The sequence below is a fragment of the Bacillus cereus group sp. MG4 genome, assembly GCF_040460055.1.
Lineage (GTDB): Bacteria > Bacillota > Bacilli > Bacillales > Bacillaceae_G > Bacillus_A > Bacillus_A wiedmannii.
The window spans coordinates 3,445,001-3,495,000 of the sequence record NZ_JARVGZ010000001.1 but is presented as its reverse complement, the minus strand read 5'-3'; the positions used below and the strand labels follow the sequence as shown (position 1 = coordinate 3,495,000).

Here is a 50,000-nt window from a genome sequence, read left to right as displayed (position 1 = left end):
ACGCGCTTCTTCTACACTCATTGGATTCCAGAAATCTGCTCCTGAATGTTCCTTGATTGCATCTACCATATGAAGACGTGTCCATTCTGGTTCTAGATTAATTTCATAATCACCATATTGGATTGTTGTTGTACCTAGTACTTGCTTCGCAATATGAGCAACCATATTTTCTGTTAGTTTCATAATATCTTTATAATCAGCATACGCTTCATATAATTCAATCATTGTAAACTCTGGATTATGACGAGTTGATACACCCTCATTACGGAATACACGACCGATTTCATAAACTTTTTCTAATCCACCCACAATAAGGCGTTTTAAATGAAGTTCAATTGCGATACGCATGTATAATTCCATATCTAACGCATTATGGTGCGTAATGAAAGGGCGCGCAGAAGCTCCACCTGCAATTGCATGCATCATAGGTGTTTCCACTTCAAGATAACCATTGTCATCTAAGTATCTTCTCATTTCACGAATGATTTTACTGCGAGTAACGAATGTTTCACGGCTTTCCATACTTGTGATTAAGTCTAAGTAACGTTGACGGTAGCGTTGTTCAACATCTTTTAATCCATGATATTTATCCGGTAATGGACGAAGAGATTTCGTTAATAGTGTAAAGCCCGTTGCTTTCACCGAAAGTTCTCCAACGTTTGTTTTGAACACTTTACCTTCAATACCTACTAAATCACCTAAATCTGCTGTTTTAAACAATTCGTACTCTTCATCTCCAACAGCATCTTTACGAACATAAATTTGAACTTGTCCATGTAAATCTTGAATATGTGCAAATCCAGCTTTTCCTTTACCGCGTTTTGTCATAATACGACCAGCGATAGAAACAGAGATTTCTTTCTCTTCTAATTCTTCTTTAGAGAACTCTCCATATAAGCTTAATAAGTCATTTGTTGCATTTGTACGTTCAAATCGTTTACCGAACGGATCGATTCCTTGCTCACGTAAGTTATGTAACTTTTCACGACGAACAAGCAATTGGTCGTTTAATTCTTCGTGGTTCATGTTATCCATGGTATTGATATCACTCCAGCTCTATTAATTTTTACAATATATACAGTATAGCATTTTCTACTCAACTAGAAAAACTGCCAGCAACTAGCTGGCAGTTCTTCTTTCTTTCACGTAATTATAGGAAGTGTATAGAAGAATGTCAATCTTCCCTCTCTATTATTAACCAACGTGAATTGTTTGTTGTTTCGCTTCTACTTCTTCTACAAATGCACCTAATACATTCGCAAGGTCCTCCCGCGTATTACAAGCATTGATACCATTACGTACAGTTGCATTACCACGAACACCCTTTAAATACCAAGCTGCATGCTTTCTCATCTCTCTTACAGCGACATTTTCGTTCTTTAAATCGATAAGACGATCTAGATGCAACATACATACGTCAATTTTCTCACGCACTGTCGGTTCCGGCATTAATTCACCTGTTTCCAAATACTTTACCGTACGATAAATCATCCACGGGTCCCCAAGGGCAGCGCGACCAATCATAACACCGTCTACACCAATTTCATCAAGCATACGCTTTGCATCTTGTGGCGTTTCGACATCACCATTTCCGATAACCGGGATATTTACAGCTTGCTTTACTTGTTTAATAATATCCCAATCCGCTTTCCCTTCATACATTTGTACTCGTGTACGTCCATGAACTGCTACTGCTTGTCCGCCAGCACGCTCAACAGCTTTTGCATTCTCAATTGCAAAAATATGATCTGCATCCCAACCAATACGCATCTTAACTGTAACCGGTTTTTCAACAGCATCTACAACTGCCGCTACCATTTCATATATTTTATTTGGGTCTAAAAGCCACTTTGCTCCCGCGTCACACTTAATGATTTTCGGTACTGGGCAACCCATATTAATATCAATAATGTCTGCTGTCGTATATTTATCTACGTATTTCGCAGCATCTACAAGAGTTTCTTTCTCTCCACCAAAAATTTGTAAACTTAATGGCTTTTCTCTTTCGTCAATATATAACATATCTAATGTTCTTTTGTTATTAAGTAATATCGCTTTATCACTTACCATTTCAGCACAAACTAAACCTGCACCAAATTCTTTTACTGTCAAACGGAATGCAGAGTTACACACTCCCGCCATCGGTGCTAATACAACCGGGTTTTTCATCTCAATATTTGCAATCTTTAACACTCGACTTACTCCTTCCTTCATAGTCACTTCGGCATTAATTCCTCCACTGAAACCTTTAATGCCTTAGCAACTTCCACTACAAAATCTTGGGAAGGCGATCGATTCCCTCTCTCAACTTCACCTAAAACAGATACAGATACCCCTAACTCTTTCGCAAAACCTTCTTGTGTATAACCTTTTAGCTTTCGAAAAGCACGAATGCGTCTTCCCCATTTTTCTGCTTCCATACCGTTACTCCCTCTCGCCTTTTCATTTCTTCTACTTGTGAACGTGAAATGTTTTGTTTTATATCTTGATTAATCTCTAACAACGGAACGATAACAAAAGCTCTTTCGAACATCCGCGGATGCGGAACAATAAGATTCTCTGCTTCAATATTTTCTTGATTATATAGTAAAATGTCAAGGTCGATGGTCCTCGGACCCCATCTGATTTCCCTTTTTCTTCCTAAATCATTCTCTACTCTTTGCGTAATTTTCAATAACTCTTGCGGTGATAAATTGGTAGAAATTTTTATAACTAAATTTAAAAAGCAACTTTGGTCAGTATAGCCAACTGGTTCTGTTTCATATACAGATGAAATATCGTTAACTTGGATATACGGGTTTTTGTTTAAAAACTGAATCGCTTCAGTTAAATACGTATAACGTTCTCCGATATTTGAACCTAATGCAATGTAAGCTATATTATTCATGGTCGTTCTCTCATAATTTCTACTGCTACAGCACGATAATGCCCAGGTATCGGCGGATCTGGTTTAATTACTTTAATTGTACAACGGAAAATACTCTCATATTGTTTTAATATATCTGCAGCAATATTTTCAGCGATACTCTCTACAAGCTTATACGTTCTATCTTCAACAACTTTTCTACATAACTCGAAAAGCTCTCCATAATTGACAGAATGCTCTAAGTCATCACTTTCTCCTGCCTGTTTCAAATCCAACTCCACCGTTAAGTCCACTTTAAATCTCTGACCCAATTTATTTTCCTCTGGGAATACACCATGATAACCGTAAAACTCCATATCATGAACATAAATTTTATCCAATTACTTTACCCCCTTACCAATCATCGCATCCATCATCTTAGCCATACGTGCCATTTCCTTCACATCATGAACACGAACAAACTCACAACCCTTTTCAATGCCGAGACAAACGGTAGCTCCTGTTCCCTCAAGACGTTCCTCTACCGGTAAATCTAACACATGTCCAATAAAGGACTTTCTTGAAGTACCTAAGAGAACTGGATAACCCAGTACGTTTAACTGTTCTAAATTACGCATCGCTTCTAAATTTTGTTCAGGTGTTTTAGCAAAACCGATGCCTGGGTCTAAAATGATATTCTCATCTCGCACGCCAGCATCTTTAGCAATTTTGATGCTTTCATATAAATCAGCAATCATATCAGCCATTAAATTGCGGTAATTCATGTTATCGCGATTATGCATCAAGATAATAGGTACATCGTAATGAGCTGCAACTTCAGCGATTTTCGGTTCCGCCTTCGCTCCCCAAACGTCATTAATAATATGAGCGCCCGCTTCGATTGCTTGTTTTGCAACTTCAGCTTTATACGTGTCGATAGAAATCGGCAATTCCACTTCTTTTGCAACCGCCTGAATCATCGGAACAACTCGCTTTATTTCTTCTTCCACCGATACTTTAGCAAAACCCGGGCGAGTAGATTCACCGCCGATATCAATAATATGAGCACCTTCATCTCGCATTTCTTTCGCATGGCGCACCGCAGCCTCTAACTCGTTGTAACTCCCACCATCAGAAAACGAATCTGGTGTTACATTTAAAATCCCCATAATTAAAGTTTTTTCATTTAAGTTCAATGTATATTCGCCGCAGCGCAAATCATAATCCCACTTCAAACTACACATCTCCTCTTCGCAATTCATTTCTGCTCCACAATTTCTCTCTCTGCATTTCATAAAGACTCATAAACCTTTTTGTAACCATACCTACTTTACCCGGGAAATCTCGTCCCTCTATATGATAAAGCGGGACAATTTCTTGAATCGAGTTTGTTACGAAGACTTCATCAGCTGAAAGTAATTCATCTTTTGGAAAGAAACCTTCCTTCACTTCGATGCCCAGCTCTTCAGCAACCTTTATAATAAACGCACGAGTGATACCATTTAAAATCCCTGTTTTTAGCGAAGGTGTATACAAAATATCACCTTTCACGAAAAAGAGATTCGAAACAATACCCTCTGCAACATAACCTGTTTCAGTAAGGAAAATACCTTCCTTATTCACAACATTTCCAATTTCACGTTTTCCTAAAATGTTATTTAAATAATGATGAGACTTTAAGCGAGACGCACCCTCTGGTGTATTTCGCACTTGCTTTAAAACAACCCCTTCTTTTTCCACTACATCTTCAGGGGCTGCTAAAGGTTTTATAAAAACAATAACAGATGGCTCTTCATACCTTTCCGTTTGCAATCCAATTTCATCTATACCCGCTGATACATTAAAACGTACATATGCATGCTCTAATTCATTCTTAACGAGTAAATTCTTCAAAATAAGCAGTACTTCATCTTTCGTCATTGTCCATTTAATTTGCAATGTATCCAGCGCATCTATTAAACGATTATAATGATCATCCAATAAGAAAGGATGACCATTATAAATACGAAATGTCTCAAAAACTCCAAGACCATATAAATAACCATGATCATAAGGAGAAATTCTCGCTTCACTCGCTTCTACATACTCACCATTTACGTAAATTAACACGATGTCACACTTGGGCTGTATTTACGAATGAAATTCTGCAACAACTCTTTCCCGTGGGAAGTCATAATTGATTCTGGATGAAACTGTACACCTTCAATCGGTAATGTTGTATGACGGAGCGCCATAATTTCCCCTTCTTCTGTCCAAGATGTTACCTCTAAGCAATCAGGTAACGTCTCTTTCTTAACGATAAGGGAATGGTAACGTGTCGCAGTAAACGGATTAGGGACATCCGAAAAAATCGTCTTTCCGTCATGATGCATAAGCGACGTTTTCCCATGCATTAAGCGCTCCCCACGTATAACCTCTCCGCCAAACACTTGTGCAATGGATTGATGTCCAAGACAAACCCCAAAAATCGGAATCTTTCCAGCAAAGTATTGAATAACCTCCATACTAATACCTGCTTCATTAGGACTACACGGACCTGGCGAAATCATTAAAAAGTCTGGTTTCATATTCTCAATATCTGAAATAGTCACTTCATCGTTACGTTTAACAACAAGCTCTTGTCCAAGTTCTCCAAGAAACTGCACTAAATTAAATGTAAAAGAATCATAATTATCAATCATTAATATCATTTCTCTCACCTAACCGTTTCTTCGCTACGTTCTTTTGCACGCCATAAAGCAATCGCCTTTTTTAACGACTCTTTATATTCATTTTCCGGATTCGAATCAATTACAATTCCCGCTCCTGCTTGTACATGTGCTTTTCCATCTTTAGCAAGCAGTGTTCTAATTACAATATTCAATTCTGTATCTCCAGAATAACCGATCCACCCGATTGAACCTGTATAAATCCCTCGGCGAACAGGTTCTAACTCTTCAATAATTTCCATCGTACGTATTTTCGGGGCACCAGTAATTGTTCCCCCAGGAAATACAGCCTTCACTAAATCAAAAGCATCTTTATCTTCTTCCACCTCACCACGCACATTAGAAACAATATGCATAACATGTGAGTATTTCTCAATTACCATAAATTCATCTACTTCTACAGTGCCATATTTACAAACACGCCCTAAATCATTTCGTTCTAAATCCACAAGCATGACGTGCTCTGCTCTTTCTTTTTCGTTCTCAATTAATTCTTTTGCTAATTCTTCATCCTCTTGCTCATTCGCCCCTCTAGATCTCGTTCCAGCAATCGGTCTTGTACTTACTTCGGTTCCCTCTTTCTTAATTAGCAACTCTGGCGATCCACTAACAATTTGAAAATCCCCGAGCTCCAAGTAACCCATATATGGAGATGGATTAATCTCACGAAGACTTGTATAGATTTCTAGTGGGTGTGTTTGTAACGTTCTTTCTTGCCTTGTCGACAAGTTTACTTGGAACACATCACCAGCTCCAATATATTCTTGAATACATTCAACCGCCTTCATAAAGCTTTCTTCTGTAAAAGCAACTGTTTCACTTTTCTCTTCAGGGCATGCAAAAGGTATATTCACTTCTGGCGCTTCTGTCGCCCAAAGAATCTTCCATTCATTTAATCGCTCTTTTGCCTCTTCATGATTATCTACATAATGTGTAATAATCCATAATACTTTTTCTTTTTGATCATAAACAAACACATCATCAAATAATAAAAAGAATATATCAGGTATATTAATGTCATCCTCCGCATGGGAAGGGAGTTTTTCAATATAACGGATGCAATCATAACTAAAGTAACCAATTGCACCACCTTGAAATGGAGGGTATTCCGGATTATAGTCCGTTTTCCATCGCTCCATATATTCCTGCATTAAATCTAATGGGTTTCCTTGTTTTATTGTTTCCTTACCACTTTCGCTTATATGTAACGTTTCACCCTTCCCTCGGATTACCGCTACTGGGTTCAACCCCACAATGTTATAACGACCGCCACGTCCACTCTCTAACAAAATATGTTGCGGTTTATCCTTAGAAAGAAATTTATACTGCTTAAAGAAATCTAACTGATATGGAATAGAAAGCGCTAAAGATTTTCTTCGTTGCATATCAACACCCCGTCTTCTTTTATCCCACCCTCTTAGATTAACCACCTCAAACTACATTCGTTATGTATATAAAGTGGTTATACTCGAAGGCTAGTGAAAATAAATTAATTATACTACCTCTTATTTTACATGAAGTTTTCTAGTCATTCACTCTTTTCCTATTTCCAATCCAAAAAGAAAAAGCATCCTTTTCAAGGATGCTTTTTCAATCACATATAATTAAGACTCAAATTGATAAAGCGGTGTACTTAAATAACGTTCACCGTTACTTGGGATAATAACAAGTACCTTTTTCCTTTTACCTAACTTTTTCGCAATTTCTGTTGCTGCATAAATAACTGCTCCAGAAGAGATACCTACTAAAATACCTTCCTCTTTAGCCACTCTTCTTGCATATTCAAATGCTTGCTCTGCTTTTACTTGAACAATTTCATCATATACCTCTACATCCAATGTCTCTGGGATAAATCCCGCCCCAATTCCTTGGATTTTATGTGGACCCGGTTTCCCACCAGATAGCACTGGTGAATCCGCAGGTTCTACTGCATAAATTTTAATATCTTTATACGCTTCCTTCAGCACTTCACCAGCACCAGTAATCGTTCCACCTGTACCAATACCTGCAATAAACGCATCTAATTGGTCACCCATTTGTTCAACAATTTCTGGCCCTGTTGTTAAACGATGAATTTCTGGATTCGATTGGTTTTTGAACTGTTGTGGTATAAAGTAGCCATGCTCTTTTGCTAATTCAGTCGCTTGACGAATTGCTCCACCCATTCCTTCAGGCCCTGGAGTCAATACTAATTCCGCACCGTAAGCACGTAATAAATTACGACGCTCAATACTCATTGTTTCTGGCATTACTAAAATTGCCTTATATCCTTTAGCGGCCGCTACCATCGCTAAACCAATTCCCGTGTTACCACTTGTTGGCTCAATGATTGTATCGCCTTCTTTTAATAATCCTTTTTTTTCAGCATCTTCAATCATAGCTAATGCAATACGATCTTTAACACTGCTCCCTGGATTCATAAATTCTAATTTTAAGTATATATCTGCGCTGTTTGATTCTACGATGCGGTTCAACTTAACGATCGGCGTTTTCCCGATTAATTCTGAAACTGATTGTGCCACTCGCATTCCTGTCACTCCTAACACCGAGTATTTTTATTGGTTTTATCTATATTTAGATTTTGTCAGAAAATTCCCTGTTTGTCAATCTATTTAGAGGAGGGATTCCCTCACTTCCCTTATTACAAACTCTCAATTAAATTTGTAATATCTTCTTTAGAAAACTTGTATCGCTCATTACAGAAATGACAATGAACTTCTGTCTCTTCTTCTTCTTCGCGAATTTGCTCTAACTCTGTTTTACCTAAACTAATTAACACACTCTCAATACGTTCGCGTGAGCATGTGCAATTAAATTGAACATCCATCACTTCTAATACTTTTACTTTATCTTCTCCAAGAACTGCATACAGTAACTCTTCTGGAGAAAGCCCTTGTTCAATTAACGTTGATACAGGAGGAATCTTCTGCAAACGATCTTCAATGAATGAAATTGTTTCTTCCTGTGCACCTGGCATAATTTGAAGGATAAATCCACCTGCCGCTAATACGCTGTCATCTCCATTTACAAGAACGCCAACTCCTACAGAAGAAGGTGTTTGCTCAGAAACTGCAAAATAATACGTGAAGTCTTCCCCTAATTCTCCTGAAACAATTGGAGATTGACCAATAAACGGCTCACGCATACCAATATCTTTAATTACTGTTACAAATCCCTCAGTACCTACCGCTTGATATACACGTAATTTCCCTTGTTCCGTTCCTTCAAAATCAACATGTGGATTCGTTACATAACCACGTACATCCCCATTTGCATGAGCATCTACTAAGATAGGACCAATCGGACCATTACCTTCTACCTTAATCGTTAACTTTTGGTCACCTTTTAACATCGCGCCCATCATTGTACCTGCAGTTAAAGAACGACCAAGTGCCGCCGAAGCTGTTCTCCATGTATCATGACGTCTTTGCGCCTCACTTACTGTGTTTGTAGTACGTACACTATATGCACGCACTTCTCCATCAAATGCTAACGCTTTTACTAAATAATCTTTCATACTCATTTATTCACCTTTCTCATGCTGTAAATTTGCATTACGCTCGTATAACATATACAAACCTTTTAATGTTAAAAATGGATCTACAACATCAATTACATTCGATTCTTCTGAAATTAATTTCGCCAATCCACCTGTTGCAATAACTTTCGGTTCTTGTTTAGCTTCCTCTTTCATACGCTTAACAATACCTTCCACTTGTCCAACATAACCATAAAGAATACCAGATTGCATTGCACTTACCGTATTCTTTCCAACAACACTGCTTGGTTTTGTAATTTCAATACGAGGAAGTTTTGCCGCTCTACTATATAAAGCCTCTGCTGAAATCATAATTCCCGGCGTAATAACCCCACCCATATAATGCTTTTCTTCGTTAATATAACAATATGTAGTAGCCGTACCGAAATCGACAATAATAAGCGGACTTCCATACAAGTGGATTCCTGCTACCGCATTTACAATTCGGTCCGCGCCTACTTCACGTGGATTTTCATATTTAATATTTAGCCCCGTTTTTATTCCAGGACCTACTACAAGCGGTTTAATTTTAAAATACTTTTCACACATGCGCTCTAATGCAAACATAATTGGTGGTACGACTGAAGACACGATAATACCTTTCACATCTTCAAACGAAAGACCTTCATGCTCAAGCAACTGCTTTACAAGCATTCCATATTCATCTTCTGTCTTATGACGATCTGTTTCCATGCGCCAATGTTGACGAAGTTCCCCCTCTTCAAACACGCCTAGCACAGCATTTGTGTTCCCTACATCCAATACAAAAATCATATTCTCACCACTTATCTTATTTAATCTATATTTGTGCAGTATGTATAAAACTTATACAAACATCATATCACACATACTTATATAATCAGCTTTTCTATCCTCATCATTTTACAAAAAGATTACGCTCTATTTCAATTTTTAATACCAGATTTACTTAAATTTTTTTCTACTTCATTTCGTTCCACAAATAAAAAAAGGAGTGACCATCGTCACTCCTTCATCTCTTACTTATCTTCTGATTCTTCATCGTCCTTCTTCATATTGATGTTTACTTTCACATCATCTGAAGATGTTGGACGCTCTGGCAATCTGCCGTAATCATATAAATGATTGATTTGCTCTGCATCTAACGTTTCTACTTCAAGTAACGTTTTCGCAATAATATCTAGCTTATCACGTTTTTCAGTAAGAATTTGTTTCGCGCGAGCATAACATTCTTTTATAATAGTTTGCATTTCCACATCGATTTCATGTGCAATTGCATCACTGTAGTTTTGTTCTGAATGGAAGTCTCTTCCTAAGAACACTTGACCACCTTGTGAGCTACCGAATTGCATCGGTCCAAGCTTATCACTCATACCGAATTCCGTAACCATACGTCTTGCAATACCAGTCGCACGTTGGAAGTCGTTGTGAGCACCTGTACTTGCTTCACCAAACACAATCTCTTCAGCTACTCGACCACCAAGTAAACCAGTGATTTTATCAAGTAACTCTGGTTTTGTCATGAAGTAACGATCTTCTTTCGGAAGCATTACTGCATATCCACCAGCTTGACCACGAGGGACAATTGTTACTTTATGAACGATATCTGCTTCATCAAGGACAACACCAATTACAGTATGGCCAGCTTCATGGAATGCAACGATATTACGTTCTTTTTCAGAGATAACACGACTTTTCTTAGCTGGACCTGCAATAACACGATCCGTTGCTTCATCAATGTCACTCATATCAATTTTCTTCTTATCTTGACGCGCAGCCACTAAAGCAGCTTCGTTTAATAAGTTTTCAAGATCCGCACCAGAGAACCCTGGTGTACGAGTTGCAATTGCTCTTAAGTTGATATGATCATCAAGCGGTTTATTACGAGCATGTACTTTCAGCACAGCTTCACGGCCATTTACATCTGGACGATCTACTGTAATTTGACGGTCAAAACGACCTGGACGTAATAACGCTGGATCAAGAATATCAGGACGGTTTGTTGCAGCGATGATAATAATACCTTCGTTTGCACCGAATCCATCCATTTCAACAAGTAATTGGTTCAACGTTTGCTCACGCTCATCATGGCCACCACCAAGACCTGCGCCACGTTGACGTCCTACTGCATCAATTTCATCAATGAAAATGATACAAGGAGCATTTTTCTTTGCATTTTCGAATAAATCACGTACACGTGATGCACCGACACCGACGAACATCTCTACGAAATCAGAACCACTGATAGAGAAGAATGGAACGCCTGCCTCACCTGCAACGGCACGTGCTAGTAAAGTTTTACCTGTACCTGGAGGTCCTACTAATAGAACACCCTTCGGAATACGGGCACCAACTTCAGCGAACTTACGAGGATCTTTCAAGAATTCAACTACCTCAACAAGCTCTTGTTTCTCTTCATCCGCTCCAGCAACATCTCTGAAACGAACTTTTTTCTTTTCGTCATTATATAACTTCGCCTTACTTTTCCCGAAGTTCATAACACGGCTACCGCCGCCCTGAGCCTGGTTTAATAAGAAGAAGAATAAAATGAAGATAATGACAAACGGAATGATTGAAGTAAAGAACGTTACCCAAGCACTTGTTTCTTCTGCTGGTTGATACTTAACTTCAGCACCTTGCGCTTTGTCATTAATTTTCTTTTGTAATTCCTCTGTATTTGGTGCATAAGTAACAAATTGTTCTCCTTGGCTAGAGTTGTTAAATTGTCCTTTTACCTCAAATACACCATTTTTCGGTTGAAGTTGCACATTACGCACTTCACCTTTTTCTAGTTTAGTAATGAATTTATCGTAGCTAACTGATGTCGTTTTTTGTGTCGAACCATTAAAATAGCTCACGATTCCAATTACTACTAGGAATATCAGTAAATAAAAGATGGTATTACGGAAGATACGATTCATTCCTAACCTCCTCTCACGGCATAAACACTATAGTAAATCGTAACATAGAAAAAATTTCCTATACAATTGTGACGCCTGTATTTAATTAATTTGAGTAAACACTTGGTTTTAATACTCCTACATAAGGAAGATTACGGTACTGCTCTTTATAATCTAATCCATACCCTACAACAAATTCATGTGGAACAGTAAACCCAACATAATCCGCTTTCAAATCTACCTTACGGCCTGTCGGCTTATCTAATAACGTAACAATTTTTACAGACTTCGCTTTACGATATTTGAATAGGTCTACTAAGTAACTTAGCGTAAGACCGCTATCAATAATATCTTCAACGATTAAAATATCGCGACCCTCTACAGAAGTATCAAGGTCTTTTAAAATTTTCACTTCGCCTGTTGAAACAGTAGAGTGACCGTAACTAGATACAGCCATAAAATCCATTTCAAGATATGTATCTGTTCTCTTTAATAAATCTGCCATGAATGGCATTGCGCCCTTTAATACACCAATCGCAAGAGGTATTGTGTTTTTATAATCCTCTGCAATAACCGCACCTAATTCGCGCACCTTTTCTTGTATTTGTTCTTCAGAAATTAATACTTTTTCGATATCTTGATTCATCATTTCATTATCCTCCCGGAAGACTCCTTGCTTTTGTAGTGAATAATCATATATTTATCCTTCTTTGCCGCCTCTTTCGAGATAGCAAATGCAGATCGCTTCAACAAGGGTACCCAAATAATATTCCCACTTGCATCACAAACGACCGGCCATTCTTCTCTTTTTTCTCTTGGTACTTTTGCTTCTATAAAAATAGTTTTTATCTTTTTTGTGCCATTCATACCTTGTATTGACATGCGATCTCCATTTTCTCTAGAACGAATACGAAGTGGATATGATATATCATTATACTTAGCAACAAATACTGTTTCATTCATGTTACTTGGTATGTCTTCGCTCACCTCTGTTACAAGCCTATCCCCGTTCGATAGCGTAATGGTCCCGGGCACTGATAAATCTTGTAAAAAAGGAGAAACAATTTCTTGTTTAAATCTAAAGCTACACTCCTCGTATGCGCGAACAATTTTTAAATCACCTGGGAAATCAAGTGAACCCGAAGGTTGTGCCCGCTTAAAAAACTCGATCACTTTGTCAATATGTATAGAGGAAAGAGAAGATGGAATCTTATATTCATAAAGATAGTTTAATATTAGTTGAATCCCTCTTCTTTGTAAAGGCATAGACATGGATTCAAAGGCAGGAATTGATAAGCTAATTTGTTTATCACTTTTTTTTGTAATTACTTTATTCATTTTCTCAAAAGCTAATTCCTGCAAATACGCCTCATCCTCTTGCATTTGCATGCTAAATTTTTGGAATTTCTCATGCACTTGTGAATTTTCTTCTTTCAAATGAGGAAGAACATATTTACGTAATCGATTCCTTGTATATACTTCCTTTTTATTACTTGGATCTATACGGGGAATTATTTTTAGCTTATTACAGTAATCAACAATTTCTTCCTTCGTTACTCCAAGTAACGGCCTAATTAAATATCCATTATGAAAAGGACGCTTCACTGCAATTCCTGCATATCCTTTCGGAGTACTCCCTCGTACAAGGCGCATTAAAATCGTCTCTACTTGATCATCACCATGATGTCCAAGAGCTACATATCTCGCATCATATTTCTTCATTATTCTTTCCAAAAATGCATATCTGCATTCTCTAGCAGCAACCTGTGCATTCATTCCGTGTTGCTGTTGATATTGCGACACATTAATCCTTATCGTTTCGCAAATAACTCCCAGCCCTCTACAAAGGTCCTGCACAAACTGTAGGTCCTCATGAGATTCATCACCTCTAAACATATGATCCACATGTGCCACTACAATTTTAAACTGTTTCGCTGCTCTTTTTTCTAACAAATAATATAGAAGAGCCAAAGAGTCAGGACCACCAGAAACCCCTACAACAATTGTTGAACGTTCCTTTAATACATCATGCTGCTTTACAAAGTCATCTACCTTTTCAACAAATGTATCTTTCAACTTCGTAATCACCTTTCATTAAACAAGAACAGCAACGTTAGTTACCTTGTTTATAATGGTACAACTTTTACAAACATTGTGCAAAAAAAAGATATACAAAAATTACATTTTTATCTTACATCATCCGTACATATTCACAAAAATAATAACATTATCTTTTAAAGTAAAAAAACCTAGGCATCCACCTAGGTTTTTAGAAAGAAACAGTGATAAAGAAACATCATACTTAAAATTTATTGTGCCTGCATTCCTACAATTGGAATCGTAGCCCACTTCGGCATATTTTTCTTCACTTTCGCCACAACGATAGTCATATCGTCATTTATATAACCATCACAAGAGCGAATCACCTCTTCCATAATGATATCAGCAATTTCTTGCGGATCTTCGGTTTGTAATTCTTTAATTTTTCGTTTCATCCATAGTTCATGATTTTCTACATGTTGCGCTCCCTCGAAAATCCCATCGCTCATCATAATAAGGATATCGCCCGTTTTTAATTGTTCACCTACTACATCAACTTCAACATCCTCAATAATGCCCATCGGCAAATTACTTGCCTCAATTTTCAAAATATTATTCGCGCGTTTAACAAAACTCGGCGTCGATCCAATCTTTAAAAATTTCGCACTCGCATCCCGCAAATCCACCATAGCTAAATCTAACGTCGTAAACATCTCTTCTGTTGTTCTTAAAGAAAGAATAGAATTGATAGATTTAATCGCTATTTCCTCATCAATGCCTGATTGAAGTATTTTTTGTAATAATTTTACCGTTTCTTTACTCTCCATATGAGCTCTTTGCCCATTTCCCATACCATCACTAATTGCAAGCGCATATTTACCAACACTTAAATCCATCATCGCATAAGAGTCACCAGAAACAAACCCACCGCCTTTTGCAGCTGTGGCCAACCCAGTATCAAGAGAATACGTTTTTGCCGAACCAAATGATATTAAACTGTGGCCGTTCGGATAAGAAGATTTTTCTTCATGTTTAACAACAATATTTTCCTTTAGAATGTCAGAAAGCATCGGCGCAACTAACTTTTCACATTCTCCATGTTCATTAGATGCAACTGGAATCAACATTTCAATATCAATACTTCCTCTATCTAAACAATATATATCAACATGCTCTACTTCTACGCCAAAATCACGAAACGCTTGCATAATCTGTTCTTCCTGCACTTGATGATTTTCTCGTTCTCTTTGGATTTCCTTAGCAAAATCCTCCATAACTTTTGATACACCTAATAGTTGCTCCGCTACTATTCTACGGTTTTCTTTCATTTGTTTTCGTAATTTTTGTCCTTCATAGAAGTGATCTAATTCACCCGCTACTAAATCCGTCACTTTCTTCCCTCTCACACAATGCTTGTCCCATTCACGAACTAACTTCCGATTATGCTGCAACGTCCCCTCTTCCGTTTCACTCATTATTTGTTTCATATAATCGTACGTTTTGTCGAAATTAACTACCCAGCATTGGTCCTTTTTAAAGCATGTTTGACATGTTTTTGCAGTAATTGTACTTAAGAACAAATCCGCTTCTGTCTCTTTATCTTCCTCCTCCACATATCCATATACAGAAAAGCTATTAGATAAAGCAGCAAATACATTGGCAAATTGATTAATTTTATTCGCTGTAACATCACGCATCCTTCTTAAATACTGTTGTTGATCTTGCGAATGTTCCTGTGTGCCTGGCATGAATTTAGCAATACGATCCATAACAAGTTTCGGTGTTAATAAGAAGAACATAATCGCCACACCAGATTCAATTAAAGTTGTCACAATGTTTGTTTGCTTGTCTACATATAGCGTAATCAAGCTCGTCCCAATTAATAAACCTAAACTAACACCTAAACGCTTCCCTTCTTTTAACAAACCACCAAGCAACCCAGAAAAAGCAAGTAGACTAAGTTGAGACAAACTGGAGACATTGGCTAAACTTAATATTAATCCAGTGACGACCCCCACTGTAGATCCTGTAGCAGCCCCCGCGATAAATGCAAACACGAGTACTAAATACCTAGTAAAAATATGTTGAATAGAAGCGTCATATACAAACCAATCTGTTGTACCTGTTAAAACAGATGCTAGTAATATAATTAAACAAACAATTTCTTCTGTCTCTAACGCTTGTTGTTTACCTTTTCGTTCTACTAAAAGCGGAACACTTTGTAAAAATATCATAGTTAATACGAAGCTAAGCCCTGCCTCAATCGTACTAACGAGTAAATCGTACATGGTGACGGTTTGTTGCGCGAAATATACGACAACTAAATGTGCGGTTAATGCGGAGATAAATACTTGGAATGGAACAAGTCCAACAGTTTTACGTGTAAACCGACTAAAGAAGATATTATAAATGAAGAAAGTAAAAATAGATGCAAAGGTAAAGAATAAATTATCTATCGAAACTGAAAGTGCGCCCCCCATAAGAGCCAAGAACGCGAGCGGCATTTTATCCCGCTTCATAACATAAACAGCAGCAAAAAACGGCAGTGCAAACGGTAAAATGTTTGTTAATATATATGCTCGTCCCAAAAGAAAACCAATAACAACAATAATAAATCCCCATCTAAAGAAAACCTGTTCAAACTTCATTCGCAACTTACTCGTCCACTTTACTGCTCCAAGCTGACTCTCATTCATTGCCAATGCACTTGTATTCATAGTATTCCTTCCTGCTTTAGGCATATTTTTAACACCACCTGCATAGTTTAATTACTGTCATTATAAAAGATGATTATTGGGATTTTTGTCAAAACAACAGTTTTCACTTTTATAATCGTTCGACTTTTTATTCGAAATAACTCTACATATATACACGGTATGTAATTTATTCTCACTATTTTAATTGAACATTCAGAAAATATAGGGTGATTTTGTAGAAGTGTTGTATGTCTTAATTTATTTAACAAAAAAAGATCATGCAAATTTGCATGATCTTTTTAGGATGACCCGTACGGGATTCGAACCCGTGTTACCGCCGTGAAAGGGCGGTGTCTTAACCACTTGACCAACGGGCCGTTAAATTAAATATAGCGGCGGAGGGGATCGAACCCCCGACCTTACGGGTATGAACCGTACGCTCTAGCCAGCTGAGCTACACCGCCATGTCGTCTTATTTAACGGACAATTAGTATCTTACCTCAGATATATTTTAAAGTCAACACATCTTGAAAACTTTTTTAAAAATATATTTTCACATATAAAAAAGCACCCCGAGCAATCGCCCTGGGTACCTCTCTATATGCTAAGAATTAAACGTTCTTATTATCCGCGACGTGCGCCACGGCCACCACGTTTAGACTCTGTGTTACGCTTTAAAGAAGTTAAACGATCTTCACTGTCCTTTAAGAAACGTGCCATCTTTTGCTCGAATGTTTCTTTTGGAGCTCGTTCGTTACCGCCGCCACGGTTATCTCTGTTGAAAGAACGATTACGTTGTGGACGTCCAGAACGTTGTTGATCGCCACCGCCACCGCGTTGGTATTCACCACGTGGACGATCTCCTTCTGTTTTTTCACGCTCTTTCGCTTTTTTAATAGATAGACCGATCTTACCATCTTTTTCAACGTTAATAACTTTTACTTCTACTTGGTCGCCCACTTTTAAGTGATCGTTAATATCTTTCACATAATTATCAGCAACTTCACTAATATGAACAAGACCCGTTAAGCCTTCTGGCAGCTCCACAAAAGCCCCAAAATTTGTAATACCTGTTACTTTACCCTGTAACTTGCTGCCTACCTCGATTGACATAAAAAAAATGCTCCTCCTTAGTGGTTAAAAAGTCAAATTTTACTTTATTATATATAATCCTAAAATATAGTGTCAATAAGACATACTCTACTTAGAAACAGGAAAAATTATCTCCCCTTTTCCAGAGAAGAAATAATCCCTTCTAGCAATCTTTAATACGTACTCTTCATCATTTAACTTTTGAACTTCGTCTTTTAGACTCTTTTCTTTATTCGTTAATGAATCCAGTTCTTTTTTCATGTCCTTAACTTTTGCTTCTTTTGCTCTAATGGAACTGTTTTGTTGATAAAACGTTACACTAATACTCGCAATAATTGTAAAAGCAAAGACAAGAAAAACCGCTAAACGGCGATAAAGTCGCTTCCTGTTCTCATCCGTTTGTATTATATGCTCTTTAACAGGATTTGGACTCTGTTTTTCGATTGTTCTTTGTCTCAGTTCCCTCATTTCCGAGGTCCCCCTAACTTCTTTTTTATACGCCCCCATAATTGGAAGATGTGTCCCTTCAATTTTGCTATATATTGCAGGAACCCTACATGTTTCATTATAAAAAGTTTAACACGATTAGGGAGAAGTTTCCATATGAGCGAAGCAATAAATCGAACAGGCCAGAAAAAAACTTTCCATATGAAAAGTAATATCCAAATCACCATTTTCCATAACACATGTCCAATTGAAAGCAGTATACGAAATAAGAATAATATAAATGCAATAAATAGCTGCGCTATAATAATAACAGGTTTTATCATGAGTAGCTTTATAATTTGAACAAAAAAGTGTGTTGTTTGCATAAAAATATAGATGAGAAAATTTAACAGTCTCATGTATATTGCTTTCAATAAGCTTTGATATGCCGCAAAACCACATAATAATGCCAAAAATACATATATACGTAGTTCAGCTTCATTTACAAGAAGCAGTACATAAAAAACGAATAATGCTTGGACAATCCAAAATAGTATATCATGTATAAATACAAGCCAACGTTTACGTTCTTGCCGCTTTAAAAATCGTTGGTATGTATCTAAAGACGCTCCAATCCAAGCACCCATTCCGATCATTGAGAGCATCGTATACAACTGAATTGTTAGGCTCATTTAAACAACTTACTAAAGAATCCTTTAGTTTTCTCCCCTTGATTCTCATCAATATACAGCATCTCATGAACTTTCCCTTTAATCGATACAACACCTTTTTCTACATCTAAATTTTTCATTTGCAAATTTTGACCACGAATTGTTAAAAAACCCATTACGGTCTCAAGTAAAAACTCCTCGCTATCAAAACTCTCTACCTGCTTTACACCGGTAATATCAATTACACGCCTGCCACGCATAATAATATCATGCTCTACCGAAACATTTTGTTGATTAGAAGACATAGGTGAGTAACCATTATTCACGTAAATCCCCCCATAGATTTATACTAGCTAATAGTAATGTATGAAGGGATAATTGATTTTAGAACAAGCCTTCTTCAGCCTTTACTTTTTCTTCGCGAACTAAACTATACATATTTGCTGCATCTTCTTTTTTAGTCGTTTCTTTCAATTCGTTTATTTTTACAGTTACTATTTTTTGACCAAAACGAATTGTTAATTCATCAGCTACTTTTACATCTGAACTCGCTTTTGCCACTTGACCATTAATTGATATTCTTCCTTGATCAGCTACTTCTTTCGCTAATGTTCTTCTTTTAATTAAACGTGATACTTTTAAAAACTTATCTAGACGCATATCAAATCCCCCTATTAACGCTCTGTTTGTTTTGCCTCTTCCCATAAAACGTCTAACTGCTCTAATGATAAATCTTGCATCTCTTTATTCATTTCAGCTACCTTTGCTTCCATGTATAAGAAACGACCGACGAATTTCTCATTCGTTGAACGTAATGCCTCTTCGGGATCTATTTTATAATGACGAGCTATATTCACAAACGCAAATAGTAAATCGCCAAATTCACCTAATATTTTCGCCTCATCCATATTTGTAACTTCTTGTTGGAACTCTTGCCATTCTTCTAAGGCTTTCTCTATCATCGGTTGTACATCAACCCAATCGAAACCAACTTTGCCAGCTTTTTTCTGGATTTCATAGGCGCGTAGTAACTGTGGCAAACTTTTTGGAACCCCATTTAAAACAGATTCTTTCACGAATCCTTTTTCTTGTTTTTTAATTTCTTCCCAATTGGCAATTACTTCATCGGCATTATTTACATCCGTATTCCCAAATACATGCGGGTGGCGGCGAACCATTTTCTCAGATAAAGTTCGAATAATATCATCTATAGAGAACCAACCTTCATCCTCCCCGATTTGAGCATGCAACATAACTTGTAATAATATATCACCCAGTTCTTCTACTAAATGATCATCATCCTCTTCATCAATTGCTTCCAACACTTCATAAGCTTCCTCAATTAAATACTTCTTTAAAGATTGATGTGTTTGCTTTTTATCCCACGGACAACCATTCGGTCCACGAAGGTCTGCAATAATTTCTCTAAGCACATCAAACTGTTGATACAAGGACGCACGTTCTTTAACTGGTGGTACATATACACTCGTTAAATTATTCAACTCTGTTTCATGATCTAACATGTACAACGGCACCTTTTTAACTTGTTCAAATGAAGTCCCTGCAGCTGTTACGATATACACTTCATAATCATCTGATAGCATCTCCATTAATGTTAATTTCACATCAGATGCAACGAATACGTCATACACTTGGCAAAAGATTAAATGTTGACGTAATTCTAATTGTCCTCTTTCAAATGATGTGGCGTCAATTAATTGGAATCCTTCAATCGGATCAATCTTTAGACTCGCAAACATAGGATCAAGGAAACTTTGTCCACCTTCAATGCGCACTTCAACATTCGCTACTTCGCCTTTTTCCAACAGTAGCTGAACCGTTCTTTCCGCTACAAGCGGATGCCCTGGCACGGCATAAATAATTTCTGTGCCTTCAGCTTGTTCTAGCAATGTATTCGCGATGGTTTCATATACAATTTCAAATGTATCATGCGCTTCATATACACTGTCAAAGGCTGTATATTGTATACCTTCTTTCTCCAACTCTTCTATAACGGGATGTTCCTTCGTTCTAACAAACATGTGATCTGCTTCTTTTATTTTTCGATATACACCCATCGTTAACTGATCTAACTCACCAGCACCTAATCCTAAAATAGTAATGATTCCACTCACAACCTGCCACCTCTATCCACTCTTCTTCAATGAACCTTCTTTTTTCTCTTTTTTCATAACGGTTCCTATTTCCGCTTTTGTAAATACACGTAATTTTAAAATTAAAAACACATATGTTAATCCACCGATAGCTACACCTAACAATGCCTCAAGTGTTGCAATTCCTCTATGCCTTGTATCAATTACTAATCCAGACATTTGCATCAAACGTATAAATATTATTAATACAAACCCCATACCGATACCACTAATAACTACACCTAACATATTACGCTTATCGATAAGCGATTCGGATACAGCTTGCATAAGTAATGCACTATTTAGCACAGAAATTACAATTAACGCAACTAGTGTTGCAATTGCAGCTCCCTTCACACCAAAATACGGCATTAATGTATAATTTAAAGCTAACTTTAAACAACCCCCAAATATAACGAATATTGCTGGTTTTAATGTTTGTCCTAACCCTTGCAAAATAGAAGCAGTTGTAATCGACAATGAACTAAATAAAATAGATAAAGATAAAATGGATAAAACATCTGACCCATCACTATTTTCAAACAACATAATATTCGTAGGCTGAATAATACAAGTTAATCCAATGGCAGCTGCAAATCCAATAACAAATGTTATTTTCATTGCTAACTTTACCTTTTCTCGAATAAAGGAAAGATCTCCTCTTTCCTTCGCCGCTGTAATAATTGGAATAAGTGACAATGAGAAAGAAGTTGTCACGACAGTACCTAATTGCATAAGCGGGATACTTCTGTCGTAAACACCTTTTAATACCTTTGCACTTTCAGCTTGCTCTCCTGCCCCAATAAGTAAGGAATAGAAGGAAATGGAATCAGCCATTTGTATAAAAATAAGTACTAAGTTACTAACACAAATCGCCAATCCCTGCCAAAACAGAATTTTAATGATCCTCTTTTTCCCCTTAATTCTCTTTACACTCTTGAAAAATATAGAACGAAAGTCATGACGCATATAAAGTACAAGTACAATAATCCCAATCAGTCCGCCTGCGATTGAACCTAACATAGCACCTGCACCGACTGTATATAAATCAAATCCGCGAGCAATTAGGAATAGAGATAAAAATACAATAATAGAAACACGAATCGTTTGTTCTATCACTTGCGAAACAGCTGTTGGCATCATATTATTGAATCCCTGAAAATATCCTCTTGCTACAGATAAAAACGGCATCAATATGAATGAAAATGAAATAACACGTAATAACTTATCTAAGTGTATATCACCCATGGCTGCTGCAATTGTTTCGGCACCAAAAAACAATGTAAAAAAGCCTACGAAACCAATTCCTAATAAAAACCAAAAAGATACACAGATAATTTCTTCTGCTTCTTGTTGTTTCCCTCGCTCTAATCGTTCCGCAACCATTTTTGAAATTATAATGGGGAACCCATAAGTAGCTAAAATTAAACAAAATCCATAAAACGGATAAATTTGTTGGTAAATATAAAAACCAATATCACCCGCTATATTTTGATATGGAATACGGTAAAAAGCGCTTAATACCTTTGTAACAAAACTTGCGATTGTTAATATAATAGCCCCACGCCAAAAGGCTTGATACTTCTTCGATTCCATACAAGAAAACTCCTTTTTCTATTCTCACCCCTCGTATTATATCATAAAGAAAAGGACAAGCTTCCTTGCCTACACGAGTAATAATACGTTCGTGCGACGCTAGAAATGTTCAACGAAAAAAGGTAGCAAAGCGCTACCTTCATTCAATATACATATATCTCCAAATATTTGATTTCTCAAGAAGAAATATCATAATTAGGAAAGATTGCTACTTCTAAAATTCGATATAGCCTTACTGCTCCATTTGTTTCGCTAAAAAGCTTGCAGCTGTATTTACTGACTTATGCTCTACTTCACTTATAATATCCTCTTTAGAGAAGATAACAACAGCTCCAATTGGATCCCCATTCGCAACAATCGGGCCAATTGTATAGGAACTCACTTTTTCTGTTACTCCATCAATAATTGAAATTTCGCTTTCATCTGTCATAATTACAGACTTACGCTCTTCCATTGTCTTCTCAATTAAATCGCCAACACTTTTATTTAAGTATTCTTTTTTAGATACGCCCGCTACTGCGATAATAGAATCACGATCGCATACAAGCACATTATGTCCTAAGCTATCGTATAAAGCTTCCGTATATTCCTTTGCAAAATTACCTAGTTCACTAATTGGAGAATATTTTTTCAAAATCACTTCTCCATCGCGATCAACAAATATTTCTAGTGGGTCTCCTTCTCGAATACGTAAAGTTCTACGAATTTCCTTCGGGATTACTACCCTACCTAAATCATCAATTCGACGTACGATTCCAGTTGCTTTCATTCTAATGCTGCCTCACTTTCTACTGATGATCAAAGTGGTGAATTTACCTGTTCATGTAAAAATCACCAACTGTTAGACATAGTATTTTACACATTAGTTCTTCTATGCACGCCGAATTGTATTTTTTTATCTTATATTAGGCATTTATGACTTCTTTTTTTACATCTGGTAGGCCTTTTAATAAATTTTCAGCAATTGTTAACCACTTCGATGTCTCTAAACCATTTGTTTTCATAACGATTTTCAATTGCGATCCTTCCATTCCTAGACCAATCATACGTCCAAAACTATTTCCGAGCATGAATAATTTTCCGCCATCAATATTTTGACTTGCTTGTTCTGAGAACAGAATTGTCACTTCAAATTTATTTTGCTTAATTAACTCAATTTGTTCTTTCATTGCCAATACTTTAATATTTGCAATTTGCAATAAGTAACCAACTTCTTGCGGGTAATCACCAAATCTATCTATCATCTCTTCCTGCAACTCTTCAATATCCTCAATTGCAGAAACACCTCTAAACTGTTTATACATCATAATCTTTTGTTTACTATCTGAAATATAAGCATCTGGTAAATATGCATCTACTTCTAAATCAATTTCAACATTAACTGTATTTTCAACCCCATCTGTTCCTCTACGCTGTTCAATTGCATCTTTTAACATTTGAGAATATAGATCAAATCCGACAGAATCAATAAATCCATGCTGTTCGGCTCCTAACAAGTTACCTGCACCACGAATGGATAAGTCTCTCATCGCAATTTTGAAACCTGACCCAAGCTCTGTGAACTCTTTAATGGCTTGCAGACGCTTCTCTGCAACTTCTGATAACACTTTATCTCGTTTGTATGCAAAGTATGCATATGCAACACGATTAGAACGTCCAACACGACCACGAAGCTGATACAACTGCGATAATCCCATACGATCTGCATCAAATACAATTAACGTATTTACATTCGGAATATCTACACCCGTCTCAATAATTGTTGTACTTACAAGAACATCATGTTGCCCTTCTAAAAACGATAGCATAACAGACTCTAATTCACCTTCGTTCATTTTCCCATGCGCATACGTTACACGCGCGTCTGGAACTAACATCGAAATTTCATCTGCTTTTCTTTCGATATCCTCCACACGATTATATAAGAAGTAAATTTGCCCACCTCTTGCAAGCTCTCGTTCTATCGCTTCTCGCATTAACGCTGGATTATACTCTACTACATACGTTTGGACTGGGAAACGATTTTCTGGTGGTGTCTCAATAACAGATAAGTCACGCACACCAAGCATAGACATATGGAGTGTACGCGGAATCGGAGTTGCCGTTAATGTTAACACGTCAACATTTGCTTTTAATTGTTTAATTTTTTCTTTATGCGTTACACCAAACCTTTGTTCTTCATCAATAATAAGAAGACCTAAATCTTTATAAGTAACATCTTTAGATAAAATACGATGCGTTCCGATTACGATATCTACCGTACCATCTTTTAAGCCTTTAATTGTTTCATTTTGCTGTTTTCTCGTACGGAATCTACTTAATAATCCTATGTTGATTGGATAATCTTGAAAACGCTCTCGAATTGTTTCATAGTGTTGTTGTGCAAGGATCGTTGTCGGCACTAAAATTGCAACTTGTTTTTCATCCATAATTGCCTTAAATGCCGCACGGATAGCTACTTCCGTCTTTCCATATCCTACATCACCACAGAGAAGCCTATCCATCGGACGTCCACGTTCCATATCTTTCTTAATCTCGTCAATAGAACGTAATTGATCCTCTGTCTCTTGATATGGGAAAGAAGATTCAAATTCTTGTTGTTCTGCCGTATCTGGTGTATATGCATAACCCTTTGAAGCTTCGCGCTCAGCATATAGTTTAATTAGGTCATCCGCAATATCTTGTACAGATTTTTCAACTTTCGTTTTGACCTTTTTCCAATCATTTCCGCCCAATTTATAAACTTTAGGATCCTTACCTTCAGATCCTACATATTTCTGCACTTGGTCAATTTGTTCAATTGGAACGTATAACTTATCATTACCTTGATATTTAATATTCAAGTAATCTTTATGAACACCATTAATCTCTAGTGTCTCGATACCTAAGAATTTACCTATACCATGATTTACATGAACTACATAATCTCCAACTTTTAATTCCGAATAACTTTTAATACGTTCAGCATTAGATAACTTCTGCTTACGTTGTGATTTTTTAACTTTTTTATGAAAAAGCTCTTTTTCAGTAATAACAACAAGCTTTTGCATCGGCATTTCAAATCCTGCATGTAAATCACCTACAGCAATTTGTAACCTTCCAGGCAATAATATATCTGTGCCCTCTACGATATCTGCCTCAATATCATAATCACTTAAAATATGTTGTAGTTTTTTTACACGTTCATCATCTGTGCCGAGCACAACAGTCGTAAAATGCCCTTCGTTCCATCTATCAATTTCAGTTTTCAACAACTGCATCTGCCCATGGAAATCTTGCATTGTTTTACATGTCACATTCACAATGTTTTGCGGATGTGTATGTGCTATATGACGTAAGAATAACGTTAAATATACAAAACTTCTTTTTTTATGATGAAGAAATTCCTCAAACGAGTGTGAGAAAGATAAATCTTGAATAATTGTTCCCTCACCAAGAAGTGATATATACCATTCCGCCTCTTCCGTTTCAAGATGTGATGCCGTTTCTTGAATACGGGAAATCTCATCTAAAACCACAACACCATCTTCTGGTAAATAATCTATCAGACTAGCAGGTTCTTTATAGAAAATAGATAAATATTTAAACATCTGTTCTATACTTTGCCCGTTTTTTAACATCTCAATTTCATGACTTACCGTTTCAAGCACTGTAGTCTTCAATTTATCATCGGAAAGTTTTTGCATCGTCTTAGTCAAGCCTTCCTCAAGATGCTCGATTCCCGACTTCAATTCTTCCTGTGAAAATAAAAACTCTGTTGCTGGACCAAATCTAACACTTTCTTTTTTATCTTGAGAGCGCTGTTCATCCACATCAAATAATCGAATAGAATCAACTTCTGTATCGAAAAATTCAATACGAAATGGTAACTCTTCAGTTAATGGGTAAATATCTAATATTCCCCCGCGCAAACTGAATTCCCCAGGAGCTTCTACCATCGACTTACGCTCATAACCAATATGATGTAAAGTATGCAAGAATGTATCTAAATCAATCTCTTGCCCTAGATTGATTTCGATTTGCCTTTGCTTCCACAACTCTTTCATTGGTAAAAATCTGCGTAGTCCTGCAACTGGCGCTACAATAATCCCGTTCTCTCCTGCCGCTAAACGATTCAATACTTCAATACGTTGCGCCTTCAATTCTGGGCTTGCAACACCAATTTCTGATGCTATCAATTCATTTACTGGGTATAACCACACATCTTTTTCACCAAGTAACGCCACTAAATCTTCATGCACTTTTTGTGCTTGATATAAATTATGCGTCACAATAAGTTGTGATTTTTTTGTTTTTTTATATAAGGCCGCCATTAATAACGAACGAGAAGAGGTTGCCATACCTGATACAAGTTGTTCTTTTAAACCATCTTCTAGTCCATTAATAACCGATTGGATCTCTTCATTTTTATAAAATTGCTCTAATAAACCTATCATTTTCAAAACCCCTCTCAACATAAAGAGCAAGCCACTATATTTTATGCAAATATTTTGGAAAAAGAAAACAGAAAAATGCTTTGGACATGCCAAAGCGACAACATTTTATTGCAGAAATTTTTCATATTCATAATACTCAGGATAAGATGCGAGCGTTTCTTGACACGATTCACAAATCGTTTTTATATATATATTTCCATTCTCATGAAAATGAATCATCTCTACTACTTCTTGCTCTGTTAGTTGAAATAAAACGTCGCTATACACTTTTTCTGCGGTAACGGAGCCTACATTACTCCCGCAATGTCTGCAATAATAATACCCTTCCATACTAGCCTCCTAAAAATCCAATTACTACTAGTATGGGTAAAAGCAAGACAAAATATTCCTAATCATACCCTTAACTATTGAAGGTATTCATGATTTGAAGAAAAGGTTTATTTAACCATTCTTCACATGCATCCGCTGCTTTTTCAATAGAATGACTCACATCAGGAATTTCTTCCGATGTAAAACGTCCTAATACGTAATCTACTACCTTCATGCCATTTTTCGGACGATCAATTCCCATACGGATACGTTGAAACTCTTGTGTTCCTAAATGTGAAATTGTTGATTTCACACCATTATGTCCACCAGCACTACCTTTCATACGAAGGCGTAATTTACCTACAGGGATGTCTAAATCATCGTACAGAACAACGAAGTCCTCAACATCAATTTTATAGTAATCCATGAGTGGTCGAATACTTTCCCCAGATAAATTCATATATGTAAGTGGCTTTAATAAGATTACTTTTTCTCCATTAACAAATCCTGCACCAAATACTCCTTTAAATTTTTGTTCATTCAAAGAAATATTCCAACGCTTCGCAAGTTCATCAATCGCCATAAATCCAATATTATGCCTTGTTAATTCATATTCTCTACCCGGGTTCCCAAGTCCTACTATCAATTTCATTCTTGTACCACTACTTTCTTTTTTCGATACGAAAAGACGTAACCAATCTTGGTTACGTCTCATTCTATCCAATTAATTGAATAATACACTTACAGATTCTTCTTCGTATACACGAATGATTGCTTCTCCGATTAGTGGAGCAACTGAAAGTTCATGTACTTTGTCGATTTTCTTCTCTTCTGGTAATACGATAGAGTTTGTTACAACTAACTCTTTAATATTTGAGTTTTGGATACGCTCAATTGCTGGACCAGATAATACTGGGTGTGTACAGCAAGCATATACTTCAGAAGCACCGTTCTCAACAAGAGCGTTTGCTGCTAATGTAATTGTACCAGCTGTATCAATGATGTCATCAATTAAAATTGCTGTTTTACCTTCAATATTACCGATAATGTTCATTACCTCTGATACGTTCGGACGAGGACGACGCTTATCAATAATAGCGATTGGTGCTTTTAGGCGATCTGCCATTTTTCTGGCACGAGTTACCCCACCGTGGTCAGGTGACACGATTACGATATCTTTAAGACCTTTTGTTTCAAAGTAATCTGAAAGAATCGGTACACCCATTAAGTGGTCGATTGGGATATCAAAGAACCCTTGAATTTGTGGAGCATGTAAATCTAGAGTGATTACACGAGTTGCACCTGCTGTTTCAAGCAAGTTTGCTACAAGTTTCGATGTAATTGGTTCACGAGAACGCGCTTTACGGTCTTGACGCGCATAACCATAGTAAGGAATAACAATATTAATTGTTTTTGCAGATGCACGTTTTAATGCATCGATCATAATAAGTAATTCCATGATATGTTCGTTTACTGGGAAGCTTGTAGATTGAATAATGAATACATCGCAACCACGGATACTTTCTTCAATGTTAATTTGAACTTCTCCATCACTAAAACGATCAACAGAACATTTTCCTAGTCCTACTCCAATGTGCTTTGCAATTTGCTCAGCAAGTTCCTTATTAGAGTTTAAAGAGAATACTTTCAAATTAGAATTTAGATATTGAGTCGACATCTAGATTAACCCTCCACATTATGATTTTTTCTTATTCAGCAATTGATCAACATAGTCTTCTTTGTTAACTTGACGTGCACGTGCTACAGATAATGCTTTTGATGGAACATTCTCTGTAATTGTAGAGCCTGCTGCCACATAAGCACCATCTTCAACTGTTACAGGAGCAACAAGGTTTGAATTACATCCAATAAATACCCCGTTACCAATCACAGTTTTGAATTTATTCTTACCGTCATAGTTCACCGTAATTGAACCACAACCAAGATTCACGTCTTCTCCAACTTGTGCATCCCCGATATAACTTAAGTGTGAAGCTTTACTTCTATTACCAAAAACAGTTTTTTTGATTTCCACGAAGTTTCCAACGCGTACTTCATCTCCAATAACTGAATCTGGGCGAATATGTGCAAATGGACCAACCGATACTTCTGTACCAAGTTTACTATCATGTACAGTAGATTGTCGAATTGTCGTACGATCTCCAATTTCACTATCGCGAATTACTGTGTGCGGTCCAATTTCACAATCAGAACCAATTACAGTATTCCCCTCAATAATTGTTCCTGGATGAAGAACTGTATCACTACCGATAATTGCATCAGCAGAAATATACGTGTTACTTGGATCAATAATTGTAACACCATTTACCATGTTTTTACGGTTGATACGGTTTTTCATAATAATTTCCGCTTGCGATAGAGCGACTCTGTCGTTAACACCTAACGTTTCATCGAAGTGCTCTGTTTGATAAGCTGATACGATATGACCTTCATTTTTTAAAATCTCAATAACATCTGGCAGGTAATATTCACCTTGTACGTTATCATTTGAAACTTTAGAAAGTGAGGCGAATAAAGCTTTATTATCAAAACAATATGTACCTGTATTGATTTCTTTAATAGCTAATTCTTTCTCATTTGCATCCTTATGCTCAACAATCTTTTCAACATGACCATTCTCATTACGAACGATACGACCATATCCAGCAGGTTCTTCTATGTAAGCTGTTAGCACCGTTGCCATTGCCCCTGCTTCTTTATGTTGCTGAAGCAATGCTTCCATCGTTTCAGCAGTTATTAGCGGCGTATCACCACAAATAACTAAAGTTGTTCCTTCTTCATTTGCAAGTACACTTGCAGCTTGATCGACAGCATGTGCTGTACCAAGTTGTTCTGCTTGTAATGCAAACTCACTTACGTTTCCTAGCTGTTCTTGTACCATTTCAGCACCATGTCCTACGACTGTTACAAGTTTCTGCAATCCTAATTGCGTTACTTGATCGACAACATGCTGTACCATAGGTTTTCCACATACAGGATGAAGCACTTTGTATAGCTTAGACTTCATACGTGTGCCTTTGCCTGCAGCTAGAATCACTGCAAATCTGTTTGACATATAGACCCTCCATCGCAACCTATTTATCCATTAACGATATTATCCTAAATCATCATATATTTCAAGAAACACATTTTAACTATTAAATTTTACCATAATTCTTATACGATGTTTTACTCTTTAGTATCTTTTTTAAGAAATAAGCTATACTATTTAAAATGATTTTGAAAAAATTAGAAGTTTTCCTCTTCACTTTAATAAATTCAGAATTTTCCGTACGAAAATAGATAAAACCAAACAAAAAAAAAACAAACTCCTGTAAATGCTTACAGGAGTTTGTTGCAAAATTATAGGGATTTCTTTAAAAAGCCCTTTTCATTCGAATTTTACGAAGCACCCGCTTCTTCAAACTCAACCTCTTCTAACTCGCCTAAACGATGATACTCTGTTAAAACCGCATCTTGAATTTTAGAGCGTGTATTAGAATTAATTGGATGTGCAATGTCACGGAATTCTCCATCTGGAGTACGTTTACTTGGCATTGCTACAAATAATCCATTATTACCATCAATTACACGAATATCATGAACAACAAATTCATGGTCTAGAGTAATAGAGGCAATTGCTCTCATGCGGCCTTCTGTGTTTACGCGGCGTAATCTTACGTCAGTCACTTCCATCTTGTGTTCACCACCCTTTTCTAAATAAGCGATATATTTGTATAAATTCCACAAAATTTCTATTTTCCCTTTAATTTTTTAAAAATTTTTAAGATAAAAATTTTTAATGTAATTGAATATAGAGATTAGTAGAGGTTATCGCTTACAAAAGATTACTTAACTAGGGCAATTACTTCGATTTCAATTGAAACATCTTTCGGTAATTTTGCTACTTGTACACAAGAACGTGCTGGCTTATGAGTAGAGAAATAAGAGCCGTATACTTCATTAACAGCATTAAAATCATCCATATCTTTTAAGAATACTGTTGTTTTTACTACTGTATCAAATGAAGCACCTGCTTCTTCTAATACCGCTTGTAAATTTTGAAATACTTGCTCTGTTTGTACTGTCACGTCTCCTGCTACAAGCTCTCCACTTGCAGTTAACGGAATTTGTCCTGAACTGTAAAACATATTATTTACAATAATCCCTTGTGAATATGGTCCAATTGCTTGTGGTGCATTGCTTGTTTGAACAACTTTCATATTTTTTCACCCTTTTATTATTTATTTTTACTCTTTAAAAATAGTGCACGAAAAGCAGTTTGTCCATCTATTTTATAATTTATAAATAGAGTAAAAAAAAGATAAAGCGATCTGCTTTACCTTTTTACTCAGCCTCTACAAGCCCTTCATCAAATGGTGCCAGTGAATAATTTCCCTTTTCCACTTGAATCGCCTTTTCTTTCACATCAACTTCTGATAGACGAATTAATGATACAAAATTATTAATTAGTCGTTCTTCAATATCCGTAGATTCTACTAATACACCAATACCAACAACATTAGCCTTAAACTCTTCTAACATACTCATCATACCTTGAATTGTCCCGCCGGCTTTCATGAAGTCATCAATAATTAAAACATTTGATCCCTCTGGAAGGCTACGCTTTGCTAACGTCATTGTTTGAATTCGCTTAGAAGAACCTGATACATAGTTAATACTAACAGTTGGGCCTTCTGTTACCTTATTATCTTTCCTTGCAATTACTACCGGTACATCTAAGTAATTTGCCACCGCATAAGCAAGTGGAATCCCCTTCGTTGCCACCGTCATAACCGCATCAATTGATTGCCTAGCAAAAACAGAAGCAAACAAACGACCTGCGCCATTAATATGGCGAGGATTACTTAAAAGATCTGTCATATATAAGTAACCACCAGGCAAAATACGATCTGGATTTTCAAATAAGCTACAAAGCTCACCAATAATTAGATCTGCCTCTTCCTCACTTATATATGGTATATATTTCACTCCTCCTGCTGCTCCTGGTACCGTTTGCAATGTGCCGACCCCTTGTTGTTCAAACGTTTGCTTAATAATAACTAAATCTTCACTAATGGAAGACTTAGCTGATTGATACCTTTCAGCAAAAAAAGTGAGAGAAACTAGCTGACGAGGGTTTTGTAACAAGTAATACGTCATATCGACTAATCTTGTACTTCGTCTAATTTTCATACTCTCACCTCAAATCACGAATATTCTAAACAAATCATAACGTATTATACGTCTTTATTCAAGCGTTTCTCGCTCTCCTAATAAACGTACTGCGTATACTTGTTCACAAAATCCTTTTAATCCGTTATATATACGATGCATTCGCGAATCATGGTGCACAAGACCAAATACGGTTGGGCCACTTCCACTCATTAATACGGCATCCGCCCCAAATCGCTTCATCTGTGCCTTAATACGTGCAACTTCAGGATGCATCGCAAACGTTACATCTTCTAAAACATTACCAACAGTATCACAAATCCCTTTGTAGTCCCCAGCATTTATGACGTTAACCATTTTATCTACATTTGGATGTGTAACTCGATTTAACTTTAAATTTCCATACACATCAGCAGTAGATACACCAATATGGGGTTTTGCTAAAATAACCCAACAAGAAGGTGGAGTTTTTATGTGCTCAATTTGCTCTCCTCTTCCAGTGGCAATTGCTGTCCCACCATATACACAAAACGATACATCTGATCCGATTTTTGCGCCAAGCTCTGCTAACTGATCAATTGTAAGCCCTAAATTCCATAATTTATTAAGGCCACGTAATGTCGCTGCTGCATCACTACTTCCACCTGCTAATCCAGCTGCTACTGGAATCGTTTTTTCAATAGTAATAGATACGCCTTTTTTCACATTAAACTTCTCTTTTAATAATTTCGCTGCTTGATAAGCTAAATTTCTTTGGTCGTCTGGGACATACCGATTATGGGATAAAATTTCAATACGGTCTTCTGCTAATTCCATTAGTTCTAAACGATCCGCTAAATCAATTGTTGTCATAATCATTTTCACTTCATGATATCCGTCTTGTCTTTTTCCCAGTACATCTAACGACAGATTAATCTTTGCTGGTGCTTTCACTAGTAGCTTCAATCTATTCACCCACTCTATGTACTCAATCTTTTATCGTTTATTTTACCATAAATTTATAGTAAGACGATGACACTTCCCTAATTATAACGAAAAGCATTCAGAATGAAACTACTTATGTAAAATGATGGCACCTTTTCGAGTACAAAAAGCCGAGGAATCACTCCTCGGCTACCGTAGCATAGAAAGTATCTTACAACTACTGGTTTTGTTTCATTAATTGCTTTTCTGCAATTTCTATAGCACGTTTCACCATGTTACCAGCATCTTTCGCACGAATTCCGCCCCAGCCTTCTTTCTGAACAACATCATAAAAGCCTAGCTCTTTTGCAAGCTCTTCTTTAAATTGATTTGACATGACACCTCTTCGTCTACTCAATGCAGAGTCCCTCCTTATTTTGCTACGGTATAATTAGTATGCAAAATAATATAGCTTTTCATTTGTGGGAATATATGTAACGATACATGAATTATAAAATCACTTCATTATGAGGTTCACCATAAAACGTTAACTCTACTGTCTCTGTTAAAACATCCGCATAGCTATATGATACACGTTGCAACGCATCTTCTTGCTGATCCAATTGTACAACAAAAACAGAACGGTACGTTTCTGCAAGTACACCTGATTGTTCTACTGTTTTTCTTCTCCCACTATTTGCCTTTAACATCAGTCTCTGTCCAAGATGGTGATCTAATTCGCTTTTAATTTCATCTAAACGTTTTGACATATACTTCGTTACACCTCGCTGTAATTTAGATTGAACACTTAAAACACGATATATCTATCCCAATTATTAACCGTAACTCACAGACAATATCATTATAAAAGCATCATGCGTTCAAATAGATAGAAGAAATACTATATTGTAAAAGTATCATTATGTAGTCTGCGCGTTCTTGTCTCTTTTTATCCAAGCTGATTTAAATCCTTCCCATACAAAAAAGCAAGATACATATGTACCTTGCTTATTCTTCATAATGTTGAAAGGGTAATCCAGTTCTTAAAATCCCCCTCGTCTCAATCCCGCCAAGTCCCTTTTCGCCGGTAATCGTATTACGTACAACATCCCATACATTTACTCTTTCCATAAATGACGTAAAACTAATTTTACCAACCACATATACAGGATCTAGTGCATGAATATTAATTCTAGATGGTGAACTAGCAAAGTTAGCACCTGCTCGAATTAATGCTTCAAAGTGTGATTGGCATGCCCCAGCAAAAATAACGAGTTGATCCAATGATGGATATTTTTTTCTCACTTCTCGAACAGCCTGTACAAAATGCCTTGAATGCCTATATGCTGCTAAATCTCCCTTTACCCCTTTTGATTTCGTATATGCATCGTGCCCCGTAATAACTAAAATGTCTGGACGAAAATGATCTATTAAATCTACTACCTTTTCATGCATCTCTGTTTCTTTACAATGAATACCTTGTACAGGAACACCAATTTTATTATATAAGTCTAAGCACTTGCGCAAATATAACGGGTCCCCATCTATATGCAATACACGTCCTGGCATTTGAAAATAATTCACCTCACTTGTATATCCACCCGTTGAAGTGTGTTCATGCCTTTGTTTCATTAATACATAATCTTGTTGAAACAAACGATACGTACGCTCCATCGTTTCTTTCTCACGCTTCGCTCTTTTTTTATGCTCTCGTTGATCTATACTAATTAAATCTTCAAGTGGCGCATCTGCCACCAGTCTAATTTCCTCTCCAAATAATATAGCTATCTCGCCTTTTATTTCTATAATACGAAAAAGAATATCCCTATTATGAGAATATCGTTCCACTAATTCTCCAACATGTAAAGCCATTCTCCTACCTCCAAACTCGTTAGGCCATCTTACCTGTTTTTAAAGTATGAATGTAGGAGAGGAAAGGTGACAAAAGGGACAGTTCAAGTTGAACTGTCCCTTTTCTATTCTTATGACAATTTATGAAGAACTAATGCATTACTTAATGTTGCAAACTCCTCTATAGATAGCGTTTCGCCTCTTCGTTTTGGATCAATTCCTACTTCTGTTAAAATTCGATCCAACAGCTCTTTATCTTTCGGGAAACCATTTAAATTATTTGATAAATTATTCATTAAAGTTTTACGACGCTGTGCAAAACTTGCTCGTACTACTTCAAAGAAGAATGTCTCATCTGTTACTTCTACAACCGGTTTCGGGCGCTTTAGGAGACGAATAATCGCAGAATCAACATTTGGTTGTGGCACAAACACTGTACGTGGTACAGTCATAACTGTTTCTACCTCTGTATAATACTGAATAGCAATGGATAAAGAACCATACTCTTTCGTTCCAGGTTTAGCAGCTAAACGATCTCCAACTTCTTTTTGCATCATAACAACAAATCCACGAACCGGTAATTTCTCTTCCAACAATTTAAATAAAATTGGCGTTGTAATATAGTACGGTAAGTTCGCTACTACCATTACATCTTGCCCTTCCTCAAATTGCTCACTAAACACCTCATGTACATCTGCCTTTAGTACGTCTTTATTTATAACTGTAACGTTGCTATATGGCGCTAACGTCTCATCTAAAATCGGTAATAATCTCTGATCAATTTCAAAAGCCACTACTTTTTTAGCACGCTTCGCTAATTGTTCTGTTAACGCACCGATACCTGGTCCAATTTCAATTGCACCACTTTCTGAACCAATTTCAGCGTGATCGACAATACGATTTAATACATTCGTATCAATTAAAAAATTTTGTCCTAAACTTTTTTTGAATGAAAATCCATACTTTTCAACAATGTCTTTCGTACGATTTGGCGTTGCGATATCCTTCATTTTCTTTCCTCCTGTATGACTTGCTTATAAGCTTCTGCAAACGATTCTTTTGAAACTTGAAACATTTGTAAACGTTTATGTAACTGTTTTGCGTTTGTATAACCAATCTTTAATAGCTTACCCATTCTTTCTCTGCGACTCTTTGCCATTTCTCCGCCCACTAAGCCTGCATCGACTAAATCGCTCCAACTAATTTCACTTGTGTAAGCTTCCATTTCTTCATGTATATTCTCTAAAGCACGGCGAATTGATTCATTAGAAGCATGTTCAATCCCGACACCCTTTTTCCTTTTGGCAAGTGCTTCTTCCTTCGGTAAAAAAGCATGTTTACATCCAGGCACCTTATCAGAAATAATTTTTCGAATACGCTCTCCAGGATAATCCGGATCTGTGAAAATAATAACGCCCCGTTTTTGTAGCGCTAATTTAACTTGCTCAATAACATGATCACCGATTGCTGAACCGTTTGTTTCAATTGTATCCGCATCAACAGCACGCTTAATCGCAACTGTATCATCTTTACCTTCTACAACGATAATCTCTTTAATTTTCATGCTTGCCTCCACACTCGTTTCGTCTCTACTTAGTAAAACAAAAAAATGACGACTTTTCCATTATTATTTTCCCCATTCTTACATTTTAAAAAATAGAATGTCCCAAACTTTGTTCTCTCTTCTTATTGTAACACTTCCTCATTCGCCCTTATTTTTTCACAAAAATAAAAAAGAATGGGTTCTCCCACTCCTTTTTATTCAACACCAAATAAAGCTTTTGCATTTTTTGTTGTTATTTCTGCTACTTCCTCATAAGAAATTCCTTTTAAATTCGCAATTTCTTCTGCTACGAGTTTTACATAACTCGGTTCATTTCGTTTTCCTCGAAATGGATGTGGTGTTAAATATGGACAATCTGTCTCTATTAACAATTTCTCTAATGGAATCTCCACAGCAACTTCTTTCGGCTTCTTAGCATTTTTAAATGTAACTGGTCCGCCTAACGAAATTAAAAAGTTCATATCAACACATCGCTCTGCTACTTCTACGCTGCCGCTAAAGCAATGCATAATGCCTCCCACTTCAGCTGCATTCTCTTCTTCTAGAATATCAACAATATCTTGAGTTGCATCGCGGTTATGTATAATAATCGGCAATTTCACCTTTTTGGCTAATGCAATTTGTTTACGGAATACTTCCTTCTGTATTTCTTTTGGAGACTTATCCCAATGATAATCTAATCCCATCTCTCCAAGTGCAACGACTTTAGGATGAGAAGCAAGTTCTTCTAACCAAACTAGATGTTCTTCTGTCATGTCAATTGCATCAACTGGATGCCATCCAACTGCAGCGTAAATAAAATCATAAGTTTCAGCTAATTCAATCGCCTTTTTTATCGTTACTTCATCAAAACCAACAACAACTGTATAGGTAACTCCCGCTTCTTTCATTCGTGCAATAACTTCTTGCAAATCTTCTTCAAATTGCTCTGCATTCAAATGTGAATGTGTATCAAACAACATAATACATAACTCCTTTTATATTGAAATCAAGTTTATTCTAAAAAATAAGCTCTTTAATAACTTAACGATAACAATACTATAATTTTAATGCAAAAATAGAGAGTGTAAAAAGAAAAAAGACGCTTCACACATGTTACACGTGAAACATCTCTTTTCTTGTCTTAATTACTTGATTTTTGTACCGTTTGGTAGATTTTGGTCGATTGATGCTAATGATAATACGCCATTCTCTTCACCCGCTAAAATCATACCTTGTGATAATTCACCGCGTAATTTTACAGGTTTTAAGTTTGTTACACAAATAACCTTTTTACCTTTTAGGTCTTCCGGCGAATAGAATTTTGCAATTCCTGAAACAACTTGACGCTTTTCTGTACCTAAATCCAGCTGAATTTTTAACAACTTATCTGCTTTTTTCACAGGTTCAGCTGATAGTACTTCAGCTACGCGTAATTCTACTTTAAAGAAATCATCAATTGTAATTTCTTCTGCTTTCGGTTCTTCTTCTTTTTTCTCTTCTACTTTAGGAGCAGAGCTTTTCATTTGTTCTTTAATGTAACCTACTTCTACTTCCATTTCTAAACGCGGGAAAATCGGGTTTCCTTTTTCTACTTTTGTTCCAACTGGAATACAGCCAATTGTAGATAGGCTTTCCCAAGATTTATGTGCCTCTTCAGTAAGTCCAAGCTGAGCAAACATCTTACTTGGTGCTACTGTTAGGAACGGCATAAGCATAATACCTGTTTGACGAAGCACCTCTGCTAAGTGAGCCATTACAGAAGCTAATTTTTCACGATCATTCTCATCTTTCGCTAATACCCATGGTTGTGTTTCATCAATATATTTATTTGCACGGCTAACCAATTGCCAAATTGAGCTTAGCGCTACAGAGAATTCCATATTCTCCATTGCCTCTTCTACTTTTTTCAATGTATCTTTTGCAAACATTACTAACGTTTCATCGAATTCCGTTACATTAGCTTTAAATGCAGGGATTTCTCCGTTAAAGTACTTATCAATCATAGCTACTGTACGATTTAATAAGTTACCTAAGTCATTTGCTAAATCGAAATTAATGCGCTCCACAAATCCTTCTGGTGTGAATACGCCATCAGATCCGAATGGAACTTCACGAAGTAAGTAATAACGTAATGCATCTAATCCGTAACGATCGATTAAAGTAACTGGATCTACTACGTTTCCTTTTGACTTACTCATCTTTCCATCTTTCATTAAAATCCAACCATGAGCAAAGATTTTTTTCGGAAGAGGTAAATCTAATGCCATTAAAATGATTGGCCAATAAATTGTATGGAAACGAACGATTTCTTTTCCAACTAAATGTACATCAGCTGGCCAGAATTTCTTATACATCTCTTCATTTTCTGTTCCATAACCTAATGCTGTAATGTAGTTAGATAATGCGTCAACCCATACGTAAATAACGTGTTTCGGGTTACCTGGAACACGAACTCCCCAGTCAAATGAAGTACGAGAAACAGCTAAATCTTCTAGGCCTGGTTTAATGAAGTTATTAATCATCTCATTCTTACGAGACTCTGGCTGAATGAAATGTGGATTATCTTCATAGAATTTTAATAGTCTGTCGACATATTTACCCATTCTAAAGAAATACGATTCTTCACGAACAAGTTCTACATCATGACCACTATCAGGGCTTTTTCCTCCAACTACTTTTTCACCTTCCATAATTGGATCTACTAATTGATGCTCTGTATAGAATGTCTCATCTTGTACAGAATACCAACCTTCATATTCATCAAGATAAATATCACCTTGATCTACTAGTTGCTTGAAGATTTTTTCAACAACATCTTTATGACGATCTTCAGTTGTACGAATAAAATCATCATAAGAGATATCCATTTTCTCCCAAAGCTCTTTAATTCCTGCAACAATGTTATCCACATATGCTTGTGGTGTAACATTTAATTCTTCTGCTTTCTTTTGGATCTTCTGTCCATGCTCATCAGTTCCTGTTAAATAATGAACATTGTATCCTTGCATACGCTTATATCGTGCCATCGCATCTCCTGCTACTGTTGTATAAGCATGTCCAATGTGTAATTTTCCACTTGGATAATAAATTGGGGTAGTAATATAAAAGGACTTATTTTCCTCTGTCATTGTTTTGGACCTCCCGGATAACCTCATATGTATTTATAAATAGTATATCAAAAACTTATATATAAAGTGAAACTTTAATCTGTGGGGGTTTTGTTCACTCCCGCGGATTATTTGCCCGCACCAATCAGGCTTTTACGAGCAATCCGACTCCAACTTAACTTCTTTGCTCCAGCCAAATTTTAAATTTAGAATCTTACTGCTTGGCAAATAGCGGGATAAAAACGAGTTAATACTTAATATCTTTATCATCTATTGCTCATATTTCAAGAAAATATACAGTCCTTACTTACAATCTATAAATTTTTCTGAAAATAAAGTGAAATAATAGTAGAAATTACTCTCATTCTATTATATATAAGAAGTAAGAAATCTATAAATCTTTTTAAAAAATATAGAATTAAAGAATTGACGGAAATGTAAATGATTGGTATCATATGTCCATAGGGTATTTTGTCGAAAAATGACGAATCTAGAAAATAGACTCGAAACTTATAAACTATTTCTTTAGGAGGAAAAGAATTATGAAATCTACTGGTATCGTTCGTAAAGTTGATGAATTAGGTCGTGTAGTAATTCCAATCGAATTACGCCGTACTTTAGGTATTGCAGAAAAGGATGCTCTTGAAATCTACGTTGATGACGAGAAAATCATCTTAAAAAAATATAAGCCAAACATGACTTGCCAAGTAACTGGTGAAGTATCTGATGGTAACCTATCTTTAGCTGAAGGTAAAATTATCTTAAGCAAAGAAGGCGCTGAGCGAATCTTAAACGAACTTCAAGATTATATCGAAACAGCAAAATAAGCTTCTCAATTATGAGAAGCTTATTTTTTATCGACATGATAGATTTGATATACATCGCGTTTCGACAAATCTCGATCTTTAGCGACTGTTTTTATTGCCTCTTTTGAATTCATACCTTTTTCGTTTATATAATGTTCAATGTGATCATATACCGAAATAGATTCCCACCATTGTTCTTCCGGGGTAGGTTCTTCCGTTGAACCAGCTACTAAAATACAAAACTCGCCACGAACTTCATTTTGTTTCGTCCACTCAATCGCTTCCTCAACTGTTCCACGAATAAATTCCTCAAATTTTTTCGTTAACTCTCGACATAATACAATTTCTCTATTTCCTAACACTTCTTGCATCGAGATTAAAGTATCATCTAAACGATGGGGCGCTTCATAAAACATCATTGTAGTTTGTACATAACGAAGCTTCTCTAACTCCATTTTTCTTTCTTTTTTATTTCTTTGTAAAAATCCATAGAAATAAAATTGTTTTGTTTCAAGACCTGATGCAATTAATGCTGTAAGGGCTGCATTTGCCCCAGGAAGCGGGATTACATGATACTGTTCTGCTACAGCCTCTACAACAATATCGTAACCTGGATCGGAAATACAAGGCATACCAGCATCACTAACAAGTGCTACAGTCTTTCCTTCTTCTAACTTCCCTAATATTTTCTTACCACTTACTTCCTTATTATGCTCATGGTAACTCATAACAGGGGTTTCAATTTCGAAATAATTACAAAGTTTTTTCGTTTGTCTCGTATCTTCAGCAGCAATTAAATCAGCTTCTTTTAAAATTCGGATTGCACGAAATGTCATATCTTCTAAATTTCCAATAGGAGTTGGTACTAAATATAAAACTCCCTTTTCATTTTGTTGAAAGCTTTTTTGTTGCCACATAGCGTTCTCCTTTTTGCATATATTCTTCTTTTTGTTTTCTATTTAACTGCTTAAAATAATACTCTGCTTGCATAGCTGTACGCTTATCTTCATGAAATTCTATGTATTTTAAAACAACAGGAAGTCTGGCACGCGTATACCTAGCCCCTTTTCCACTATTATGGGTCTGAATCCGCTTCTCTATATGATTTGTATATCCAGCATAATAACTTCCGTCAGAGCACTCTACTACATAAAAACAATGCTTATTCTTCTCCATATAAAATTGAACGAATCTCCTTTGTATATTCATTATTTGCTTCATATACAAAAAGAGGGGGCAATATTTTCAAATCTGCGTTTCCATCCTTAATTCCTTCAATTAACAATGTATTCGCTTCTTTCCCTGCCTTAGGATAAACAAATCGTACACGCTTTGGTTCAATTTTGTATTTACGCATTAATGTAACAATATCTAGCAAACGACCTGGACGATGTACAAATGCTACTTTCCCACCTTGCTTTACTAACTGACTACTTGCAGATACAACATCCTCTAATGTACACATAATTTCATGACGAGCTATCGCTAAATGTTCATTCATATTTTTCTCAGAAGTTGCAGGTGTTTGAAAATAAGGGGGATTACATGTAACTACATCATATTGATGACGTCCAAGTTTCTCCGGCATATCTTTCAAATCCCCATGTATTAAGTGAATTCTTTCTTCTAACTTATTGTATTGAACGCTTCTGATTCCCATATCATATAAACGTTCTTGAATTTCTACACCTGTAATGTTTCCCTTTGTTCTTGTACTTAATAAAAGGGGGACAACTGCGTTACCTGTACACAGATCAAGTACATTACCTTTTTGAATCGGCACCCAAGCAAAGTCTGCAAGTAAAACAGCATCTAACGAGAAATTGAATACTGATGGGCTTTGTACAATCTTCATATCTTGCGCTAATAAGTAATCTAAACGTTCATCTTCATATAAATTCATATGTTACTCCTTTTCTTACACTTAACCTACCCTATTTCATCTTCTACTAATAAAAAACATATTTCATTCTACTCTCATGTATAAAAAATTACCTTTCCAATTATCATTGGAAAGGTAATTTCACTTTTTATTTAAAAATGACAGGCAGAATAAACAATCTCCCTCTTTACGTACACTTCCATAATGCAGATTACAAATATGAAAACCTTCTTGATATAGCCTTGCTAAATTATCATAGCCTTCGCCAATATCAGTTGTCTTCGGCTTCACTTCTTTACGTTTTTGAGTTTTTTGTTTTTCCTTAATCTGCACTTCTTCAAAGCGGTGTCGCAAATTTTCATTTTCCATTTTTATATGTTGGTTCTCTTCCAACAACTCTGCAAGATGTTGTTTTAATTCTCCCAACTGTTTGTATAAATGTCCAATTTGCTCTTCCATACTAGAAACCGATGCAAAAATATCTTTTTTCTCCACAAGCACCCACCTCATTAATCTGTGGTTTGACTCGAAACGACCCCTTTATTCACTAACTCATCTAACGTATATTCTACTATCCGTTCCTTGTCTACTAGTTCCACTTGAATTAATCTTTCTAAAATATTTAATCCGATAACACGGCCAGTACCATGCGGGGTTTGTATACGTTGATCTAAATCAGGAAGTTGTTCCTTTGCTGCCTCATATTCATCATTCTCATATTTTAAGCAACACATTAAGCGACCACATAAACCAGAGATTTTTGCAGGATTTAATGATAAATTTTGATCCTTTGCCATCTTAATGGATACAGGTTCAAAATCTCCTAAAAAAGTAGAACAACAAAGCATACGACCACACGGACCAATACCACCAAGCATCTTCGCTTCATCACGAACACCAATTTGTCTTAGTTCAATTCTTGTCCTAAAAATTGCCGCTAAGTCCTTCACTAGTTCGCGGAAATCAATCCGACCATCCGCAGTAAAGTAGAAAATAATCTTATTGCGATCGAACGTATACTCTACATCTACAAGTTTCATATCAAGATTATGCTCTACTACCTTTTGCTGACAAACTTGATATGCTTCTTTTGCAGCATGTTTGTTCTCTTCAACAATGGTACGATCATTTTCATTTGCAATACGAATAACCTTTTTTAGCGGTAATACAACGTCGTTTTCATCAACTTGCTTTTTGGTAATAACTACTTTTCCGTACTCAATACCTCTTACTGTTTCTACAATTACAAACTCATTTTCAGAGATATCGAACTGATTCGGATCGAAGTAATACACCTTTCCGGCCTTCTTAAAGCGAACACCTACTACATCATACAAAACGGTCATCCCTCCTGCAACCGCAACACTAACTGTTCGAACACAAGCTGCGCATTTACATTAGCGTTGATTCTATTTTTTGCCTCTAATATATTAAAGAGAGCTGATACAATGCGCTTCTGAGCATAGGAGAAAGATTCAAACATCTCTTTCTGCTCATGAAAAACAAGACGATCTTCTTCTCCAAGTTGAACATATAATAAATCCTTATAAATAAGGAGCAACATATCTAAACCTTGCTGTAATTGTTCTTTCTCTCTAAAGTGTTTCCCCCATTTTTCTTGTACAAAAAAAATAGAGGCTTTATCCTTTTCGAGCGCTTCACATAATTTTATCACTAAAGCTCGTGCTTGTGCAAACCATTCATCACTACATAAAGCTAAAGCTTCATCAAAACTATTCGTGAGTTGCGCAGCAAGTGTCGATAAAGATGCCGTAATATCTTCATCCTGTAATCTTCTAATTAAAGATTCCGTAGGTAACGGTCTAAATGTAACAACTTGACAGCGAGATAAAATCGTATTTAAAATTTGATGACTTTGTTCAGTAAGTAAAATAGCTGTTGTATCACTACTTGGTTCTTCTAAAAATTTTAAAAGTGTATTCGCTGCATTTGCTGTCATACGATCTGCGTGCTCAATAATATATACTTTTTTATTTGCTTCTAATCCTGTTTTTGAAAACTCTTCTTGTAAATCATGAATTTGCTGTTTCTTAATAGATAATCCGTCTGGTTTTACAATATGTAAGTTAGGGTGGTTACCTGAATCAATTCGCTTACAATTTGTACATACGTGACAAGGCTCTACCCCATTCCGCCCAGAACAGAGGAAACTCTTTGCCATTTGAATTGCCGTTGCAAACTTTCCAGTCCCTTTCCCTCCCTCTAACAAGTAAGCGTGGGATATACGCTCTTTTGCAATGCTATTCATCAACATTTTTACACCGATGGGTTGTATAGCAGAAAGCTGCTCCCACGTCTTCGTCATAATGCATACCTCACTTATTTCATTCTTTCCTTCTATTATAACAATTTATCTTCTATAATCTGAACAACTTCTTCTATAAGTTTTTCCATTGGTTGATCAGCATTTACCAATACAATACGATCTGAGAAACGTTCTACAACTTGTAAATATCCTTCACGGACACGTTTATGGAAAGAGATATCTTCCATATCTAATCGATTTACTTCACGTCCTGCATCTTTTTCAATGCGAGCTAAACCAATCTCTGGTTCAATGTCTAGGTAAATTGTTAAACTAGGCATACAGTCCTCTGTTGCGAAACGATTTATTTCAAATACTTTATCCATACCTAACCCTCTTGCATATCCTTGATACGCTAAAGAGCTATCTATAAAACGATCACATAATACAAGGTAGTCCTCGTTAAGTGCCGGCATAACCTTTTCCACCAAATGTTGTCTACGTGCAGCAGCATACAGAAGCGCCTCTGTACGTGCTTCCATCATCGTATATTCTTGTTTATGTAAAATTGTTCTAATATCCTCTGAAATTGCAATGCCACCTGGTTCTCTCGTCGCCATTACCTTTTGTTCTTTTTGTTCAAAGTACGGCAATAAACTTTTAATTAACGTTGTCTTACCCGAACCTTCTGGACCTTCAATTGTTACAAATAATCCCTTCATCCTAAAACCTACTTTCTATATCATACACTTTCATATATTTCGTGCTACCTTGAAAACGAGCGCCTGATTGCTCTAAATACATAATTTGCTCTTTATGTTCTGAAGTAATTCTTTCTCCATACATAATCAATGGAATTCCAGGTGGGTACGGAATTACCATTTCTGCCGCTATCATCCCAACTGCTTCTTCTACAGATACTACTTTTGTTTCATATCCTTCCAGTTGTTTATATGTATACGGTAAAGGAGAAAATTCTCCTTTATAAGTATAACGAATAGATTCCTTCTTGTCTTTCACCTCATAATATCGCAATGCCCCTCGGATCATCTCTATAGCCTTCATATACTCCTTATTTACTTGCAAGGGCAAAATAAATAGGACATTATACGGATCCGCCATTTCTGTATATATACCGACCTTTTCAAATACAGACTGTAATTCGTACCCTGATAACTGACAACGTGTCTGTACAGTAACCTTTAAATGGTCTTGTAATGGATACTGTAAAATAGCTATTTGTGGAATAGAACACAATTCGTCTTTAAATCCCCGTAAAAACTCGACTATTTCATCATGTCCCTTTTCTTTTATACGTGCTATTGTAAAGCGTGCAATATCAAGAGAAGTCATAATTGGATACGATGGACTACTAGATTGTAGCATACTTAAATAGGTAGAAACTTTTTCTTCTTTCACTAAGCAACTATTTATATGTAAATAGGACCCCATTGTCATCGCGGGTAATGTTTTATGTGCAGAATGAACTACAATATCTGCACCATATGCTAATGCTGACTTTGGAAATGCCCCTCCTAAACAAAAATGGGCTCCATGTGCTTCATCTACTAAAACGGGGATTTTATGTGCATGTGCATAAGCGATGCTTGCCTCCAGATCCATTCCCATACCATAATAATTAGGATGCGTTAAAATGAGTGCTTTAGCATTTGGATATTTTTCAATTGCTTCCTTAATAATTTCATCATGAATTCCCACTGGTACATTATAAGCTTCATCAATCCATGGATCTAAAAAAATTGGATTTGCGCCCGCTAATTTTAAACCATTAATAATTGATTTATGACAATTTCTTTGTACAAGAACAATATCATGTTCCCCACAACAAGACAAAATCATTGCTAGGTTCCCTACTGTTGAACCATTAATTAAAAAATAACTTTTTTTCACTCCATATACATCAGCTAATAACTGTTGTGCCTCATCTATACATTCAAACGGACTATGTAAATCATCTAAACCTGACAACTCAGTTACATCGATAGATAGTATATCTTTAAACTCCCCTACAGCTTCCTGAGGGAAGTTTAAACCATTTTTATGACCTGGAACATGAAAGGATAACGGCCCTCTTTCTTTAAACTCTGTTAATGCCTCATATAAAGGTATGCGATTTTGATTCATCTATATCTCTTCCTTATTATTTCATTCTTCCTCTATTATACAGAACAAAAAAAATAATAGGCATATGCCTATTTAAAAATATGATACTTCTAATTTCCGAAGCTGTTTTAAATAATATATATACTTCGGATCATTTGTCTCCGTATTCACCATATCCTTTTCACATTCATAACATATTAAATTATTATAAACATATATCCCTTCTTTTCTTTCTGTCTCACAAACAATACAAACTTCATTTTGTGCTTTCATAACCTTCCCTCCCTATTTAAATGGACATATTTTATACTTCTATTCCTTAACAATTTACAGAAAAATATACATCCACCTCTTATATAATATGATTAACCCTTGGGCAACGTGTTTGTATTACCATTACTTCTTTTTTCGTACTGTTTGAAAACACAAAAAAACACAAGTCAAAAGACTTGTGTTTTTAGTTGCTTGGCGACGTCCTACTCTCACAGGGACAAGGTCCCAACTACCATCGGCGCTAGAGAGCTTAACTTCCGTGTTCGGTATGGGAACGGGTGTGACCTCTCTGCCATCATCACCAAACTATGAAGGCATATTCCTTCAAAACTAGATAACATTTGCTTCATATTATATGGTTAAGTCCTCGATCTATTAGTATTCGTCAGCTCCACATGTCACCATGCTTCCACCTCGAACCTATCAACCTGATCATCTTTCAGGGATCTTACTAGCTTACGCTATGGGAAATCTCATCTTGAGGGGGGCTTCATGCTTAGATGCTTTCAGCACTTATCCCTTCCGCACATAGCTACCCAGCTATGCCCTTGGCAGAACAACTGGTACACCAGCGGTGCGTCCATCCCGGTCCTCTCGTACTAAGGACAGCTCCTCTCAAATTTCCTACGCCCACGACGGATAGGGACCGAACTGTCTCACGACGTTCTGAACCCAGCTCGCGTACCGCTTTAATGGGCGAACAGCCCAACCCTTGGGACCGACTACAGCCCCAGGATGCGATGAGCCGACATCGAGGTGCCAAACCTCCCCGTCGATGTGGACTCTTGGGGGAGATAAGCCTGTTATCCCCGGGGTAGCTTTTATCCGTTGAGCGATGGCCCTTCCATGCGGAACCACCGGATCACTAAGCCCGACTTTCGTCCCTGCTCGACTTGTAGGTCTCGCAGTCAAGCTCCCTTATGCCTTTGCACTCTACGAATGATTTCCAACCATTCTGAGGGAACCTTTGGGCGCCTCCGTTACACTTTAGGAGGCGACCGCCCCAGTCAAACTGCCCACCTGACACTGTCTCCCGGGTCGATAAGACCCGTAGGTTAGAATTTCAATACAGTCAGGGCGGTATCCCACCAGCGCCTCCACCGAAGCTAGCGCTCCGGTTTCAATGGCTCCCGCCTATCCTGTACAAACTGTACCAAAATTCAATATCAGGCTACAGTAAAGCTCCACGGGGTCTTTCCGTCCTGTCGCGGGTAACCTGCATCTTCACAGGTACTATAATTTCACCGAGTCTCTGGTTGAGACAGTGCCCAAATCGTTACACCTTTCGTGCGGGTCGGAACTTACCCGACAAGGAATTTCGCTACCTTAGGACCGTTATAGTTACGGCCGCCGTTTACTGGGGCTTCAGTTCAGAGCTTCGCTTACGCTAACCCCTCTCCTTAACCTTCCAGCACCGGGCAGGTGTCAGCCCCTATACTTCGCCTTACGGCTTCGCAGAGACCTGTGTTTTTGCTAAACAGTCGCTTGGGCCTATTCACTGCGGCTTTCCGTTAAGAAAGCACCCCTTCTCCCGAAGTTACGGGGTCATTTTGCCGAGTTCCTTAACCAGAGTTCTCTCGCACACCTTAGGATTCTCTCCTCGCCTACCTGTGTCGGTTTGCGGTACAGGCACCTTTTATCTCGCTAGAAGCTTTTCTTGGCAGCGGGGAATCAAAGACTTCGCTCCATAAGGAGCTTCCCCATCACAGCTCAGCCTTCACGATAAGCGGATTTGCCTACTTATCAGCCTAACTGCTTGGACGTGCACAACCAATCGCACGCTTCTTCTATCCTTCTGCGTCCCTCCATTGCTCAAACGATAAAGAGGTGGTACAGGAATATCAACCTGTTGTCCATCGCCTACGCCTGTCGGCCTCGGCTTAGGTCCTGACTAACCCTGAGCGGACGAGCCTTCCTCAGGAAACCTTAGGTATTCGGTGGACGGGATTCTCACCCGTCTTTCGCTACTCATACCGGCATTCTCACTTCTAAGCGCTCCACCAGTCCTTCCGGTCTGACTTCACTGCACTTAGAACGCTCCCCTACCACTGATACCATTGGTATCAATTCGCAGCTTCGGTGGTGTATTTAGCCCCGGTACATTTTCGGCGCAGAGTCACTCGACTAGTGAGCTATTACGCACTCTTTAAATGGTGGCTGCTTCTAAGCCAACATCCTAGTTGTCTAAGCAACTCCACATCCTTTTCCACTTAATACACACTTTGGGACCTTAGCTGGCGATCTGGGCTGTTTCCCTCTTGACTACGGATCTTATCACTCGCAGTCTGACTCCTAAGGATAAGTCATTGGCATTCGGAGTTTGACTGAATTCGGTAATCCGATGAGGACCCCTAGTTCAATCAGTGCTCTACCTCCAAGACTCTTACACTTAAGGCTAGCCCTAAAGCTATTTCGGGGAGAACCAGCTATCTCCAGGTTCGATTGGAATTTCTCCGCTACCCACACCTCATCCCCGCACTTTTCAACGTGCGTGGGTTCGGGCCTCCATTCAGTGTTACCTGAACTTCACCCTGGACATGGGTAGATCACCTGGTTTCGGGTCTACGACCACGTACTAAACGCCCTATTCAGACTCGCTTTCGCTGCGGCTCCGCCTCTTCAGCTTAACCTCGCACGGGATCGTAACTCGCCGGTTCATTCTACAAAAGGCACGCCAT

Annotated in this window: 50 protein-coding genes, 2 tRNA genes and 2 rRNA genes (2 of these 54 running past the window's edge); 1 reads left to right on the top strand and 53 read right to left on the bottom strand. The window is 37.0% G+C overall.

Annotation, left to right across the window (positions count from 1 at the left end; translation table 11 throughout):
- The 42 genes from lysS to metG all read right to left on the bottom strand — a co-directional run.
- A protein-coding gene (gene lysS, locus QCI41_RS18365) for a lysine--tRNA ligase (RefSeq protein ID WP_000369672.1) crosses the window boundary here: on the bottom strand, window positions 1-1,035 show its 5' portion. Its footprint begins 465 nt before the window's first position; 1,035 of the gene's 1,500 nt are visible here — the first part of the coding sequence; its start codon is at window positions 1,033-1,035; its stop codon lies beyond the left edge, outside the window.
- A gap of 159 nt (window positions 1,036-1,194) precedes the next feature.
- On the bottom strand, window positions 1,195-2,193 hold the full coding sequence (gene dusB / locus QCI41_RS18360) for a tRNA dihydrouridine synthase DusB (RefSeq protein ID WP_000912237.1): 999 nt from the start codon (window positions 2,191-2,193) through the stop codon (window positions 1,195-1,197).
- A gap of 23 nt (window positions 2,194-2,216) precedes the next feature.
- Window positions 2,217-2,420, bottom strand: coding sequence for a helix-turn-helix domain-containing protein (locus QCI41_RS18355; protein ID WP_000387029.1), 204 nt, complete (start codon window positions 2,418-2,420; stop codon window positions 2,217-2,219).
- Entirely contained in the window at window positions 2,372-2,887 is a 516-nt protein-coding gene (gene folK / locus QCI41_RS18350) for a 2-amino-4-hydroxy-6-hydroxymethyldihydropteridine diphosphokinase (RefSeq protein WP_001059453.1), read from the bottom strand. The genes QCI41_RS18355 and folK overlap by 49 nt, the downstream gene beginning before the upstream one ends.
- Entirely contained in the window at window positions 2,884-3,246 is a 363-nt protein-coding gene (folB, locus tag QCI41_RS18345) for a dihydroneopterin aldolase (RefSeq protein ID WP_046958123.1), read from the bottom strand. Before folB ends, folK begins: the two co-directional genes overlap by 4 nt.
- Window positions 3,247-4,107 carry a dihydropteroate synthase gene (gene folP / locus QCI41_RS18340; RefSeq protein WP_046958124.1) on the bottom strand — a complete coding sequence of 287 codons (861 nt, stop codon included), beginning with the start codon at window positions 4,105-4,107 and terminating at the stop codon, window positions 3,247-3,249. It lies immediately after the preceding gene.
- Window positions 4,082-4,954, bottom strand: a complete 873-nt coding sequence (pabC, locus tag QCI41_RS18335; RefSeq protein WP_046958125.1) for an aminodeoxychorismate lyase — start codon at window positions 4,952-4,954, stop codon at window positions 4,082-4,084. The genes folP and pabC overlap by 26 nt, the downstream gene beginning before the upstream one ends.
- Entirely contained in the window at window positions 4,948-5,535 is a 588-nt protein-coding gene (gene pabA, locus QCI41_RS18330; RefSeq protein ID WP_353836950.1) for an aminodeoxychorismate/anthranilate synthase component II, read from the bottom strand. Before pabA ends, pabC begins: the two co-directional genes overlap by 7 nt.
- A 5-nt stretch (window positions 5,536-5,540) precedes the next feature.
- Window positions 5,541-6,938, bottom strand: a complete 1,398-nt coding sequence (pabB, locus tag QCI41_RS18325) for an aminodeoxychorismate synthase component I (protein WP_353836951.1) — start codon at window positions 6,936-6,938, stop codon at window positions 5,541-5,543.
- Window positions 6,939-7,157: 219 nt separating this feature from the next.
- Window positions 7,158-8,081 (bottom strand): cysteine synthase A, encoded by a 924-nt coding sequence (cysK, locus tag QCI41_RS18320; protein WP_353836952.1) that lies wholly within the window; start codon window positions 8,079-8,081, stop codon window positions 7,158-7,160.
- 113 nt (window positions 8,082-8,194) lie between these two features.
- Complete coding sequence (gene hslO, locus QCI41_RS18315; protein ID WP_033658948.1) at window positions 8,195-9,070, bottom strand: redox-regulated molecular chaperone HslO; 876 nt, start codon at window positions 9,068-9,070, stop codon at window positions 8,195-8,197.
- 6 nt (window positions 9,071-9,076) lie between these two features.
- Window positions 9,077-9,865, bottom strand: coding sequence for a type III pantothenate kinase (locus tag QCI41_RS18310; RefSeq protein ID WP_000578367.1), 789 nt, complete (start codon window positions 9,863-9,865; stop codon window positions 9,077-9,079).
- Window positions 9,866-10,089: 224 nt separating this feature from the next.
- Window positions 10,090-11,991: an ATP-dependent zinc metalloprotease FtsH gene (gene ftsH, locus QCI41_RS18305; RefSeq protein WP_001079657.1), complete on the bottom strand. Its 1,902-nt coding sequence runs from the start codon at window positions 11,989-11,991 to the stop codon at window positions 10,090-10,092.
- Window positions 11,992-12,076: 85 nt separating this feature from the next.
- Window positions 12,077-12,619 carry a hypoxanthine phosphoribosyltransferase gene (gene hpt / locus QCI41_RS18300; protein ID WP_000981845.1) on the bottom strand — a complete coding sequence of 181 codons (543 nt, stop codon included), beginning with the start codon at window positions 12,617-12,619 and terminating at the stop codon, window positions 12,077-12,079.
- Window positions 12,616-14,046: a tRNA lysidine(34) synthetase TilS gene (gene tilS / locus QCI41_RS18295; protein ID WP_353836953.1), complete on the bottom strand. Its 1,431-nt coding sequence runs from the start codon at window positions 14,044-14,046 to the stop codon at window positions 12,616-12,618. The genes hpt and tilS overlap by 4 nt, the downstream gene beginning before the upstream one ends.
- A 233-nt stretch (window positions 14,047-14,279) precedes the next feature.
- Window positions 14,280-16,751 (bottom strand): stage II sporulation protein E, encoded by a 2,472-nt coding sequence (gene spoIIE, locus QCI41_RS18290; protein ID WP_001123543.1) that lies wholly within the window; start codon window positions 16,749-16,751, stop codon window positions 14,280-14,282.
- 260 nt (window positions 16,752-17,011) lie between these two features.
- Window positions 17,012-17,083, bottom strand: a tRNA-Glu gene (locus tag QCI41_RS18285).
- A 13-nt stretch (window positions 17,084-17,096) separates the two neighbouring features.
- Window positions 17,097-17,170: transfer RNA gene (locus tag QCI41_RS18280), tRNA-Met, on the bottom strand.
- Window positions 17,171-17,330: 160 nt separating this feature from the next.
- Entirely contained in the window at window positions 17,331-17,819 is a 489-nt protein-coding gene (locus tag QCI41_RS18275) for a S1 domain-containing RNA-binding protein (protein WP_000021454.1), read from the bottom strand.
- A gap of 87 nt (window positions 17,820-17,906) precedes the next feature.
- A complete protein-coding gene (gene divIC / locus QCI41_RS18270) occupies window positions 17,907-18,266 on the bottom strand; it encodes a cell division protein DivIC (protein ID WP_001208737.1) in 360 nt (119 codons plus the stop codon).
- On the bottom strand, window positions 18,263-18,916 hold the full coding sequence (yabQ, locus tag QCI41_RS18265) for a spore cortex biosynthesis protein YabQ (protein WP_000059764.1): 654 nt from the start codon (window positions 18,914-18,916) through the stop codon (window positions 18,263-18,265). The genes divIC and yabQ overlap by 4 nt, the downstream gene beginning before the upstream one ends.
- The gene (gene yabP / locus QCI41_RS18260; RefSeq protein ID WP_001059101.1) at window positions 18,913-19,221 is read right to left on the bottom strand and encodes a sporulation protein YabP; all 309 of its coding nucleotides are present in this window, start codon (window positions 19,219-19,221) and stop codon (window positions 18,913-18,915) included. The genes yabQ and yabP overlap by 4 nt, the downstream gene beginning before the upstream one ends.
- Before the next feature lie 58 nt (window positions 19,222-19,279).
- Window positions 19,280-19,555: an RNA-binding S4 domain-containing protein gene (locus QCI41_RS18255; protein WP_001234876.1), complete on the bottom strand. Its 276-nt coding sequence runs from the start codon at window positions 19,553-19,555 to the stop codon at window positions 19,280-19,282.
- A gap of 14 nt (window positions 19,556-19,569) precedes the next feature.
- Window positions 19,570-21,030 (bottom strand): bifunctional methyltransferase/pyrophosphohydrolase YabN, encoded by a 1,461-nt coding sequence (gene yabN / locus QCI41_RS18250; RefSeq protein WP_353836954.1) that lies wholly within the window; start codon window positions 21,028-21,030, stop codon window positions 19,570-19,572.
- 12 nt (window positions 21,031-21,042) lie between these two features.
- Complete coding sequence (locus QCI41_RS18245; RefSeq protein ID WP_097891834.1) at window positions 21,043-22,644, bottom strand: putative polysaccharide biosynthesis protein; 1,602 nt, start codon at window positions 22,642-22,644, stop codon at window positions 21,043-21,045.
- Between the two features lie 232 nt (window positions 22,645-22,876).
- Complete coding sequence (gene spoVT / locus QCI41_RS18240) at window positions 22,877-23,413, bottom strand: stage V sporulation protein T (protein WP_000648313.1); 537 nt, start codon at window positions 23,411-23,413, stop codon at window positions 22,877-22,879.
- 136 nt (window positions 23,414-23,549) lie between these two features.
- Window positions 23,550-27,080, bottom strand: a complete 3,531-nt coding sequence (mfd, locus tag QCI41_RS18235; RefSeq protein WP_353836955.1) for a transcription-repair coupling factor — start codon at window positions 27,078-27,080, stop codon at window positions 23,550-23,552.
- Window positions 27,081-27,185: 105 nt separating this feature from the next.
- A complete protein-coding gene (locus tag QCI41_RS18230) occupies window positions 27,186-27,410 on the bottom strand; it encodes an anti-sigma-F factor Fin family protein (protein ID WP_000399441.1) in 225 nt (74 codons plus the stop codon).
- A gap of 70 nt (window positions 27,411-27,480) precedes the next feature.
- Window positions 27,481-28,041, bottom strand: a complete 561-nt coding sequence (pth, locus tag QCI41_RS18225; RefSeq protein WP_080377450.1) for an aminoacyl-tRNA hydrolase — start codon at window positions 28,039-28,041, stop codon at window positions 27,481-27,483.
- Window positions 28,042-28,113: 72 nt separating this feature from the next.
- Complete coding sequence (locus QCI41_RS18220) at window positions 28,114-29,067, bottom strand: ribose-phosphate diphosphokinase (RefSeq protein WP_000107420.1); 954 nt, start codon at window positions 29,065-29,067, stop codon at window positions 28,114-28,116.
- An 18-nt stretch (window positions 29,068-29,085) separates the two neighbouring features.
- A complete protein-coding gene (glmU, locus tag QCI41_RS18215; RefSeq protein WP_000071045.1) occupies window positions 29,086-30,465 on the bottom strand; it encodes a bifunctional UDP-N-acetylglucosamine diphosphorylase/glucosamine-1-phosphate N-acetyltransferase GlmU in 1,380 nt (459 codons plus the stop codon).
- A gap of 326 nt (window positions 30,466-30,791) precedes the next feature.
- On the bottom strand, window positions 30,792-31,085 hold the full coding sequence (spoVG, locus tag QCI41_RS18210; protein ID WP_000454042.1) for a septation regulator SpoVG: 294 nt from the start codon (window positions 31,083-31,085) through the stop codon (window positions 30,792-30,794).
- A 152-nt stretch (window positions 31,086-31,237) separates the two neighbouring features.
- Window positions 31,238-31,612 (bottom strand): RidA family protein, encoded by a 375-nt coding sequence (locus QCI41_RS18205; protein WP_000869826.1) that lies wholly within the window; start codon window positions 31,610-31,612, stop codon window positions 31,238-31,240.
- A gap of 124 nt (window positions 31,613-31,736) precedes the next feature.
- Window positions 31,737-32,585 (bottom strand): pur operon repressor, encoded by an 849-nt coding sequence (gene purR, locus QCI41_RS18200; protein WP_046954525.1) that lies wholly within the window; start codon window positions 32,583-32,585, stop codon window positions 31,737-31,739.
- A 54-nt stretch (window positions 32,586-32,639) separates the two neighbouring features.
- The gene (ispE, locus tag QCI41_RS18195) at window positions 32,640-33,509 is read right to left on the bottom strand and encodes a 4-(cytidine 5'-diphospho)-2-C-methyl-D-erythritol kinase (protein ID WP_000772096.1); all 870 of its coding nucleotides are present in this window, start codon (window positions 33,507-33,509) and stop codon (window positions 32,640-32,642) included.
- Between the two features lie 196 nt (window positions 33,510-33,705).
- Window positions 33,706-33,885: an acid-soluble spore protein SspF gene (sspF, locus tag QCI41_RS18190; RefSeq protein WP_080377448.1), complete on the bottom strand. Its 180-nt coding sequence runs from the start codon at window positions 33,883-33,885 to the stop codon at window positions 33,706-33,708.
- 91 nt (window positions 33,886-33,976) lie between these two features.
- The gene (gene veg / locus QCI41_RS18185; RefSeq protein ID WP_000044349.1) at window positions 33,977-34,237 is read right to left on the bottom strand and encodes a biofilm formation stimulator Veg; all 261 of its coding nucleotides are present in this window, start codon (window positions 34,235-34,237) and stop codon (window positions 33,977-33,979) included.
- 238 nt (window positions 34,238-34,475) lie between these two features.
- A complete protein-coding gene (gene yabG / locus QCI41_RS18180; RefSeq protein WP_001173738.1) occupies window positions 34,476-35,339 on the bottom strand; it encodes a sporulation peptidase YabG in 864 nt (287 codons plus the stop codon).
- A gap of 110 nt (window positions 35,340-35,449) precedes the next feature.
- On the bottom strand, window positions 35,450-36,328 hold the full coding sequence (gene rsmA, locus QCI41_RS18175; RefSeq protein ID WP_000651555.1) for a 16S rRNA (adenine(1518)-N(6)/adenine(1519)-N(6))-dimethyltransferase RsmA: 879 nt from the start codon (window positions 36,326-36,328) through the stop codon (window positions 35,450-35,452).
- Window positions 36,325-36,882 (bottom strand): ribonuclease M5, encoded by a 558-nt coding sequence (gene rnmV, locus QCI41_RS18170; protein ID WP_000692830.1) that lies wholly within the window; start codon window positions 36,880-36,882, stop codon window positions 36,325-36,327. Before rnmV ends, rsmA begins: the two co-directional genes overlap by 4 nt.
- A gap of 194 nt (window positions 36,883-37,076) precedes the next feature.
- A complete protein-coding gene (locus QCI41_RS18165) occupies window positions 37,077-37,844 on the bottom strand; it encodes a TatD family hydrolase (RefSeq protein ID WP_353836956.1) in 768 nt (255 codons plus the stop codon).
- Between the two features lie 165 nt (window positions 37,845-38,009).
- Entirely contained in the window at window positions 38,010-39,992 is a 1,983-nt protein-coding gene (gene metG / locus QCI41_RS18160; RefSeq protein ID WP_353836957.1) for a methionine--tRNA ligase, read from the bottom strand.
- Window positions 39,993-40,513: 521 nt separating this feature from the next.
- Here metG and QCI41_RS18155 point away from each other — a divergent pair.
- A complete protein-coding gene (locus QCI41_RS18155) occupies window positions 40,514-40,798 on the top strand; it encodes a transition state genes transcriptional regulator AbrB (RefSeq protein WP_000843039.1) in 285 nt (94 codons plus the stop codon).
- 20 nt (window positions 40,799-40,818) lie between these two features.
- Here QCI41_RS18155 and rsmI read toward each other — a convergent pair whose 3' ends face one another.
- The 11 genes from rsmI to QCI41_RS18100 all read right to left on the bottom strand — a co-directional run.
- On the bottom strand, window positions 40,819-41,694 hold the full coding sequence (gene rsmI / locus QCI41_RS18150) for a 16S rRNA (cytidine(1402)-2'-O)-methyltransferase (protein WP_353836958.1): 876 nt from the start codon (window positions 41,692-41,694) through the stop codon (window positions 40,819-40,821).
- Window positions 41,663-41,953: a GIY-YIG nuclease family protein gene (locus QCI41_RS18145; RefSeq protein ID WP_000414343.1), complete on the bottom strand. Its 291-nt coding sequence runs from the start codon at window positions 41,951-41,953 to the stop codon at window positions 41,663-41,665. Before QCI41_RS18145 ends, rsmI begins: the two co-directional genes overlap by 32 nt.
- Window positions 41,940-42,680: a tRNA1(Val) (adenine(37)-N6)-methyltransferase gene (locus QCI41_RS18140; protein WP_088079977.1), complete on the bottom strand. Its 741-nt coding sequence runs from the start codon at window positions 42,678-42,680 to the stop codon at window positions 41,940-41,942. The genes QCI41_RS18145 and QCI41_RS18140 overlap by 14 nt, the downstream gene beginning before the upstream one ends.
- A gap of 120 nt (window positions 42,681-42,800) precedes the next feature.
- Window positions 42,801-43,154 (bottom strand): DNA replication initiation control protein YabA, encoded by a 354-nt coding sequence (yabA, locus tag QCI41_RS18135; RefSeq protein WP_000412057.1) that lies wholly within the window; start codon window positions 43,152-43,154, stop codon window positions 42,801-42,803.
- Window positions 43,155-43,168: 14 nt separating this feature from the next.
- Window positions 43,169-43,996, bottom strand: coding sequence for a PSP1 domain-containing protein (locus tag QCI41_RS18130; RefSeq protein ID WP_000272429.1), 828 nt, complete (start codon window positions 43,994-43,996; stop codon window positions 43,169-43,171).
- A gap of 5 nt (window positions 43,997-44,001) precedes the next feature.
- Window positions 44,002-44,985, bottom strand: coding sequence for a DNA polymerase III subunit delta' (gene holB / locus QCI41_RS18125; RefSeq protein WP_353836959.1), 984 nt, complete (start codon window positions 44,983-44,985; stop codon window positions 44,002-44,004).
- 35 nt (window positions 44,986-45,020) lie between these two features.
- A complete protein-coding gene (gene tmk, locus QCI41_RS18120) occupies window positions 45,021-45,647 on the bottom strand; it encodes a dTMP kinase (protein ID WP_000677225.1) in 627 nt (208 codons plus the stop codon).
- 1 nt (window position 45,648) lies between these two features.
- Complete coding sequence (locus tag QCI41_RS18115) at window positions 45,649-47,070, bottom strand: aminotransferase class I/II-fold pyridoxal phosphate-dependent enzyme (protein WP_353836960.1); 1,422 nt, start codon at window positions 47,068-47,070, stop codon at window positions 45,649-45,651.
- Between the two features lie 72 nt (window positions 47,071-47,142).
- On the bottom strand, window positions 47,143-47,322 hold the full coding sequence (locus QCI41_RS18110; protein ID WP_000647291.1) for a sigma factor G inhibitor Gin: 180 nt from the start codon (window positions 47,320-47,322) through the stop codon (window positions 47,143-47,145).
- Window positions 47,323-47,512: 190 nt separating this feature from the next.
- Window positions 47,513-47,628, bottom strand: a 5S ribosomal RNA gene (gene rrf / locus QCI41_RS18105).
- A gap of 49 nt (window positions 47,629-47,677) precedes the next feature.
- A 23S ribosomal RNA gene (locus QCI41_RS18100) occupies window positions 47,678-50,000 on the bottom strand (it continues 599 nt past the right edge of the window).

Bases quoted from the DNA above. Each gene is read 5' to 3' on its own strand.
- QCI41_RS18355 (WP_000387029.1), bottom strand. From the start codon at position 2,420: ATGGAAGCAGAAAAATGGGGAAGACGCATTCGTGCTTTTCGAAAGCTA.
- folK (WP_001059453.1), bottom strand. From the start codon at position 2,887: ATGAATAATATAGCTTACATTGCATTAGGTTCAAATATCGGAGAACGT.
- folP (WP_046958124.1), bottom strand. From the start codon at position 4,107: ATGAATTGCGAAGAGGAGATGTGTAGTTTGAAGTGGGATTATGATTTG.
- pabA (WP_353836950.1), bottom strand. From the start codon at position 5,535: ATGATATTAATGATTGATAATTATGATTCTTTTACATTTAATTTAGTG.
- pabB (WP_353836951.1), bottom strand. From the start codon at position 6,938: ATGCAACGAAGAAAATCTTTAGCGCTTTCTATTCCATATCAGTTAGAT.
- cysK (WP_353836952.1), bottom strand. From the start codon at position 8,081: ATGCGAGTGGCACAATCAGTTTCAGAATTAATCGGGAAAACGCCGATC.
- hslO (WP_033658948.1), bottom strand. From the start codon at position 9,070: ATGAAAGATTATTTAGTAAAAGCGTTAGCATTTGATGGAGAAGTGCGT.
- QCI41_RS18310 (WP_000578367.1), bottom strand. From the start codon at position 9,865: ATGATTTTTGTATTGGATGTAGGGAACACAAATGCTGTGCTAGGCGTG.
- ftsH (WP_001079657.1), bottom strand. From the start codon at position 11,991: ATGAATCGTATCTTCCGTAATACCATCTTTTATTTACTGATATTCCTA.
- hpt (WP_000981845.1), bottom strand. From the start codon at position 12,619: ATGATGAATCAAGATATCGAAAAAGTATTAATTTCTGAAGAACAAATA.
- spoIIE (WP_001123543.1), bottom strand. From the start codon at position 16,751: ATGCCTAAAGCAGGAAGGAATACTATGAATACAAGTGCATTGGCAATG.
- QCI41_RS18275 (WP_000021454.1), bottom strand. From the start codon at position 17,819: ATGTCAATCGAGGTAGGCAGCAAGTTACAGGGTAAAGTAACAGGTATT.
- divIC (WP_001208737.1), bottom strand. From the start codon at position 18,266: ATGAGGGAACTGAGACAAAGAACAATCGAAAAACAGAGTCCAAATCCT.
- yabQ (WP_000059764.1), bottom strand. From the start codon at position 18,916: ATGAGCCTAACAATTCAGTTGTATACGATGCTCTCAATGATCGGAATG.
- QCI41_RS18255 (WP_001234876.1), bottom strand. From the start codon at position 19,555: ATGCGTCTAGATAAGTTTTTAAAAGTATCACGTTTAATTAAAAGAAGA.
- QCI41_RS18245 (WP_097891834.1), bottom strand. From the start codon at position 22,644: ATGGAATCGAAGAAGTATCAAGCCTTTTGGCGTGGGGCTATTATATTA.
- spoVT (WP_000648313.1), bottom strand. From the start codon at position 23,413: ATGAAAGCAACTGGAATCGTACGTCGAATTGATGATTTAGGTAGGGTA.
- mfd (WP_353836955.1), bottom strand. From the start codon at position 27,080: ATGATAGGTTTATTAGAGCAATTTTATAAAAATGAAGAGATCCAATCG.
- QCI41_RS18230 (WP_000399441.1), bottom strand. From the start codon at position 27,410: ATGGAAGGGTATTATTATTGCAGACATTGCGGGAGTAATGTAGGCTCC.
- pth (WP_080377450.1), bottom strand. From the start codon at position 28,041: ATGAAATTGATAGTAGGACTTGGGAACCCGGGTAGAGAATATGAATTA.
- QCI41_RS18220 (WP_000107420.1), bottom strand. From the start codon at position 29,067: ATGTCGACTCAATATCTAAATTCTAATTTGAAAGTATTCTCTTTAAAC.
- glmU (WP_000071045.1), bottom strand. From the start codon at position 30,465: ATGTCAAACAGATTTGCAGTGATTCTAGCTGCAGGCAAAGGCACACGT.
- spoVG (WP_000454042.1), bottom strand. From the start codon at position 31,085: ATGGAAGTGACTGACGTAAGATTACGCCGCGTAAACACAGAAGGCCGC.
- QCI41_RS18205 (WP_000869826.1), bottom strand. From the start codon at position 31,612: ATGAAAGTTGTTCAAACAAGCAATGCACCACAAGCAATTGGACCATAT.
- purR (WP_046954525.1), bottom strand. From the start codon at position 32,585: ATGAAAATTAGACGAAGTACAAGATTAGTCGATATGACGTATTACTTG.
- veg (WP_000044349.1), bottom strand. From the start codon at position 34,237: ATGTCAAAACGTTTAGATGAAATTAAAAGCGAATTAGATCACCATCTT.
- yabG (WP_001173738.1), bottom strand. From the start codon at position 35,339: ATGGCTTTACATGTTGGAGAATTAGTGGAACGATATTCTCATAATAGG.
- rsmA (WP_000651555.1), bottom strand. From the start codon at position 36,328: ATGAAGGATATCGCAACGCCAAATCGTACGAAAGACATTGTTGAAAAG.
- rnmV (WP_000692830.1), bottom strand. From the start codon at position 36,882: ATGAAAATTAAAGAGATTATCGTTGTAGAAGGTAAAGATGATACAGTT.
- QCI41_RS18165 (WP_353836956.1), bottom strand. From the start codon at position 37,844: ATGTTGTTTGATACACATTCACATTTGAATGCAGAGCAATTTGAAGAA.
- metG (WP_353836957.1), bottom strand. From the start codon at position 39,992: ATGACAGAGGAAAATAAGTCCTTTTATATTACTACCCCAATTTATTAT.
- QCI41_RS18155 (WP_000843039.1), top strand. From the start codon at position 40,514: ATGAAATCTACTGGTATCGTTCGTAAAGTTGATGAATTAGGTCGTGTA.
- rsmI (WP_353836958.1), bottom strand. From the start codon at position 41,694: ATGTGGCAACAAAAAAGCTTTCAACAAAATGAAAAGGGAGTTTTATAT.
- QCI41_RS18145 (WP_000414343.1), bottom strand. From the start codon at position 41,953: ATGGAGAAGAATAAGCATTGTTTTTATGTAGTAGAGTGCTCTGACGGA.
- QCI41_RS18140 (WP_088079977.1), bottom strand. From the start codon at position 42,680: ATGAATTTATATGAAGATGAACGTTTAGATTACTTATTAGCGCAAGAT.
- holB (WP_353836959.1), bottom strand. From the start codon at position 44,985: ATGACGAAGACGTGGGAGCAGCTTTCTGCTATACAACCCATCGGTGTA.
- tmk (WP_000677225.1), bottom strand. From the start codon at position 45,647: ATGAAGGGATTATTTGTAACAATTGAAGGTCCAGAAGGTTCGGGTAAG.
- QCI41_RS18115 (WP_353836960.1), bottom strand. From the start codon at position 47,070: ATGAATCAAAATCGCATACCTTTATATGAGGCATTAACAGAGTTTAAA.
- QCI41_RS18110 (WP_000647291.1), bottom strand. From the start codon at position 47,322: ATGAAAGCACAAAATGAAGTTTGTATTGTTTGTGAGACAGAAAGAAAA.